The organism is Nocardiopsis sp. TRM 82005 (assembly GCF_056312425.1).
On record NZ_JBWDTQ010000020.1, the window covers coordinates 115,344 to 173,014 of the forward strand.

The 57,671-nt window shown below is 71.7% G+C and carries 39 protein-coding genes and 1 riboswitch (2 of these 40 cut by a window edge); of the genes, 8 read left to right on the forward strand and 31 right to left on the reverse strand.

The genetic code is table 11. The features are described from left to right. The 5 genes in view from AC0T5L_RS16930 to AC0T5L_RS16950 are tightly spaced (each overlapping or abutting the next) and all read right to left on the reverse strand, a layout consistent with a single transcriptional unit that may run on beyond the window. A protein-coding gene (locus AC0T5L_RS16930) for a VWA domain-containing protein (protein WP_476166453.1) crosses the window boundary here: on the reverse strand, positions 1-708 show its 5' portion. It extends 447 nt beyond the left edge of the window; the window shows 708 of its 1,155 coding nt (coding positions 1-708); it begins with the start codon at positions 706-708; the stop codon falls past the left edge of the window. Then, complete coding sequence (locus AC0T5L_RS16935) at positions 705-3,119, reverse strand: DUF5682 family protein (protein WP_476166454.1); 2,415 nt, start codon at positions 3,117-3,119, stop codon at positions 705-707. The genes AC0T5L_RS16930 and AC0T5L_RS16935 overlap by 4 nt, the downstream gene beginning before the upstream one ends. Continuing rightward, positions 3,119-4,234, reverse strand: coding sequence for an ATP-binding protein (locus AC0T5L_RS16940; protein ID WP_476166455.1), 1,116 nt, complete (start codon positions 4,232-4,234; stop codon positions 3,119-3,121). Before AC0T5L_RS16940 ends, AC0T5L_RS16935 begins: the two co-directional genes overlap by 1 nt. Then, the gene (locus AC0T5L_RS16945; protein WP_476166456.1) at positions 4,235-5,776 is read right to left on the reverse strand and encodes a DUF5691 domain-containing protein; all 1,542 of its coding nucleotides are present in this window, start codon (positions 5,774-5,776) and stop codon (positions 4,235-4,237) included. After that, positions 5,773-7,026, reverse strand: coding sequence for an SWIM zinc finger family protein (locus tag AC0T5L_RS16950; protein ID WP_476166496.1), 1,254 nt, complete (start codon positions 7,024-7,026; stop codon positions 5,773-5,775). The genes AC0T5L_RS16945 and AC0T5L_RS16950 overlap by 4 nt, the downstream gene beginning before the upstream one ends. A 521-nt stretch (positions 7,027-7,547) precedes the next feature. Here AC0T5L_RS16950 and AC0T5L_RS16955 point away from each other — a divergent pair. Next, complete coding sequence (locus tag AC0T5L_RS16955) at positions 7,548-8,927, forward strand: cytochrome P450 family protein (protein WP_476166457.1); 1,380 nt, start codon at positions 7,548-7,550, stop codon at positions 8,925-8,927. A gap of 176 nt (positions 8,928-9,103) precedes the next feature. Here the strand turns inward: AC0T5L_RS16955 and AC0T5L_RS16960 are convergent, their stop codons facing one another. Together AC0T5L_RS16960 and AC0T5L_RS16965 are read right to left on the reverse strand one after the other, a co-directional pair. Continuing rightward, a complete protein-coding gene (locus tag AC0T5L_RS16960) occupies positions 9,104-10,069 on the reverse strand; it encodes a TIGR03557 family F420-dependent LLM class oxidoreductase (protein ID WP_476166458.1) in 966 nt (321 codons plus the stop codon). A 21-nt stretch (positions 10,070-10,090) separates the two neighbouring features. Continuing rightward, complete coding sequence (locus AC0T5L_RS16965) at positions 10,091-12,187, reverse strand: catalase (RefSeq protein ID WP_476166459.1); 2,097 nt, start codon at positions 12,185-12,187, stop codon at positions 10,091-10,093. 230 nt (positions 12,188-12,417) lie between these two features. Between AC0T5L_RS16965 and AC0T5L_RS16970 the strand changes: the two genes are divergently transcribed. Next, the gene (locus AC0T5L_RS16970) at positions 12,418-13,272 is read left to right on the forward strand and encodes an SDR family oxidoreductase (RefSeq protein WP_476166460.1); all 855 of its coding nucleotides are present in this window, start codon (positions 12,418-12,420) and stop codon (positions 13,270-13,272) included. 84 nt (positions 13,273-13,356) lie between these two features. Here the strand turns inward: AC0T5L_RS16970 and AC0T5L_RS16975 are convergent, their stop codons facing one another. Then, positions 13,357-13,773, reverse strand: coding sequence for a ChaB family protein (locus AC0T5L_RS16975; protein WP_476166461.1), 417 nt, complete (start codon positions 13,771-13,773; stop codon positions 13,357-13,359). A 365-nt stretch (positions 13,774-14,138) separates the two neighbouring features. On the opposite strand from AC0T5L_RS16975, the gene AC0T5L_RS16980 reads away from it, so the two are divergent. Next, positions 14,139-15,071 carry an alpha/beta hydrolase family protein gene (locus AC0T5L_RS16980; protein ID WP_476166462.1) on the forward strand — a complete coding sequence of 311 codons (933 nt, stop codon included), beginning with the start codon at positions 14,139-14,141 and terminating at the stop codon, positions 15,069-15,071. A gap of 448 nt (positions 15,072-15,519) precedes the next feature. Here the strand turns inward: AC0T5L_RS16980 and AC0T5L_RS16985 are convergent, their stop codons facing one another. From AC0T5L_RS16985 to AC0T5L_RS17010, 6 genes are all read right to left on the reverse strand, one after another. After that, a complete protein-coding gene (locus AC0T5L_RS16985; RefSeq protein WP_476166463.1) occupies positions 15,520-16,845 on the reverse strand; it encodes an ABC transporter substrate-binding protein in 1,326 nt (441 codons plus the stop codon). Positions 16,846-17,070: 225 nt separating this feature from the next. Further along, positions 17,071-18,153: a branched-chain amino acid ABC transporter permease gene (locus AC0T5L_RS16990; RefSeq protein ID WP_476166464.1), complete on the reverse strand. Its 1,083-nt coding sequence runs from the start codon at positions 18,151-18,153 to the stop codon at positions 17,071-17,073. A 3-nt stretch (positions 18,154-18,156) separates the two neighbouring features. Beyond that, positions 18,157-19,008, reverse strand: coding sequence for a branched-chain amino acid ABC transporter permease (locus tag AC0T5L_RS16995; RefSeq protein WP_476166465.1), 852 nt, complete (start codon positions 19,006-19,008; stop codon positions 18,157-18,159). Positions 19,009-19,020: 12 nt separating this feature from the next. Then, a complete protein-coding gene (locus AC0T5L_RS17000; RefSeq protein ID WP_476166466.1) occupies positions 19,021-19,740 on the reverse strand; it encodes an ABC transporter ATP-binding protein in 720 nt (239 codons plus the stop codon). Continuing rightward, the gene (locus AC0T5L_RS17005; protein ID WP_476166467.1) at positions 19,737-20,543 is read right to left on the reverse strand and encodes an ABC transporter ATP-binding protein; all 807 of its coding nucleotides are present in this window, start codon (positions 20,541-20,543) and stop codon (positions 19,737-19,739) included. Before AC0T5L_RS17005 ends, AC0T5L_RS17000 begins: the two co-directional genes overlap by 4 nt. Before the next feature lie 82 nt (positions 20,544-20,625). Beyond that, positions 20,626-23,493, reverse strand: coding sequence for a helix-turn-helix transcriptional regulator (locus AC0T5L_RS17010; RefSeq protein ID WP_476166468.1), 2,868 nt, complete (start codon positions 23,491-23,493; stop codon positions 20,626-20,628). Positions 23,494-23,876: 383 nt separating this feature from the next. On the opposite strand from AC0T5L_RS17010, the gene AC0T5L_RS17015 reads away from it, so the two are divergent. Continuing rightward, positions 23,877-25,070 (forward strand): carboxylate-amine ligase, encoded by a 1,194-nt coding sequence (locus tag AC0T5L_RS17015; protein WP_476166469.1) that lies wholly within the window; start codon positions 23,877-23,879, stop codon positions 25,068-25,070. 46 nt (positions 25,071-25,116) lie between these two features. Here the strand turns inward: AC0T5L_RS17015 and AC0T5L_RS17020 are convergent, their stop codons facing one another. Together AC0T5L_RS17020 and AC0T5L_RS17025 are read right to left on the reverse strand one after the other, a co-directional pair. Continuing rightward, the gene (locus AC0T5L_RS17020) at positions 25,117-26,157 is read right to left on the reverse strand and encodes a carbohydrate kinase family protein (protein ID WP_476166470.1); all 1,041 of its coding nucleotides are present in this window, start codon (positions 26,155-26,157) and stop codon (positions 25,117-25,119) included. Then, entirely contained in the window at positions 26,154-27,434 is a 1,281-nt protein-coding gene (locus AC0T5L_RS17025) for an AGE family epimerase/isomerase (RefSeq protein WP_476166471.1), read from the reverse strand. The genes AC0T5L_RS17020 and AC0T5L_RS17025 overlap by 4 nt, the downstream gene beginning before the upstream one ends. A gap of 342 nt (positions 27,435-27,776) precedes the next feature. On the opposite strand from AC0T5L_RS17025, the gene AC0T5L_RS17030 reads away from it, so the two are divergent. Further along, on the forward strand, positions 27,777-28,613 hold the full coding sequence (locus AC0T5L_RS17030) for an SDR family oxidoreductase (protein WP_476166472.1): 837 nt from the start codon (positions 27,777-27,779) through the stop codon (positions 28,611-28,613). Between the two features lie 40 nt (positions 28,614-28,653). Here AC0T5L_RS17030 and AC0T5L_RS17035 read toward each other — a convergent pair whose 3' ends face one another. The 15 genes from AC0T5L_RS17035 to AC0T5L_RS17105 form a co-directional block, all read right to left on the reverse strand. Next, a complete protein-coding gene (locus AC0T5L_RS17035; protein WP_476166473.1) occupies positions 28,654-29,514 on the reverse strand; it encodes an alpha/beta fold hydrolase in 861 nt (286 codons plus the stop codon). 1,261 nt (positions 29,515-30,775) lie between these two features. Continuing rightward, positions 30,776-32,131, reverse strand: coding sequence for an acyltransferase family protein (locus AC0T5L_RS17040; RefSeq protein ID WP_476166474.1), 1,356 nt, complete (start codon positions 32,129-32,131; stop codon positions 30,776-30,778). Positions 32,132-32,577: 446 nt separating this feature from the next. Beyond that, positions 32,578-33,408: an ammonia-dependent NAD(+) synthetase gene (gene nadE / locus AC0T5L_RS17045; RefSeq protein ID WP_476166475.1), complete on the reverse strand. Its 831-nt coding sequence runs from the start codon at positions 33,406-33,408 to the stop codon at positions 32,578-32,580. Positions 33,409-33,534: 126 nt separating this feature from the next. After that, a complete protein-coding gene (locus AC0T5L_RS17050) occupies positions 33,535-34,119 on the reverse strand; it encodes a putative glycolipid-binding domain-containing protein (protein ID WP_476166476.1) in 585 nt (194 codons plus the stop codon). Between the two features lie 139 nt (positions 34,120-34,258). After that, on the reverse strand, positions 34,259-35,839 hold the full coding sequence (gene putP / locus AC0T5L_RS17055; protein ID WP_476166477.1) for a sodium/proline symporter PutP: 1,581 nt from the start codon (positions 35,837-35,839) through the stop codon (positions 34,259-34,261). Between the two features lie 721 nt (positions 35,840-36,560). Then, entirely contained in the window at positions 36,561-37,643 is a 1,083-nt protein-coding gene (locus AC0T5L_RS17060) for a ribonucleotide-diphosphate reductase subunit beta (protein WP_476166478.1), read from the reverse strand. Between the two features lie 148 nt (positions 37,644-37,791). Then, on the reverse strand, positions 37,792-41,487 hold the full coding sequence (locus AC0T5L_RS17065) for a ribonucleoside-diphosphate reductase subunit alpha (RefSeq protein ID WP_476166479.1): 3,696 nt from the start codon (positions 41,485-41,487) through the stop codon (positions 37,792-37,794). Positions 41,488-41,643: 156 nt separating this feature from the next. Continuing rightward, positions 41,644-41,823, reverse strand: a riboswitch (cobalamin riboswitch). Between the two features lie 725 nt (positions 41,824-42,548). Next, a complete protein-coding gene (locus tag AC0T5L_RS17070) occupies positions 42,549-43,121 on the reverse strand; it encodes a hypothetical protein (RefSeq protein WP_476166480.1) in 573 nt (190 codons plus the stop codon). Positions 43,122-43,147: 26 nt separating this feature from the next. Further along, a complete protein-coding gene (locus tag AC0T5L_RS17075) occupies positions 43,148-44,842 on the reverse strand; it encodes an NYN domain-containing protein (RefSeq protein WP_476166481.1) in 1,695 nt (564 codons plus the stop codon). A gap of 573 nt (positions 44,843-45,415) precedes the next feature. Beyond that, complete coding sequence (locus AC0T5L_RS17080) at positions 45,416-46,315, reverse strand: hypothetical protein (protein WP_476166482.1); 900 nt, start codon at positions 46,313-46,315, stop codon at positions 45,416-45,418. 828 nt (positions 46,316-47,143) lie between these two features. Continuing rightward, positions 47,144-48,076 carry an ATPase gene (locus AC0T5L_RS17085; protein WP_476166483.1) on the reverse strand — a complete coding sequence of 311 codons (933 nt, stop codon included), beginning with the start codon at positions 48,074-48,076 and terminating at the stop codon, positions 47,144-47,146. A gap of 10 nt (positions 48,077-48,086) precedes the next feature. After that, on the reverse strand, positions 48,087-49,412 hold the full coding sequence (gene eccD / locus AC0T5L_RS17090; RefSeq protein ID WP_476166484.1) for a type VII secretion integral membrane protein EccD: 1,326 nt from the start codon (positions 49,410-49,412) through the stop codon (positions 48,087-48,089). A gap of 221 nt (positions 49,413-49,633) precedes the next feature. Continuing rightward, entirely contained in the window at positions 49,634-50,611 is a 978-nt protein-coding gene (locus AC0T5L_RS17095; RefSeq protein ID WP_476166485.1) for a TNT domain-containing protein, read from the reverse strand. 50 nt (positions 50,612-50,661) lie between these two features. Beyond that, on the reverse strand, positions 50,662-50,958 hold the full coding sequence (locus AC0T5L_RS17100) for a pore-forming ESAT-6 family protein (RefSeq protein ID WP_476166486.1): 297 nt from the start codon (positions 50,956-50,958) through the stop codon (positions 50,662-50,664). 18 nt (positions 50,959-50,976) lie between these two features. Beyond that, a complete protein-coding gene (locus tag AC0T5L_RS17105) occupies positions 50,977-51,306 on the reverse strand; it encodes a hypothetical protein (protein WP_476166487.1) in 330 nt (109 codons plus the stop codon). 359 nt (positions 51,307-51,665) lie between these two features. Here AC0T5L_RS17105 and AC0T5L_RS17110 point away from each other — a divergent pair, with 359 nt between their 5' ends. The 3 genes from AC0T5L_RS17110 to AC0T5L_RS17120 form a co-directional block, all read left to right on the forward strand. Beyond that, positions 51,666-53,096: a DUF6177 family protein gene (locus tag AC0T5L_RS17110; RefSeq protein ID WP_476166488.1), complete on the forward strand. Its 1,431-nt coding sequence runs from the start codon at positions 51,666-51,668 to the stop codon at positions 53,094-53,096. Positions 53,097-53,339: 243 nt separating this feature from the next. Then, complete coding sequence (gene eccCa / locus AC0T5L_RS17115) at positions 53,340-57,338, forward strand: type VII secretion protein EccCa (protein ID WP_476166489.1); 3,999 nt, start codon at positions 53,340-53,342, stop codon at positions 57,336-57,338. Positions 57,339-57,461: 123 nt separating this feature from the next. Beyond that, positions 57,462-57,671 carry the start of a DUF6507 family protein gene (locus tag AC0T5L_RS17120; RefSeq protein WP_476166490.1) on the forward strand. The gene runs 756 nt beyond the window's last position, so the window shows 210 of its 966 coding nt (coding positions 1-210); its start codon is at positions 57,462-57,464; its stop codon lies beyond the right edge, outside the window.

A 57,671-nucleotide genomic window follows, 5' to 3' on the forward strand; every position in this document is an offset into this window, starting at 1 on the left:
GGAGGCCAGGACCGCGCCGAACACGCTCGCGTAGACCACGGAGGAGGCCATCGATCCGCTCTGGTCGATCGCCAGCACCACGTCCTTCTGCACGCCGCGGCTGCGGCGCCCGTAGCCCACCAGGGTCTGCGGCACGATCGTGTCGTGCTCGGGCAGGTAGTGGGCCAGGTTGCGGCGGATGGTCGCGTTCCAGTCGATGTCGGCCGCCCGGCGCGGCCGGTGCGTGCGCGCCGACCGGTCGATCGCGCCCTGCACCAGGGACCGCGTCTTCTGCGCCACCCGCCGCTCCAGGTCGTCGACCACCCGGCGCACCACCGCGCGGGCGGACTCGCGGGCCTGGTCGGGCATCACCCGGTTGAGTGAGAGCAGTGTCCCCACCAGGTGCACGTCCGGCTCGACCGCCTCCATCATCTCCGGCTCCAGGAGGAGCTGGTGCAGGCCCAGTCGGTCCATGGCGTCCCTCTGCATCACCTGCACCACGGAGGACGGGAAGTACTCGCGGATGTCGCCCAGCCAGCGCGCCACCCGGGGCGCCGAACCGCCGAGGCCGGCGGAGCGCTCAGCGCTGGTCCCGGACCCGTCCCGGTCGTACAGCGCCTCCAGGGACGCGTCCATCCCCTGGTCGGCCGTACCGAGCCCTGAGGGGCACTGCGCCTCCCGGCCGAGTACCAGTCGCCAGCGGCGTTCCCGCTCGTCCACGGCGTTCATGCGCCGCTCCTTCCTTCGGTGAGGATGGCCAGCGCGGTGGCCAGGGCCGGGGCCGCGCGTTCGGTGTCCACGTCCGCACGGGCCCGGACGCCGCCGTCGGTGGCGCGCGCCGACCCGAGCCTCAGGGCGGACGCGCCGATCTCCCGGCGCTCAGAGCCGTCGAAGGACCCGAAGGTGCGCCGCAGCAGCGGCAGCACGGCGGTGAACCGCTCCTCGGGCAGCGCGAGCAGCCAGGTGTCGATCAGCCCGAGCAGGTGCTCGTCGTGCACCAGGATCAGCCCGCTGCCCTGGAGGAACCCCTCCAGCCAGGCGGCGGCCGAGGAGGGCTCGGTGCCCGGGGACATCGCCAGGCCGAGGCGTCGGCGCAGCTCGTCGCCGTCCAGCAGCCCGGCGTCCGACAGCATCCGGTTGACCCGTCCGGCGATCCGGCCTGGCAGGGTGTCCCGCCCCACCAGGGCGACCAGGGCCGCGGTCCAGGCCCGCTCCCCCTCCCCGCCGAGGAGGGTGGCGGCTGTGTGCGTGGCGTCGATGCGCCTGACGAACTCCACCGCCGCGTCGTCGTCCAGACCGTGCACGGCGGGGGCGAGTCCGACGCACACGCGCCGCAGGATCTGCTCGGCGACCGTGCGCAGGTGCGCGCCGTCGGTACCGCGCACGTCCCCGTACCTGGCCGAGCGGGCCAGCGGGGGCAGTGCCGCCATCAGGTGGGTGACGTCGCTGTCGGTGGCCGCGCGGTCGGTGAGCAGGGACAGCACCCTGGGCAGGGCCTCACCCAGGTCGGCGAGCAGGCACCGCTCGGTGAGGGAGGTCAGCGCGGGCAGGTCCGCGTCCTCGGCGGTGCCGACCGCCCTGGCCGCGGCGGCCGACGCCACGGTGGTACCCCACCGGCTGGCCTCGATCAGTGCCACGTCCATGTCGGGGTCCCAGCGCAGCCGCCACGACTCACGGAAGGTGCCCTTCTGTCCGCCGTCGGGGGTGCGCGGAACACCCCAGTCGACACCGAGCAGCCGCAGCCGGTGCAGCAGTACCCCGCGTTCGCGCTGGTTGTCCTTGCGCAGGTCCAGGTCGATGTCGCGGTCGAAGGGCTCCGGCTTGAGCCGCAGACGCTTCTGGGCCGTGATGAGGTCGCGCTGGAGGGGGACCATGGGCGTGGACGGGGGCACCGATCCCATCCGCTCGCCGATCGCCATCCGGCGGTGGACGAGGGCCGCCCGGGTGGGTTCGCCCTCGCAGAGAACGGAGGTGAGCGCCTCGGACACCTCGTCGAGTCCGGCGAGTGGCCGTCCGCGCAGCACGGCGAGGCTCTCGGCCAGCCGCACGCCCTCGATGACGTGGGAGGAGGAGACCGTCTGCCTCTCCTCCCGCAGGATACGGGCGGCGTCGGTCAGCCACCGGTGCACCGGCAGGTCGGGCGCGGTGAACAGGTGGTGGTACCAGCCGGGCGCGGCCACACCGGCGCCGTAGCCGCTGGCGGTGGCCAGGCGCCCGTGGGTCCACGGCACCCAGGTGGCGTTGACCTTCACCTTGGGCATGCCCTTGAGCAGGGCGGTGTCGTCCTTGACGGGGTAGTCGGCCAGGTCGCGCAGGGCGGGGGCGTGCCAGGCGCCGCAGACCACGACGACCCGTTCGTGCCCCTCCCTGAGGGTGGCGCGCAGGGTCTGGCGCATGTACGCCTCCCGGCGTGCCTCCCGCCCCCGCTCGGGGCCGGACTCGGCGCGGACGGCGGCCATGGCGTCGGCGATCGCGGGGAAGGGGGAGGGCTCCCCGTCGCCGCGCTGTTCGATGACGTCGTCCCACCAGCGTTCGGCGTCGTCGTAGCCAGCGGCCTCGGCGAGTACCCCGAGCGGGTCCAGACGAACCCGTTCCGGCTCGCCGGCGCCGCTGCTCTCGGTCCCCTCCTCGTCCGGCCCGCCCGCGGCACCGGCCGCGTCGGGCCCGTCGGCCCCGGCTCGCCGCTCCTCGGACTCGGCGATCCGCTCGGCGAGGGTGTGCGCGGCGGGAAGGTCGCAAAAGCGCACCGGCACGTCGCCCGCCACCGCGTAGCGCAGCGCCTCCCACTCCGGGGAGAAGCTGGCGAACGGCCAGAACGCCCACCCGTCGCCCTCCGCCACCCTCAACCGTCGGCCTTCGGCCGCGGTACCCTTCTTCCCGGCCGCGTCCTCCTTCTTCGCGGCCCCGTCCCCCGCCGCGTTCCCCTTGGGGGTGTCGGCGAGGTAGGCCAGCAGCGCCACCGGCGGCTCCAGCCCGCCCACCAGGGAGGTGAGCGCGTCCGCCTCCGGCGGACCCTCGATCAGCACGGCGTCGGGCTTGATCTCCTCCAGGGCCGCCCGGACGGCCCGGGCCGAACCCGGGCCGTGGTGCCGCACGCCCAGGACGTGCAGCCCGCTCGTGTCCAGTCGGGAACGACCCATCAGGCGCCCACCTCACGGCAGGCGCGGTAGAACTCGCCCCAGCCCTCGCGCCCCTGCGCGACGGTCTCCAGGTACTCGCGCCACACCACGCCGTCGGAGACCCGGTCCTGGACGACGGCGCCCTGGATGCCGGCGGCGACGTCGGCCGGACGCAGCCGCCCGTCACCGAAGTGCGTGGCCAGCGCGATGCCGCTGGTGATCACCGAGATCGCCTCGGCGGTGCTCAGCGTTCCGCTGGGGGACTTGACCCTGGTGCCGTTGTCCTCGGTCACCCCCGAGCGCAGCTCGCGGAAGACGGTGACCACCCGCTGGATCTCGGTGAGGCTGGTGGGCACCTCGGGCAGGTCCAGGGCCCGGCCGAGCTGCTCCACCCGCTGGGTGACGATGCGGACCTCGTCCTCGGCGCTGTCGGGCACGGGCAGCACCACGGTGTTGAACCGGCGGCGCAGCGCGCTGGACAGGTCGTTGACACCGCGGTCACGGTCATTGGCGGTGGCGATGATGTTGAACCCGCGCTGGGCCTGCACCTCGACGCCCAGCTCGGCCACGGGCAGGGCCTTCTCCGACAGCACGGTGATGAGTCCGTCCTGCACGTCGGAGGGCATGCGGGTGAGCTCCTCGATGCGGCCGATGGAGCCGCGCGCCATGGCGGTCATGACCGGGCTCGGCACCATGGCCGCCTCGGAGGGGCCCTCGGCGAGCAGCCGCGCGTAGTTCCAGCCGTAGCGGACGGCCTCCTCGGAGGTCCCGGCGGTGCCCTGGACGAGCAGGGTGGAGTCACCGGAGATCGCGGCGGCCAGGTGCTCGGAGAGCCAGGTCTTGGCGGTGCCGGGGACGCCGATGAGCAGCAGCGCCCGGTCGGTGGCCAGGGTGGCCACGGCGACCTCGACGATGCGTCGGGCGCCGATGTACTTGGGGGTGATCTCGGTGCCGTCGTCCAGGGTGGCGCCCAGCAGGTACTGGGTTACCGCCCACGGGGAGAGCTTCCAGCCCGGGGGGCGCTGGCGACCGTCGACCTTGGTCAGCGCCTCGATCTCGGCGGCGTAGGTCTGCTCCGCGTGCGGGCGCAGGGCCTGGGCGGCTTCGGTCTGGGAGGAGGGGGCGGAGGTGGTCAACTAGAACTCCTTGTGCATGTCGAGTCGGAACTGGAGGGTGTCCCGGAGCTGGAGGTAGGCGTCGGCGGAGGCACCGTCGAACGGGGGTTGCGTTCGCAGGTCGGCGAGTCGTTCGGGGGGCATGTGCGCGGCGGCGGCCTCGCAGACCTCCCGGTATCCGTGGTGGTCGTGCTTGCGGCCCCTGGTGTGCAGGCGCCCGACCACCCGTGCGTTCAGTTCCGGTGTCCAAGGGCCTCGTGTGGCGTGCAGCAGCTCGCTCCAGCGGATGAGGGCGGCCTTGTCGGAGAGGACTCCGAGCACGTGCGCGCAGCGCTCCCCGACCGGCAGCAGGTCCAGCAGTTTCCTCAGCTGGGAGGACTGCCGCCCGTGGACACCCAGGTGCTGGGTGATCCGGGAGCCGAGCGTCCCGAGGAGGGCCCTGGCCCACTCCGCGTCCCGGCGGACCACGATGGCGTTGACGAAGGCGTCGAGCAGCCGGTCGTGCTCCCGGGGCTTCTTCTCGGCCGCCGCGAGGACACCGGAGGGGTCGGTGCCGAGCAGGCCGGGCCACACGTCCAGTGGCGTGTGGGTGACCAGCGCCCACACCCGCTCGTACCCCTCGTGCCTGGTCTCGGTGTGCCCGGAGGGCTCCGCCAGGGCGAGGTCGCGGTGAATCGCGGCGCCGCGCGTGTGGACGGGATCCACCCGCAGGGAGCCGTCCGCGCACAGTGCGGCGTGTGCGCGGGCGTGGCCGCGCAACCGTACGGCGTGGGCGCTGTCCGGCAAGCGGGTGAGCAGGGAGAGCGCGTAACCGCGCACGTTGGCGCTCCGGTCGTCCAACGCCCCTTCGAGGAACTCCTCGTCCGCGGGACCGAGCCCGGTGGCGAGCGCCTCCAACAGGCGTCGGCGCAGCTCCGCCCTGGCCAGACCCGTCCAGACGCCGGTGAGGAGCTCGCGGGCCCGGTCCGGGTCGGTGGCGCGCAGGGTCGCGAGCGAACGGCGCCGCTCGCCGGGGGTACCGCGTTCCCAGTCCCGCTCGCTGAAGCGGCCGTCGGGGGTGGACTCGGCCAGCACGTAGGACCAGGCGGTGTTGAACCGGGCCGTCCAGAGGCCGCGTGCGCCGACGGCGGCGGCGAGCTCGGGGCGCAGCCGACCGTCGCGCACGCCCTGGTCGAGGAGGGAGGGGATGCTGGAGTGCGCGGCGCGCCGTCCGCTGGCGGCCACCAGCTCCAGCCATTCCTGGAGGGACTCGTGCCGCGTCGCGAGAATGCGTTCCAACCGGGCGGTCGCGGCCGAGCCGACCTCGGGGCGCTGGTCCTCGGTGTCGGGGGTGACGGACGCGATCCCGGTGACGGGGACGTGCCCGGCGACGCGGCGGACGGTGGCCAGGGCGGCCCGGTCCAGGAGGGCCGCGGCGCCCCCGCCCTCCGGGGTGGCGGGCAGGTCGGGGGTGTCGGGAACGGAGCGCTTGGAGGTGCCGACCAGGGCGGTGGAGACCAGGCGTCCCCAGGAGTCGGTGGTGGTCAGGGGGTCGGGGGCTTCGGAGGCACGGGTGCCGGTCACAGGGAGACCGCCTTTCCGTTCCGGTCCCACACGGCGATGGGGGTGAGTCCTTCCCCCGGCGACCACTCGGCGGCGATGGTGGAGGGGTGGCCGCCGGTGACCGCGAGGAGCCGCCAGGGTTCGGTGGTGGTCAGGGGCAGTGCGGCGCCCTCGGGGTCGGTGAGGTACCACCGGCTGTCATAGGCGGGCACGGCGCGGTCGAGCACGACCGGCCAGGTGTCGCACCAGGGGTCCTCGGCGACGGCGGCGGCGAAGGCGTCGAGCGCCTCGGCGACCGTGCCTCCCTCGGGCGGTGGCGCGGAACCGGTGTCGCCCTCGCGGACGGGAGCGACGCGGTGGCCGTCGGGGTAGAAGGCGAACTCGGTGGTCACGTCGGTGCCGACCCGGAACGGGGTGACGGGGGCCTGCCCGGATCGGGCGAAGGACAGCGAAAGGGCGGTGCGCGCGGTACCGGTACCGCGCAGCCACAGGCGGCGGGTGCGCATGTCGGCGTCGGGGGTGCTGGTGTCGCGCCAGCCCAGGACCCGCCACGTGTCGTGGACGCGCTCGCCGTTCGCCAGGACGTCCTCCGTCCTGGTGGTGATGCCGACACGTGCGCGGACGGCGCCGCGGGTCCGCTCGTCGAGGGCGTCCCCGGCGCTGTAGGCGCTGGCCAGTAGGTGGAGGAGGCTGAGCCTCTCCAGCAGACGCTCGGGCCAGGCGTCCCCGCGGGCCGCGCCGGGCAGCTGGGAGACGCGGGCGGAGGCGCCGCCCGCCTTGGCGTCGACCAGGCGCTTGGCCATGCGGTCCCAGTGGCCGTAGCCGTACTTGGGGACCTCGGCCAGCCCGGCGTCGACCTGGTCGCGCAGCCAGAGCCGGAGCTCGTCCATCCCGGCCCCGACCGACTCCTCCCTCTCCCTGAGGGTGGCGGCCGCTCTCTCCGGGTCCGCGGGTACGGCGGAGGAGCTGCTCTCCGCGCGTGTCCGGCGGGCGGCCCGGCCGGAGAGCCAGTTGGTCACCCACTCGGGCCTCTCCTCGCGAAGCGCCACCTGGTCCTGGGCCCACAGGGCGAGCAGGGCCAGGGTGTGCTTACACGGGATCTTGCGGCTGGGGCAGCTGCACTTGTAGGCGGTGCCTCCGGCACCGTCCAGGTGAACGGCGGCCAGATAGGGCTTGGACCCGCTGCCCTTGCACTCACCCCACACGGCGGAGGTGCCACCCGAGGGGGCGGCGACCACTCCGCGCTCGGGCCAGGACCCCTCCTTGGCCACCTTGAGGGCGGCCTTGCGGGAGGCGGGGTCCGGAGCCAGAGCCCATACGTCGTCAGTACTCCATCGATCGCTCACACGGAGAACACTACGGAGCGGGTGCGACAGAACGAGGGGTTCGGACAGCCTTTCGGAAACCCTTTCCCAAACGTGCCCACGGGCCCTTCACGAGCCCGGCGGAACTGTCGTACCCCTGTGCCAGGCTCGGGCCGCGGAGCGGCCATGGCGGAGCGCGGATACCCTGCACATAGGGCATTTCAGCGCTCCTTGAAATCGTTTCGTGTTTTCTGGACGCTTTATCCCAATACCGAAAGCCCGAGGTCCGAATTTCCTCAGGCTTGTTGAAAAAGCCCCCCCGCACTTCTAGAATGCCACGACCAGGGTGCCGTTCACCCACCGGTCCGCCAGCAAACAGTCCCTCCCCGTCCGGAGGACGGTCCCGCTTCCCCCGCCTCTCGCCGCGCCAGCACGACGTCTCCCGAAGGGAGGGAAGCGGTTCCCGTTTCCCGGGTACCGCGCACCCGATGACGACAGCCCGACCCGGCGACCCGGACGCCACCGCGTCCCGTGGGCAGCCCGACGAGGTCACCCGGCTCTACGGCTCCGCCCCCGGCACCGTCCGTGACGGGCTCTGGGACGAGCTGCGCGAACGCCACGGCCCCGTCGCGCCGGTGGAGCTGGAGAACGGCGTACGGGCCTGGCTGCTGCTGGGCTACCACGAGAACCTCGCCGTCCTACAGAACCAGCACATGTTCTCCCGCGACACCCGCCGCTGGCGCGAGGTCGGCGCGGGCCGCGTCGACCTCGCCGACGCCCGCCCCACCCTCTCGTGGCGCCCCAACGCCCTGTACGCCGACGGGGCCGAGCACACCCGGCTGCGCTCACCCATCGTGGACGGCCTTGCCAGGGTGGACATGAGCGCCACAGCGCGCACGGTCCGCCGGATCGCCGACGAGCTGGTCGACTCCTTCATCGCCAGCGGCAGCGCAGACCTCATCTCCGAGTACGCCAGTCCGCTGCCCGTGCTGGTGGTCAACAGCCTGTACGGGCTCCCCGACGAGTACGGATACATGCTCGGGGACCTCACGGGCATCGTCCTGGGGGATGACGCCGGACGCGGCGAGGACGCCGTCGCCAGCATCCACCAGTACTTCTCCGAACTGGTCGCCCGCAAGCGCGGGCGCCCGGGGCCGGACCTGGTGTCATGGATGCTGGAACACCCGATCGGGCTGAGCAGCGATGAGGTCGCACATCAGGCCGCGCTCATCAACAACTCCAGTCACCAGGCCACCACACACCTCATCGGCAACACGATGCGCACTCTGCTCACCGACAACAAGGTCCGCGCGGCGCACGCCGACGCCCTCTTGTCGGTCCAAGAGCTGCTCGACCACGTGATGTGGACCGATCCGCCCTGCCAGATCCTGCCCGCCAGGATCGCCCTCCAGGACACACGCATCGGAGACGCCAGGATCCGGGCGGGAGACGCCCTGCTCATCGGCTTCGCCGCCGCCCACCGCGACCCGTCCCTGCGGTGCGGCCGTGACGACGGCACCGGGGTGTCCAGCGGGAGCCGGGCCCACCTGATGTTCGGTGCCGGACCGCACGCCTGCCCGGCCCGCGAGCTGGCCATGATGACCTCCGCGATCGCCGTCACCACGCTCCAGGAACGGCTGGCCAGGGTCAGGCTGGCCGTGGAGCCCGAGGAACTGCGCCGGGTGCCGTCTCCGTTCGTACGCGGGCTCCGCGAACTGCCGGTCACCTTCACCCCGGACCGACCCGTCACCCCGCCGCGCCGGGGGCCCGCCGAATCCGGCCGCGCCCCGGAGGCCGAGGATGCCGACGCCCCCGAGGACGACCTGCTGGGACGCGTCCTCAGCTGGTGGCGCGGACTGCGGTCCTAGCACGTGTCCGGCGGACGCGGCCCGGTCGCGCCGTGACCGGGCAAGGCGCGCCCCCGGCCTCCGCGCGGTGGGTCCCGTACTCGTAGCGAGGTGCGGCGCTCGAAACCCGCTACGAGTACGGGACCGACGGGGACCGGGTCCTGCCCGTCACGCCGGCGACGTTCGCGGCCAACGCCCTAGGAGGGCCCCATAGCCCGGATCGGTCCGGACAGCTCCCTCTCGAAGAAGTCGAAGAACCCCTTCGGGTCGGGGCCGGCGTTGATCAGGCACAGGCGGTCGAATCCGGCGGAGGCGAACTCGCGAACCACCTCCAAGTGCCTTTCCGGATCCGGCCCGCACCCGAACACGTCGCGCATCGCGTCCCTGCTGATCAGGGTGGTGGCCGCCTCGAAGTTGACCGGGTTGGGCAGCTCCGACTGCACCTTCCACCCGGTCAGGGCGAAGCGGAACATGTCGCGCGCCGAGTCCAGGGCGTCGCCTTCGTTGGTGGCCCACGCCAGGGGCACCTCGGCGTAGCGGGGACCGGTGCCGCCGGTGTCCCGGTAGACGCGGGTGAGCGCCTTGCTGGGCTCGGTGCAGAACATGCCGTCACCCAGCTCGGCGGCGAGCAGGGCGGCCTCCTCGCCGCCCGCCGCCACGATGATCGGCGGCGGCTCGCCCGGCAGGTCGAACACCTGGGCGTCCTCCAGGGTCAGATACTTGCCGTCGTAGGAGTGGTAGCCGCCGGTCCACAGCAGGCGGATGATCTGGATCGCCTCACGCAGCATCTCGTGGCGCCTGCTCGCGTTGGGCCAGCCCTTGCCGACCACGTGCTCGTTGAGGCGCTCACCGGAACCCAGCCCCAGGGTGAACCGCCCCTCGGACAGGAGGGCGGTGGTGGCCGCGGCCTGCGCGACGATCGCCGGGTGCACGCGCAGGATCGGGCAGGTGACACCGGTGGCGAGCTCGATCCGGTCGGTGCGCTCGGCGATGGCGGCGAGCATCGACCACGCGAAACCGGAGTGGCCGTGGCTGAACAGCCACGGGTGGAAATGGTCGCTGACCTCCACGAAGTCGAACCCCGCCTGTTCGGCGCGGACGGCCTGCTCCACGATCTCCCGGGGACCGAAGGCCTCAGCGAACAGTTTGAAACCGACCTTCATGGCCTCTCGTCTCCCTCTCGGTCAGGCGGGCACCGACGCGGTGGGCCGGTCCCAGTAGCGGTGTGCTCCGATCAACCGGGTGAGCTCGGCGACGCTCTCCGCTCCGGCCTCAGGCGAGACGACCACGCCCAGCTCCGTCCGGGGGGCATCGGCCGCTGCCGCCGTGGTGACCTCGTCCGGCAGCGGGGGCGCGAGCAGCTCCCTTCCGGCGCCGACCGCCGCCACCGGCTTGTGGTGCTTGTACGCCTCCAGGACGAAGTGCCGCGCGAGCCCGTCCCCGACCAGCGCCCGAGCCGAGTCCGGCCCTCCGGGAACCAGGATCGCGTCGTAGAGCACCGAGGAGACGGTGGTGTAGGCCCGGTCCACGGTGACCACTCCCCCGTTGGAGGTGCGGACCGCGCCGTCGGTGGCCGCGAGGAGCTCCACCACGGCCCCGGCCCCGACCAGGGGTTCCCGGAACGCGTCGACGGCGGCTTCGTCCACCCCGTCGGCGACCAGCACGGCCACCTGGCGGCCGACCACGGAACCGAACGTGGTGCTGAGCTGGCTGACGGCGGGCGAGGAGCGCCCGTGGTTGGGTACGGCCTCCTCCTCCGGGGGCTCGACACCGATCCCCTCAGCCACCCGCACGGACAGCCCGTGGTCCACCTGGTTGAGGTTGGCGACCACCCGCTGGCGCACCTCCAGCTCCTCGCACTTGCCCAGTTCGAAGCGGAACGCATCCACCAGGTGGTCGCGCTCCCAGTCCGCGAGGCTGTTGTAGAAGAGCGTGGCCTGCGAGTAGTGGTCGGCGAAGCTCTCACTGCGCACCCGGATCTTGTCGCCCTCCACCTTCTCGGCGTAGTGGTGGTAGACGCCCTCCCCGTGGCCCAGGAACGGGCAGCCGCCGCCCAGGCTGTTGCGGAAGTACGAGGTCCTCCCCCGGTGCACGCGGTGCTGGGCGAAGCCGTCCCTCTGGTTGTTGCTCACCGGCGCGACCGGGCGGTTGACCGGGATCTGCTGGAAGTTGGAACCGCCGAGGCGCAACAGCTGGGTGTCCAGGTAGGAGAAGTTGCGGGCCTGGAGCAGCGGGTCGTTGGTGAAGTCGATGCCCGGCACCACGTTGGCGGTGTGGAAGGCGATCTGCTCGGTTTCGGCAAAGAAGTTGTCCGGGTTCCGGTTCAGGGTCAACTTGCCGATCGGACGGACCGGAACCTCTTCCTCAGGGATGATCTTGGTGGCGTCCAGCAGGTCGAAGTCGAACTTGTGCTCGTCCTCCTCCGGCACGAGCTGCACGCCCAGCTCCCACTCCGGGAACTGGCCGCGCTCGATGGAGTCCCACAGGTCGCGCCGGTTGAAGTCGGGGTCCTTGCCCTGGATGCGCTGTGCCTCGTCCCAGACCAGGGAGTGCGTGCCCAGCAGCGGCTTCCAGTGGAACTTGACGAAGGTGCCGCGTCCCTCGGCGTTGACGAAACGGAAGGTGTGGACGCCGAAGCCCTGCATCGTCCGGTAGCTGCGCGGGATCGCCCGGTCCGACATCAGCCACATCATCATGTGCGTGGTCTCGGGCTGTAGGCCCACGAAGTCCCACAGGGTGTCGTGCGCGGACTGGGCCTGGGGGATCTCGTTGTGGGGTTCGGGCTTCACCGAGTGCACGAAGTCGGGGAACTTGATCCCGTCCTGGATGAAGAAGACGGGCATGTTGTTGCCGACCAGGTCGTAGTTGCCCTCCTCGGTGTAGAACTTCGTCGCGAACCCGCGGACGTCGCGCACCGTGTCGGCCGAGCCCCGGGATCCGGCGACCGTGGAGAAGCGGACGAAGACCGGCGTGGTGACGTCGGGACTGCTCAGGAAGTGCGCCGCCGTCACGTCGGAGAGCCCCTCGTAGGGACGGAAGTGTCCGTAGGCGCCCGCGCCGCGCGCGTGCACCACCCGCTCGGGGATGCGCTCATGGTCGAAGTGTGTGATCTTCTCGCGGGCGTGGAAGTCCTCCAGCAGTGTGGGCCCCCGCGCACCCGCGCGCAGCGAGTTGTCGGTGTCTCCCACCTGGACGCCGGTATCGGTGGTCAGAGGCTGGTCGGCGTCGACCCGGTCCCCGTCAAGCTGACGGTCCTTACCGTCACGCCCGTCCGCGTTCATGAAAACCTCCGTCGGTCGGCGGGTTCTGTGTGCCGAGGGCTCCTACCTCCCGTCCCTCTGACCAACGCGGTTCGCGGACAAACGTGGTTGACCCCGTTTTGGAGCGTCCTTCACCGCCTCCCGGCCGGGGCAAAGGAAGGTTCCGTGATCGGGCCCGGCCCGAGTCGAAGAAGGCCAGACGGGTAGGGGCGGGCACGCCAGAAGACCGAGGAGACAGAGGGGAGACGACCATGTCCGAGACTTCGCCCCCGGCGCAGAGCCAGCCGTATCCGGGCCGGACCGAGCCGATGGATCCGCGTCCCAGGGACGAGATGCGCGACTACGAGGGCCGCGGCCTGCTCAGGGGGAAGCGGGCCCTGATCACGGGGGGCGACTCCGGGATCGGCCGCGCCGTCGCCGTGGCCTTCGCCAAGGAGGGGGCCGACGTGGTCTTCGGCTACCTCAGCGAGGACGCCGACGCCCAGCACACGGTGGAACTGGTCCAGGAACAGGGGCGCAAGGCCGTGAGCGTGCGCGGGGACATCGCCGACGAGTCGGTCTGCGCCCATCTGGTCCACCGCGCGGTCGAGGAGCTGGGCGGGATCGACGTCCTGGTCGAGCACGCCGGCACCCAGAAGCCGGTGGACGATTTCGCCGACCTGAGCACCGAGCAGCTGCGTCGCACGTTCGACGTCAACGTGATGGGGGTCTTCTGGACCGTCCGCGAGGCCCTGGAGCACATCCCCGAGGGCGGTTCGATCATCATCACCGGCTCGGTCAACGGCCTGCGCGGCAACAAGTCGCTGATCGACTACGCGGCGAGCAAGGCCGCGGTGATGAACCTGTCGTCCTCTCTGGCGCAGACACTCATGGGCCGTGGCATCCGGGTGAACTGTGTGGCGCCCGGGCCGGTGTGGACCCCGCTCATCCCCGCCACGCTCGGGGAGAGGGGATCCGAGGGGTTCGGCCAGCAGGCACCGATGGGCCGGGCGGCCGATCCGGACGAGATCGCCCCCTCGTACGTGTTCTTCGCCAGCGGCCGGATGTCGTCGTACTACAGCGGCGAGACACTGTCGCCGATCGGCGGGGAGATCCAGTCGAGCTAGCCGGCCACCGCGCGAACGATCCTGCTCCCAGTGCCACTGTCAGTGGCACTGGGAGCAGGATCATCGGAAGAGGAGAGGGGCCCGTCAGGACGACGAGCGGACTCTGGCGGTGCGCCGGTCGTTCTCCTTGCGCAGCGCGTCCACGAGCTGACCCTTGCTCATGGACGAGCGCCCCTCGACGCCGAGTTCCCTCGCCTGCTCGTAGAGGTGTTCCTTGGTGGCGTTGGCGTCCACTCCCCCGGCGGTCTTCTTGTCCTTGCCCCGTCCGGGGCCCGCCTCGGGGTTGGATGCCTGCTCGTCCGAGGGGCCCGAGCGCTGCTTGGGCACCCAGCGGTCGCCCTGCTTCTCGAACTCGTGCTTGACGGCCGCGAAGGCGACACGGTGCGCACGCTCGCCCTCGCCGTACTCCTCCACGGCCGAGTCGTGCGCCTTGATCCATGTGCGCTGAGCCTTCTTCGGGGACCTCTGGAGGGTCGACGGAAGTTCACTGGCACCAGGCATGGTTCTCACTCCCTCGTCGTACGCCTACACGATCCGCCTGCCCAGGAACATGTCACCAAAACACCGTGGCATCCCGAATCGGGTCGTTTCAGCCCCGTGAACTGCTCTCCGTCACTACTGGTGATTCCACGGATGCACGTTCACCAAAGCGAAACCATAGTGAACCCACGAGCGAAGGGAGGTTAATTTTTTGGTACCCGGTCTCCTTTTTTCTCTCCGTTAGGGAGAGGCCGGGAACCTGATACCGACCGACGCACCGAGATCCCTGTGGTGCGAGCAGGTCGGATTCCCCCAACGGGAAAACCCCTGGTCCGCGCTTACCGAAAGGTGCGCGGATTCCCGCTGCACGAGAGAAGGAAAAAGGCGTGCAAACATACCCCCTTTCCCCCGAAACCAACGGCGCCCGCCGCGGTCCCCTGTCCCGGGTGCCCCGATTCGCCGCCCGTGCGGCGCTGACCCTGACGCTCGTGGCGGGCGTCACCGGCGGTTTCGTCGCCCCGGCGCAGGCAGCGAGCCAGTACGAGCGCGGCCCCGCGCCGAGCGAGTCGAGCGTCACCGCCACCCGTGGCCACTTCGACACCGACACCGACAGCGTGTCGTCGCTGGTGAGCGGCTTCGGCGGCGGCACGATCTACTACCCCACCGACACCAGTGAGGGCACGTTCGGCGGCGTGGTGGTCGCCCCGGGCTACACCGCGAGTTCGTCCACGATGTCGTGGATGGGGCACCGGATCGCCTCACAGGGCTTCGTGGTGTTCACCATCGACACCAACACCCGCTACGACCAGCCCAACAGCCGTGGCCGCCAGATCGAGTCCGCCCTGGACTACCTGGCGGACGACAGCGACGTGGCCGACCGGGTGGACGGCGACCGCATGGCCGTGATGGGCCACTCGATGGGTGGCGGGGGCACGCTCGCCGCCGCCGAGGACCGGCCGGAGCTGCGCGCCGCGATCCCGCTGACCCCCTGGCACACCCAGAAGCGCTGGTCGAGCGTCCAGGTCCCCACGATGATCATCGGTGCCGAGAACGACAGCATCGCCTCGGTGCGCTCGCACTCCATCCCGTTCTACGAGAGTCTGAGCAGCAACCTGGAGAGCGCCTACCTGGAGCTGGACGGCGCGAGCCACTTCGCGCCCAACACGTCCAACACGGCTATCGCCAAGTACAGCATCTCCTGGCTGAAGCGCTTCGTTGACGAGGACGAGCGCTACGAGCAGTTCCTGTGCCCGCCACCCGACACCGGTTGGTTCTCGGACTTCTCCGACTACCGGGACACCTGCCCGCACCTCACCTGATCCGGTCCCCGGTGTCCGCGAGGACAGCGCGGGCCGGGGCTCGAAGCACCGCGGCGGCCCGGAGGGACCTCCCTCCGGGCCGCCGCCCTCGTGTGCCCGGGTGCTCGGGTGGACCGGACCGCCATGAGGGCAGGCCGCGGGAGAGGCAGCGGGGACCGGTCGCGGAAGAGAGGCCATATGCCAGGCCCCAGATAAGCCGCGGGAGAGGTCTCACGGGGCAGGTCCCGAGACGTGCCACGGGACAGGCCCCGATGCAGCAGGCCGCGGAAGGAGCCAGGGAGCAGGCCGCAGGACCCGCCTCCCGGTTCCGGGAACCCACGGCCCCCGAACGCCGAACGGCCCCGGGGCGCGAGCCCGCGGGGCCGAAGGCCACGGCTTCCGGGCGGGGCCCGTGGAGACCGGGCGACCGTCCGGTGGCGGCGCCCCGGAGAGGGGCGCCGACCGGTGATCAGTCGTGGAAGGGCAGCTCGTCGGGACCGAGGGCCTCGAAGTCGACCTCCTCGTTGGGACCGCCCTCGCGGTCGGTCACACGCGTGTCCTGGATGGTCTCGATGTCGCCGCCCTCCTCGTACTGGAGGACGTACACACCCTGGTGGCCGCCGTGGTCACCGTCGCTGGAGGAGAAGGGGACGGGGCTGGGCCCCTGCCACTCCTGGGTCTCCAGGGCGTCGATCAGCGCCTGGCGGGTGAGGTCCTCGCCCGCCGACTTGAGCACCTGGGCGAACATGACGGCCTGGGTCATGCCGAAGATGTGCGTGTTGGTGACCGTGCCGCCCTCACCGTGCTCCTCGTACACGTCGATGAAGAACTGGGCCCACTCGTCACTCTCGTCCTCCACGCGCGGCATGTAGCTCGTGATGATCATGCCGTCGAGGAAGGCGTCGGCGGGGACGTCGTCGATGCCGGCGTCACCCGCGAACTTCGCCAGCAGTCCCTGGAGGGTCGCGGTGTCACCGCCGATGCTGGAGACCACCCACTGCGGCTCGTAGCCGATACTGGACGCCTCCAGCATGGCGAGCGCCACGAACGACGGGATGCAGGAGCACACGACCACGTCGGCGTCCGAGCGTTCGAGCTCGGCGATCTGGGAACCGATGTCGGTGACCTCGGACTCGTAGTGCTCGCGGGCCACGACCTCCTCGTCGAGGTACTGGTCGAGCCCCGCCTGGGAGTCCTCGCCGACGTCGTCGTTCTGGTACAGGTAACCGACGTTCTCACCGGCGAGGTTCTCGGCGATGTACTCGCCCTGGACCTTCGCCTCCTTGGTGTAGTCGGTCTGCCAGCCGTAGGTCAGCGGGTACTCCTCGGGGTTGTTCCACGCCAGCGCGCCCGAGGCCGGGAAGACGTCGGGCACGCCCTCCTCGTTGAGGTAGTCGAGGACACCGCTGTGGGTGGGTGTGCCCAGACCGCCCACCATCGCGAAGATCTCGTCCTCGATGACGAGCTCCCGGGTGACGTCGATGGTGCTCGACGGGTCGTACGCGTCGTCCTCCACCCGGTAGTCGATCTCGCGTCCGTTCACGCCGCCCTGGGCGTTGACGTACTCGAACACGGCCCTGGCGCCCTGGGAGATCGCGAGGTACCCCGGGGCGGCCGGGCCCGTCAGGGGCTGGTGGCTACCGATGATGACGGAGTCGTCGGTGACGCCGGTGGAGACGTCCAGATCGACCTCCTCGTTCTCGGCGACCTCGCCCGCACCGCCACACGCGGTTGCGAGCATCGTCAGAGCCAGGGCCGCAGCCAGTGCGGTCCGGGTTCCGCTGCGGTTTCGCATGGTGTTCTCCTTCGTTGGGGGGGGTCGGGAAGTGTCGTTCGGGCGCGGCGGGGTTCTGGAGGTGCCGGAGGTGGGACGACGGGTGCTGCGGCCGAAGGCCGTCCGTTGAGGATGGTGGAGGGCGACGGCGTGGGCACGAGCCGTCACACCGCAGGCGCCGAAGGTTCCCGTCTTCGGGGTGCCCGAACACGGGGCGAAGCGAAGCGGAGCCCCGAAAAGGCACTGCTAGCGGGGCTTGGTGGGTCTGAGCCGGGCGGTCAGGCGCTGTAGCGCTCCGTGGACGCCCAGGGGCCAAAAGCGCAGGACGAGGATGAGGACCACGCCGAAGAACACGACCGGGAGGTTGTTCTCCGCGTCGCGGCTAAGACCCAGGGACCGGGCCAGGTCCGATGCCCAGATCTCCAGGTAGACGATGGCGATCGAGGCCCACAGCGCTCCCCACAGGCTGCCGATGCCGCCCAGTACGAGGGCCGCGAGCAGAGTCAGGGACAGCGCGAGGGTGAAGGTGCTGGGGGTGACGGTGCCGAGCACGTACGCCTGGAGGCCCCCGGCCAGGCCGCCCGCGGCCGAGGCGATAACGAACGCGACCACCTTGGTCCTGCCCACGGGGGTCCCCGTCATGGAGGCGGCGGTCTCGTCGTCGCGGATGGCGCGCATGCGGCGGCCCAGTCGCCCGGTGGAGACGGTGGCCAGCACCGCGAGGCCGATGACCACCGCGGTCCACACGACCAGGGCCTTCCACTCGCTGTCGGTGACCAGGTCCTGGAGGAGGGGCGGAGCGCCCGCGGTGCGGATGGTGAGGCCGTTGCTGCCGCCGAGGAGGTCGTGGTAGCGGTGGGTCAGCCCGGGCAGACCGACGGCGAGGATGAGGGTGGCACCCGCGAGGTAGGGGCCGTGCAGGCGGGCGGTGGCGGCACCGACCGCGATCCCGGCCACCGCGGACACCGCGACGATGATCAGCAGGTTCACTGCCAGGGGGAACATGGGCTGGTACAGCACGAGCAGCGCCATCGCGTAGGCGCCGATCATCATGAACGCGCCGTGGCCGAGGGAGACCTGGCCACTGCCGCCGACGAGCAGTTGCAGCCCGGCCACGGCCAGCATGGTGTAACCGACGGCGGCCAGGCGCAGCGCGGTGAGGTCACCGGTGACGAAGAGCAGCACGGTGACGGCGGCCAGGCCGAGCGCGGCCAGCAGCAGGTGGCGCAGCGGCGAGGGCAGGGAGCGCCAGCGGTCTCCGAGGGAGGCCGCGGGCGGATTCTGGGAGGCGGGGGCGCGCTCCGCGCGCTGCCGGGTGGGCGAGGACATCAGCTACACCTTTCGCGCGGTCGGACGGGACAGGATGCCGTCGGGGCGCACGCTCAGCACCACTACGACGATGACGAGGGCGGCGAGGGTGGCCAGTTCGGGCCCGGCGTAGCCGGACACGTAGGACATGCTGAGTCCGATGAACAGCCCGCCGAGGACGGCGCCGAACGGGTTGTCCAGACCTCCGATGACGGCTGCGGTGATGCCGTAGACGAACACCACGTCGAAGACGTTCGGAGAGATGAACGGAGGGCCGGAGAGCATGCCGGCGAGGGCGCCGATGAAGGAGGCGATCGCCCATCCGGTGGTGAGCATCAGGCCGACCCGCACGCCGCTGAGCCGGGCGGACTCGGGATGGAAGGCGGCGGCGCGCATACGCAGGCCCAGCGGGGTGAACCGGTACAGGGCGAACAGCAGCAGGGCGACGGCGCCGACGGAGACCAGGGCGAACATGTCGGCGGGCGAGAAGCGTCCCACGTAGCTGAACGCGTACCCGAGACCATGCTGTTCGTTGCCCCAGACGACGCCGACCAGGCCCTGGATGACCAGCAGGAGGCCGAGGGTGACGATGATGGCGTTGAGCTGGGAGACACGGGCGATGGGCCGGACGATGAACCGCTCCACGAGGGCTCCGGCGACCAGGCCCGCGGTGAGCGCGGCGGCGAAGCCGATCCAGTAGGAACCGGTGAGCTGGGTGACGGTGTAGGCGGTGTAGACCGCGACCAGGGCGAGCGCGGGCTGGGCGAAGTTCACCAGTCGGGTGGCCTGGTAGATGATGACCAGGGACAGCGCCAGCGCGGCGTAGGCCGCCCCGGACGCCAACCCGTTGAGGGTCAGGTTGATGAAGTGGGACATGGGGGGATCTCCTCAGAAGCCCAGGTATGCGTGGCGCGTGCGGTCGTCGGAGAGCAGGTCGGAGGAGGCGCCCTCTGCGGCGACGCGCCCCTGGTTGAGGACGAACCCGGTCTCGGTGACCGACAGGGCCCCGGCGGCGTTCTGCTCGACGAGGACGACGGTGAGCCCGGTCCGGTCGCGCAGGTCGCGCAGGAGTGTGAAGATCTGCTTGGTGATCAGCGGTGCCAGCCCGAGCGAGGGCTCGTCCAGCAGCAGCACCTTGGGCCGGGCCATGAGGGCGCGGCCGATGGCGAGCATCTGGCGTTCACCGCCGGAGAGGGTGCTGGCGGGTCTGCGCCGCCGCTCGACCAGGGGCGGGAAGAGGTCCATGACCTCGTCCATGGCGGAGTTGGTGCGGCGGTCGGAGCGCCACAGCCCGCCCAGGCGCAGGTTCTCCTCGACGGTGAGCTCGACGATGACGCCGCCGCCCTCGGGGACGTGGGCGAGGCCGCGGGTGATGACCTTCTCGGCGGGTAGGCGGGTGATGTCCTCGCCGTCGAGCAGGACGCGTCCGGAGGCGGCCGGGTGGAGGCCGGTGAGGGTGCGCAGCAGGGTGGTCTTGCCCGCGCCGTTGGCGCCGAGGACGGCGCACACACCCTTGGCCGGGACGGTCAGGGAGACGCTGTCCAGGGCGCGGACGGCGCCGTAGGAGACGCTGAGTTGCTCTACGGACAGGATGGGCTGGGCGGTCATCGGGCGGCTCCGTTCGCGTCGCCTGTGTCGGCGGGTGTGCCGAGGTAGGCCTGGGTGACGACGGGGTCGGCTTGGACCTCCGCGGGGGTCCCCGTGGAGATGACACTGCCGAAGTTGAGCACGACGATGTGGTCGCAGACCCGCATCACCAGGTCCATGTGGTGCTCGACCAGGACGACGGCCATGTCCTGGCTGAAATCGCGGATCTGGTCGGCCAGGGCGTCGATCTGCTCGCCGGACAGGCCGCTGGCGGGTTCGTCGAGCAGGAGGAGCTCGGGCTCGCTGACGCAGGCGCGGGCGAGCGCCACCTGCTTCTGGAGGCCGTAAGGCAGGGTGCCGGGCAGCCGGTGGGCGTGCTCGGCCACACCGAAGCGCTCCAGGGCGGCCAGGGCACGGGCGCGGAGCTCGCGTTCGTCCCGGTGGTGCCGCCCCAGACCGGTGATCAGGGAGAGCGCGCCCCCGCTGGCGAGGCGGTCGGCCCCGGCGACGACGTTGTCCAGAACCGTCATCATCGGGAAGAGGTTGAGGCCCTGGAAGGTCCGGGCGATCCCGGCGCGGGCGAGGTGGTGGGTGCGGTGTCCGGGGGGCGGAGCGCCCTTCCAGGTGATGGTGCCCGCCGTGGGGCGCAGGATCCCGGACAGAACGTTGAACAGGGTGGTCTTGCCCGCACCGTTGGGACCGATGAGCCCGACGACGGATCCGGGCGCGACCTGGAGCCCGACGTCGTCGAGCGCGGTGAGGCCCCCGAAGCGCACGGTCACCCCGTCCGCTCTCAGCAGGTGCTCCGTTGCGGTCGTTGTCATCACTGCCTTTCTCGCGGAATCCGTACCGACCAGTTGGTATGAAAGAGGTGGCCGGCGGCACCAGTGCCGCCGTCCTTCCGGGTCAGTTGAACATGCGGGCCAGGTCCACGCGGGACCTGATGTTGAGCTTGCGAAAGATGCCGCGCAGGTGGTGCTCGACCGTGCGCGGGCTGATGAACATGTGCGCGGCCACCTCCCGGTTGGTCGCCCCTTCGGCGACCAGCCGGGCGATCTGCTGCTGTTGCGCGGTCAGCTCACCCGTGGAGGAGGGGTCGGGTCCGCGTTCGGCGGTCCCGATCGCGCGCAGCTCGGCGCGGGTCTGTCGCACCCACAGCCGTGCTCCGAAGCGCTCGAAGGTCTCCAGCGCGTTGTAGAGGTGTTCCCGGGCTCGCCCGGGCAGACGTATCCGGCGCAGGTGGGCGCCGAACAACAACTGGGTGCGCGCGTGCTCGACTTCGTCGTCACCGCAGGTCCGGTGCAGGGCCAGGGCGTTTTCGAAGTGGTCGGCGGCTTCCTCGCCCGTGGCCAGCAGGCCGGAGCCGCGGGCGGCCAGGGCCAGCGCGCCGGGGCTGCCCACCGACTCGGCCCAGCGCCGGTATCCGGCCTGGGACGTGCGCGCCCACTCGGTCTCACCCATGCGGGTCGCCGCCTCCACGAAGTGCGGGGCGGTGAGCAGCCGCATGGTGGGGTGGCCGTGCCCGGGGGCGGCGTGCACCAGGGCGCGCAGCCGGAAGAACGCCTCGGCGGCGTTGCCCCGGGACAGCTCCAGGACGGCCAGCGCCCACGACGCCAGGGCGGCGGCCAGGCCGATGCTGTTCTCCCCCGCCTGGGTGGCGACCGCACGGGCCCGGATACGGCAGGTTTCCACATCGCCCTGGATGGCGGCGATCATCGCCAGCGACGCCAGGTGCTGGGTGGCCCAGACGGACTGGCCGCTCTCACGGGAGACCCGCAGGCCGGTGAGCGCGGTCCCGGCGGCCGAGGGGAAGCGCCCGCTCCAGAACTCGGAGAAGACCAGGAAGCCCAGCGCGGCGGGCATGGTGGCCCGCTCTCCCCGAAGGCGGCCGACATCGACCGCGCGGGAGGTCACTGACCGCACGAACGGAGCGTCGCCCAGCCGCAGGCCGCTGATGCCAGCCCAGATGAGCTCGGAGGGCTTGGCGATCTCGGCCAACCCGGTGGCTTCGCGCAGCAGCGGCGTGGAGCCGGTGTAGTCGCCCCGGAAGGAGACGGCGCAGCCCTCCAGGAAGGCGGCGACCATGCGCATGGGCTTCGGGTCGTCCGGGCGGACCAGAGGAAGCGCGAGCTCCGCGGCACGGCCGTGGAGGACGGCGTCCCCGGCCAGGGAGGCGGAGTCGGCCGAGCGCACCAGGGCGCGCAGGGCCAGGAAGCGGTCGTGCGGGACGAGCTCCCGGCCGACGGTGAGCAGGCGCTCGGCGACGTCCAGGGCGTTCCCGCCGCGCATGGCGAGCTGGGCGTCGATGAAGTCGACGGTCACGCGGCGCCGGTCGGACACGGCGAGGGGCCGTGCCCTGGCCACCAGGTTGGCGGCGCGGTCGGAACTCCCGGCCATGTAGGCCTCATAGGAGGCGGTGGACAGGCGGCACGCGCGTTCGTCGGGATCGGGTGAGAGGTCGGCGGCGCGCTCGAAGGTGTGGGAGGCCGTGAGGCGGCCCGCGAGCCGCTTTCCGCGGTGGGCGGCGGCCGTCACCGTGTCGGCGAGCGCGGCGTCGGGGGCGCTGGTGCCCGCCGCGGTGTGGCGGGCGAACTCCACGGGTGAGAGCTCGGGGTCGCACACCCCGGCCAGTGCGCGGTGAGCCGCGCGCAGCCGCCCGGCGGGGGCGTCCTGCGCGACGGCCTCGCGCACCAGGGGGTCCGTGAAGACGACGGTGTCGCCCTCCACGCGCACCAGACCGCGCGCCTCGGCGGGTTCGAGGGCGGTGACGTCCGGGGCGGACTCCTCGAACGCCTCCAGCAGCCCGTGGAGCCGGGAGGTTTCGCTGAGCGCGGCGAGCAGGAGGATGTGGCGGGTCTGCTCGGGCAGCTCGTGGTAGGGGACCAGGAGGTCGGCGCGCAGACGGCCGGGCAGGCGCGGCGGGTCGGGGAGGGGTTCCTCTCCGAGGAGCTGGGCGCGGGACAGCCCCCGCAGGAAGCCGAGGACGGCGGCGGGGTTGCCGTGGGAGGCGCGGGCCAGGGCCGAGCGCACGGCGGCGGGAAGGGTTACCGGAGCCCTGTCGGTGAGGATGTCGTACACCGCCCGCTCCTCCAGGGGCGCGAGGAGGTGCTCGGCGATGCCGGGGATGAGCGCGTCGGGCGTGGGTTCGGCGACGGTTTCGGGCAGGCGGGGACCGGTGGGCTTGCCGCGGCCCCCGCGCGCGGTGAACACGGCGGCGACGGGGATCCCGCTGAGACGGCGTGCGGTGAAGGCGAGCGCGTCCAGGGACGCGGGGTCGAGCCGGTCGACGTCGTCCACGCACAGCAGCAGCGGCCGGTCACGGCCGGCGGCGGTGCGGGAGAGCAGTTCGAGCAGCCCGGTGTAGAGCGCGAGACGGTCGGCGTCGGCGACCGCGCCCCCGGTGAGGGCGTCGTTCAACAGGCCGCGCCAGGGATCGGGAAGCCGGTCGACCTCGCCCGCGAGGGGACGCAGCAGGCACTGGAGACCAGCGAAGGGCAGGTCCGCCTCGTCGGCGATCCCACTCACGTGGAGCACGGTAAAATCACCTGCGGACACACGCACGTCATTCAGTAGTGCGGTCTTGCCCCGCCCGGGGCCGCCGGAGACGACGAGGGCCGCGCCCCGGCGGGACCTCGCCTCGTCCAGGGCATCGGTGATGGTCCACTGCTCCGTGTCACGACCTCGGAGGCGGACGCTGAGGGGTTCCGTGTTCCTGCCAGCCACGTGTTCACATTCGCACAGCGACCCCCCGTAGCGGCAGGTGCGAGCGGGCACACTGGTCGTTTCACGGATGCCCGCACGGAGTCGCACGGACCCGTTCGGACGCGTCCCACAGGGGGTACCCCACAAGTACGCGGGGCAGGTGCATGGACGCGGGATCCCGGCGTCCACCTGCGTTTCCGTCACCCATAAGAGTGATGGGGGTCACTCCGAAGAGGGGCCGCGAACCCGCCGCCGGCCCCCCTCAGGCCCAGCCGCCGGTTATCAAGACGTAACGTGCGCGCCACGGCACTCCCGCGACACCGACAAACAGGACAAAAGGTTACATATGTAGATTTTTGTCTTCTTCAGGGCATTGTCGCAGCCGCCCCTTCGGGATATATCCAGTCGGTGACACCCCGAAGGGTGCCCCCGACCGCAGGAGGGACCGAACTCCCATGGAGGACCGCTCCACGACAGCAGGGAACCACTCCACGACGGCACAGGAGATGCGGCGGCCGGTGCCCGCCACCCGCGCCGAGGACCGGACGGTGTCACCCACCTTCGGTGTCGAGGAGGAGTTCTTCGTCGTCGATCCCGGTACCCGCCTCATCCGGTCCCGGGCGCCTGAGGTACTCGCCAACACCCGTCTGGCGGACGGCCACGTGTCCGGTGAGTTCAGCCGCACGCAGGTGGAGGCCAACACCCCCGTGTGCGACGGGGCGGGCGACGCTCTGCGCTTCCTGCACGCGGCCCGCGAGGAGCTCGACCGCGCCGCCGGTGCGGCCGGGCTCACCGTCGTCGCCTCGGGGACCCCGGTCCTGGGTGACCCCGCCACGGCGCTGGTGAGCGGAGACCGCCGCTACACCGGTATCGCCGCGCACATGGCCGCCTTGCGGGAGGCGTTCGTCGTGTGCGGCTGCCACGTGCACGTGGGGATCCCCGACCGGGAGGCCGCCGTGGCGGTGAGCGACCACCTGCGCCGGTGGCTGCCGTTCCTGGTGGCGGTGTCAGCGAACTCTCCGTTCCACGCCGGGCGCGACACCGGCTACTCCAGTTGGCGGACGCTCGCCTGGAACCGCCTGCCCTCCGCCGGGCCGCCCCCTCTGCTGCGCTCCGCGGCCGGACACGAGCGGGCGGTGCGGGCGCTCTCCGACGCCGGGGCGCTCCTGGACCGGCGCATGGTCTATTGGGACGTCCGCCCCTCCGACCACCTGCCCACGCTGGAGATCCGGGCGGGCGACGTGACCGCCACCGCGGAGGAGGCGCTGATGCTCGCCTGCCTCACCCGCGGGCTGACCGCCCGCGCGCTCACCGACGTTCGCCACGGGATCCTCGCACCGGACATCTCCGACCACGCGCTGCGCGCCGCCGTGTGGCGGGCCGCCCGGGACGGGTTGGAGGATGTGGTCCCCGACCCGCTGACCGGTGAGGCACTGCCCGGGGCGCCGGCCGCCGACCGGCTGCTGCGCGCCGCACTCCCCGGACTGCTCTCCAACGGCGACGCCGACCTGGTGGCCTCGCTGCTGGACCGCGTACGCAAGGCCGGGACGGGGGCGGTGCGACAACGCGCCGCCTACGCCCGGCGGGGCAGCCTGGCCGACGTGGTGGACCACCTCGTCACCGAGACCCAGGAGGGCCTCGGCTCCTGAGGGGTTCCGCACGCCGCCGCCCCCACAGGCGTCCGCCACACGGGCCCTACCGTTCCACGAGCTCCTCCGGATCTCCGCCGCGGCCCGCCAACTCGTCCATGGTGGGCGGGTTCGCGCCCTCCCGGGTCACCGTGACCGCGGCGACGGAGACCGCGAACCCCAGCAGGCTCTCCAGGTCCGCCTTGTCCAGTCCGGCCAGGCGCGCCCGGGGGTCCTCCCCCAACAGACCGTGCCGGTCCAGCCAGTTCAGCAGCGCACCCATGAAGGAGTCGCCCGCACCCACGGTGTCCGTCACCTCGGCCCTCGGCGCGGCGACCGAGACCTCCGTGCCGTGGGAGACCGCGAGCGCGCCGTCGCCGCCCCTGGTCACCACCACCAGCACCGGGCCCAGCGCGGCGATGGCGTGGGCAGCCCGCGCCGGGGACAGGTCCGGGTAGAGGAACGCCAGGTCCTCGTCACTCGCCTTCACCAGGTGCGCCTGTGCGACGTGCCGCAGGGCCAGTGCGCGGGCGGCCCCGGGGTCGCCGATGACGCCCTCGCGGATGTTGGGGTCCAGGGTGAGCGTCACCCGCCCGCGCCCGTGCTCGCGGCGCAGCACCTCCTCGATCAGGGTGGCGCCGGGTTCCCTGAACAGCGCGATCGAGGCGGCGTGCACCGCACGCACCCCCGGCTCCAGCTCCTCGGGCAGCTCCCCTGGGCGCCAGCGCCAGTCGGCGGCGTCGTCCATGCGGAAGTCGTAGCGGGCCGACCCGTCCGGGCCGAGCGTGGCCAGGGCCAGCGCCGTCGGCTCCTCCGCGGCGAGCAGCCCCGCCGGATCCAGGCCCTCGCCGAGCAGGCGCTCGCGGATCAGCTCGCCGAAGCCGTCCGCCCCGATCCGCGCGAGCAGGCGGGTGGGAGTGCCCAGCCGGGCCGCCGCGACCGCGGTGTTGGCCGGGCCGCCGCCGGGCGCCGCCCTCAGCACGTCGGCGCCGTGCGCGGTCGGCAGCAGGTCCATGACGTTCTCGCCGATCACGAGGAGCCGTGGATCCCCTCCCCCGGCCCCTTCCCACGCGGGAGCCTGGGGGTCCTGTGTGTTCTCGGTGGTCACGCGTCCCCTCCGGAGGTGTGTTCTGACTCGGGCAGGAGCGCGGCCGCGATGGAGGTCGACAGCCCGGTCTGGGGCAGGAGTGTCGCCTGGTAGGCGTGGTACACGTCCGGTTTGCCCGACCACACGCCCCCGGCGGGCTGGTTACCGGGGCCCAGCTCGTGGTGCCAGCTGCCGCGTTCACGGTCCACGTGGTGTTGGTCGGCGTAGGCCCACCAGCGGTCGTACAGGTCGGTGTAGAAGGGCTCACCCGTGTGCCCGCCCAGTGCCCAGGCGGCCATGGTGGCCTCGGCCACCACCCAGTGCATGCGCTCGCGCACGACCGGACGGTCCTCCCAGTCGAGGGTGTAGACGAACCCGTCGGCGCCGTCGACGGCCCAGCCGCGTTGGACGGCGTTGGCGAACAGCGACTCGGCGTCAGTGCGCAGCCAGGCGGGGACGGACTCCCCGGCCCGGCTGAGGGCGATCTCCAGGTGGACCAGCAGCCGCGCCCATTCGAGCAGGTGGCCGGTGGTACTGCCGAAGGGCCGGAAGGGGTGGTCGGGCTGGCCCCGGTTGTACTCCGGGACCGGCTTCCAGTCGGGGGTGAAGTGCTCTGGCAGGCGCCAGTCGTGCTCGGCCGCCACACCGTGGACCAGCCGTTCGGCGATCGAGAGCGCACGGCGGGTCCACAGGGTGTCGCCGGTTGCGTCGGCGGCGGCGAGGAACGCCTCCACCGAGTGCATGTTGCTGTTGGCGCCCCGGTACTCCTCGGTGGCGGACCACCCACTGTCCCAGCTCTCCCGGACGGCGCCCGCGGACTCCTCCCAGAAACGGGTGTCCATGACGCGCAGCGCCTCGTCGAGCAGTCCACGTGCCCCGGGCCGCCCGGCGAGGGCGGCCGTGGAGGCGGCCAGGACCACGAACGCGTGTTCGTAGGCGGACTTGCGCGGAAGCTCATGGGAGCGCTCCCGAAACGCGTCCGAGTCAGCGGTTCCGGGCACCTGGTCGAACCATCCGCCCGCTTCGGCGTCGCGCAGGGGCCCGTCCGCCAGGGCCGCGACACCGTGGTCGGCCAGCCGTCCGGCGTCAGGGTCGCCGCGCAGGTGCGCGAGGGAGAACACGTGCGTCATCCGCGCGGTGATCCAGGCGGCGACGGGCCGGTCCTCCACCCGTCCGTCCGCGTCGAGCCACCCGAAGCCGCCGGAGACCGCGGACCCGACGGCGAAACCGTACAGACGCCGCTCCTCCTCGTGCAGACGCTCTGGGCTCCCCCGGTCCGGATGTGTCGATGCTGTCAATCCACTGCCTCCTCAGGGCGTCGGTTCGCAGGTCCACGCTATCCCGCGTTCCCGACACGGCGGTAAGCCGGGGACCCCGGTCAACAGGACGCACCGCCACCACCGGAACGGAGCGTTCCGGCCGCGGGCGGGCCGGGTCCCGTGCACCGCCCGCGCGAAGGGACCCGAAAACCGGATGCGCCGGGAATCCTCCTCATGCCAGAGTCACCTCACCGCCGCGCGGGGCGAGACCACGCGCCGCGGTCGGCCGTCCGTCCGCCGCCGGATCCGGTCAGGCGGTTCCTCCGGGCGGACGGAGGCCCTCCGACCGGGTCCGGCCACGTCAAAGACAGGAGATCCAACGTGACCCACCCCCACTCCGAGGCACGCCCGGACCAGGACGGCCTGTCCCGCGACCCGCTCCCCCTACGCGGACGGACCGCCCTGGTGACCGGTGCCAGCAGGCGTGACGGCATCGGCTACGCCGTCGCCCGGCGCCTCGCCGCCTACGGCGCCTCCGTGATGCTGCACCACTACCAGCCGCACGACGCCGAACTGCCCTGGGGCGGCGACGACCTCGGCTCGGTGCTCGACGGCGTGCGCGCGGTACTCGGCGACCCCGGCGCCCGCGTGGCCGAGGTCAGCGCGGACATGGCCGACCCCGACGCGCCCCGACGGGTGGTGGAGGCCGCCGTCACCGAGTTCGGCCGCCTCGACGTCCTCGTGGCCAACCACGCGCGCAACGGCGGCGACGCCACTCTGGCCGAGGTGACCCCGGAGATGCTCGACGGGCACTGGGCGGTCGACGCACGCGCGCCCGTCCTGCTGGCCCAGGCCTTCGCCGCCCGGCACGACGGGCGCCCCGGCGGCCGGGTGCTGTTCATGACCTCCGGGCAGATCCACGGCGCGTTGCCGGGCGAGGTGGCGTACGCGTCGGCCAAGGCGGCCCTGGCCCAGATCACCCCGACCATCGCCGCCGAACTGGGTCCGCGCGGCGTCACCGTGAACGCCGTCGACCCCGGTCCGGTACAGACCGGCTACATCGACGACGAGCTCATGGGCCGTATCCTGCCCCGCTTCCCGGCCGGGCGGGTGGGCGTTCCGAGCGACCCGGCCAAGCTGCTGGCGTGGCTGACCACCGACGAGGCCGAATGGGTCACCGGCCAGGTGATCAGCGCCGACGGCGGTTTCAGCTGTTAGCGGGGTCCCGGGGCGTGTTGCCCCGGGCGGCGGACACACCCTAGGAGCTCCGCTCCGGGTCCCGGACCCTCCCCGCCGCGTTCCGCGCGGCGACCCTGGTACTGCCCAGATCAGCGGAGCGGCAGGTCCACCGGATGTGCTCGGCGGCCGTGACCGGGTCGTCGGCCATGGGGATGTGCCCGCTACCGATCAGCGAGACCATGCGCGCGTTGGGCACCCGGCGGTGGGCGTGCGCGGCGCTGGACGGCAGCAGCGTCCGGTCCCGGTCGCCCCAGGCGATGGTGACCGGGCACGCGATCGGCCGTGCGACGAAGTCGTACTCGGTGATGCGCGGCACCAGCCGGATGTAGGGCGATCCCTCCTGTAGGCCCCGGACGCTGAAGCGGGTGGCCTTGGCCGCGGGCGAGGTGGGGTCGCCGCGCAGCGCGACCCGCGCGGCGGCCCTGGCCGGGGCGGTGTCGGCGAGGCGCTCCTTGACCGGCATCGGGATACGGGTCGCGAGCCGGGAGAGCGCGCCGACCGCACGCATCCCGAACCGGGCCAGCTCGTCGGAGAACCCGGCCGGGGAGAACACCGTCACCGAGGCGGCCAGGCCCCGCACGCCCAGTTCCAGGGCGATCGATCCACCGAGCGAGTTGCCCGCCAGGTGCGGCCGGTCCAGTCCGTGCAGCTCACAGAACGCCTGGACGTCCTCGGTCATGGTGAGGACGTCGTAGGGCTCGTCGAGGGCGGGCGCCGGACTGGCGCCGAACCCGGGCAGGTCCACGCAGATGACGCGGTAGTCCACCGCGAGCCGGGCCGTCACGGAGCTCCAGCTCTGGCGCCGGTCCCCGAGGCCGTGGAGGAGTACCAGGGGAGGGCCGCTCCCCCGCTCTTCGAAGGCGATACGTGTCGGGTCCATGTTGCCTGGTCTACCCCATGCGGCGCGCACCACCACCCCCACGGGACACGGCGGTGGACGGAGCGCGTGAGGGCGGGCACGCCGGCCGTCAACCGCTGTGGGGGTGTGAGCTGTTGGTGTGGCAGGTGCCCCAAGCGCACACGAGTACACAGGAGCGGCTGCGTGCTCGGGCGCTGGCGTGCGGTCTGTGCCGCTGTCCCCGGATAGCCCGCCGGGGCACCGGAGGAACCGGGGCGGGGAAGTTCGCTGATTCCTGGGACAGGCGCCCCCGGACCTGGCTGCTGTTCGTGTCGAACACGGCAACGAGACGATCCGCATCACCCCGCAAGGGGCGGGTGTCGATCAAACTCCCCGCCCCGCTCGCGGAGCTGGCCAACGCCCCACACGGTAGGTACGTGCTCTCGTCCCGGGTGGACTTCGCCCACCGGGGCGGCGAGTGGGCCGACCGGGTGGAGGCTGATCGTGCGGTGGCCTACCGCCTCCACCTGGATACCGGCCGGGGCCGGTGGTATGTGACCGCGCCTGGACCCGCGCCCCTGTTCCCGTCATCTCCATGGAAGCGGCCCCGGCCCGGGGGGTGGTCGGTGTGGACACCAACGCCGACCACCTGGCCGCCTGGCGGCTGGACACCCGCGGCAACCCGGTCGGTGACCCCCGCCGGTTCGCCTTCGACCTCTCCGGGGCCGCCTCCCACCGGGACGCGCAGGTACGCCACGCCCCGACCCGGCTGCTGCACTGGGCTCAGGCCTGTGGCGTCAAGGCCATCGCCGTGGAGGACCTGGACTTCGCGGCGGACAAGAGTCGGGAGAAACACGGCCGCAGGAAACGCTTCCGGCAGCTCGTCTCCGGCATGCCGATCGGCAGGCTCAAGGCTCGTCTGGTGTCGATGGCCGCCGAGCAGGGCCTGGCCGTCGTGGCCGTGGATGCGGCCTACACATCCAGGTGGGGTGCCCGGCACTGGCAGAAACCCCTCACCAGCGACAAACACAAGATGACTCGCCATGACGCGGCCTCGGTCGCGATCGGCAGGCGCGCCCTCGAGCACCCGGTCCGGCGCCGGACGGCACCGTCCCCGCACCACCGGAGCGATGGTGTGGGGCCTCGGACCGTCCAGGCCGAGCCGGGTGTCCGAGGGCGTGAGGGAACCCGCCCACGCGTCACGGAGCGCGCACACGATGCACGTGCCCGGACGGGCACAGCGAACGCGGGGGAACAGCGCGTCCGACACCCTTCGGGACGCGCGCGGTTCCGGGACGTGGCATCAGATGCCGCCCCCGGACACTGTCGAGGAACGGTCCCGGGTCAACGTCACGCCCGCCAGTACCGCGAGCAGGCCGAGCAGCGGGGCCAGGCCCGGTCCCAGACCGGACACCGTCAGCGTCAGCAGCCCGCCGCCGACCAGTGCCGCCGCGGCCAGGGCCCGGGCCATGCCGGGGGAGCCGCTCAGTGCCTTCGGCGGGTTCTCGAAACGCACCGCCCAGTGCGCCAGCGGTACGACCAGCGGCAATAGCACCACCAGGCCCAGCACGCCCCACAGCAGCCACAGGCCCGTCATCGGCTCCGGTGTGTTGATCCCCAGGCCGAACACCAACACGCCCGCCATCACGCTGATCGGCAGCATGTGCCACAGGTAGACCGTCATCAGCTGCGGGCAGACCCGGTCCAGCAGCCTCGCCGGTCCCGGACGCTCCGACCACGCGCTGATCCGCTCGCGCAGCAGCACCGCGGCACCGACCTGTAGTACGCCGACGGCCGCGAGCACCAGGGTCGGCGGGGCGACGTTCGAGGTCTCCGAGGCGAAGACACCCGTCATGTTCAGCGAGTACGGACCGGCCAGCACCAGGGCGAGCGCGGTGATCCCACCGCCCGCCACCATCGCCGCGGCGTAGCGTCGGCGGATCGTCCCCGTCGTGTAGCAGAACCCCAACTGGTGCACGCTCAGCCACACGAACGCCACGTTCAGGTAGCCGACCCACTCCGTGCCCGTCCCGAAACGGGTCAGGTCCACGGCCGCCGCGGCGGCCAGGAGCGCGACCGGCGCCCACCAGCCGAACCGCTCCTGGGCACGGACCAGTACCGGGGTCGTCACGACCACCAGCACGTACACGGCCAGGAACCACAGCACCATACCCGCGGCCCCCGCGCCCACGAGCACCGGCTGGACCGGGGCTCCGGCCAGGACCAGCAGATGGCAGGCGACGATCCACACGGACGCCAGCGGCACCACCGGCCAGGCGAGCCTGCGCAGCCGCCGGGCGAACCAGGTGGAGACGGGCACGCCCCGGGCGGAGGCCGAGAGCCAGCTGATGAGGTTCGCCGCGCCGCCGACGAAGAAGATCAGCGGCATGACCTGGACGACCCACGTCAGGAGGAAACCGCCCTCGATGGCCAGGACGCTTCCCGTGTTCAGGTCGCCCTGGCTCTGGACCAGGACCGGCAACCACCAGTGCTGCATGACCACCAGGGCCATGACGAACAGCCGTATGACGTCGAGAAACCTGTCCCTGCCCACCCCGGTCCGCGGCCTCTGCCCGGCCCTGGGAGACGCTGTCGCGGCGGTGTCGGAGGGGTACGCCGACGACGCGCCCCCGCGTTCCTTCTCGACGGTCACGGTCATCGGTCGCTCCTTGGTCTTCCCGTGCACGGGCGTCCCTGGGCACGGATGGGCGCAGGGGCCTGTTCCAACGGGTTCAGGGGGTGGCGACGCGCTCTCGAACGCGCCCGGTGGCGTGGCCGCGCCAGATCAACGGCTGATGACGCGTTGCAATGACCCTAGGGCTGCTCAGGGGGTGGCCGCCATGGATCTGTCTCCACACTTCGGCCGATGGTTCGCCCGCCCGGAAAAGGTGGTGCCCGCACCACCGTGCACCGGGGCGCGGCGGCGTAGGGCCCATGCCCGACGGCTCCGGCCGGGAGGAGGGAACGACCGCACCGGTCGACGCTCCGGAGTCCCGTGGAGGTTGCGGATACGGTACCGCGAACGCAAGCGTACCCGGGACGCGTTCGCACGGTGACGCGTCGGCGGAGGAGATCTGGCCGGTCAGGTCCGGACCGAACCGGTCCTCAGGGAGCGGTGGGCAGCGCGCGCTTGTGGGCGGTGGCGCGGTACCGGCCGACCAGGGTGGTCTCCACGTGCTCGGGCACGGGCAGGCCCTCCAGGAAGTCGTCGATCTGCTCGTAGGTCAGACCGAGCGCCTCCTCGTCCGGCTTCTGCGGGGTGAGCGTCTCCAGGTCGGCGGTGGGCACCTTGTTCACCAGGTCGCCGGGACCGCCGAGCTCGGCGGCGACCGCGCGCACACGACGCTTGGTCAGGCCGGTCAACGGCACGAGGTCCGCGCCGCCGTCGCCGTACTTGGTGAAGAACCCGGTGACCGCCTCGGCCGCGTGGTCGGTGCCGACCACAAGGCCGCGCAGGCCTCCCGAGACCGCGTACTGGGCGATCATCCGCTGCCTGGCCTTGACGTTGCCGAGAACGAAGTCCTCGGAGGAGTCGCTGGCGTAGGTCATCCCCGCGGCTGTGAGGGAGGCGGCCATCGCGTCGGTGGCGGGCCTGACGTCCACCGTGAGGCAGCGCTCCGGCGCCGTGAACGCCACGGAGCGAGCAGCGTCCTCCTCGTCCTTCTGCTCGCCGTAGGGCAGGCGCATGGCGACGTACTCGCACTCGTGGCCGTTCTCCTTGGCGCGGTCCACGGCCAGACGGCACAGGCGGCCCGCGGTGAGCGAGTCCACGCCGCCGCTGATGCCCAGGACCAGAGCCTTGGAACCGGTGGTCATCAGTCGCTCGGCGAGGAAGGCCACGCGCTGTTCGGCTTCGACGCGGGCGTCGAAGTGCTCGGGCACTGCGAGGTCGCGGATGATGTCGCGACGGGCCTGGCTCAGCTCGGTGTCGGTCACTGCGGTCCCCCGTGGGTGTGGTGCTCGTGCCCGCTGATTATCGCCTCTCCGGCGGCGCGGGACGAGTCGGGGGGTGGGGCGGGCGGTGCGGTACCCGCCGTGTGTGGAATGAAGGACGGCAACGGTTCAGGTGTCCGTGCGCAGACGGCGGGCGAAGCGCTCATAGTCGACGACCACGCCGTCGCCGTCCACTGACAGCTGGTACTCGCCGTGCAGGGGGTCGCGGTAGGTGTAGCGCTCCAGGCCGTCCTCGGCCGGGTGGCGGGTGTAGCGCTGCCTGACCCGGCGCACCCGCAGGGAGGGGATGTCGATCCAGGCCACCACGATGTCACGGTACTCGCCCGGACGCAGGCCGAGGCGGCGGATCGGGAGGGTGTTGGTGAGAGGGGTGGCGGCGACGTCCGCGTCCAGGCAGCCCACCAGTTCGGGGAGGGGGAGCCCGTGGGCGTCCGTCCAGTGGCCGCTCCGTGCGTTGAGGGCGACCGCCTCCAGTCCTTGGTCGGACAGGACTTCGGCACGCACCCCGCGGGTCGTCCATGCCAGGTCGGTGCGGACGGTGAACCGGGTGAGGAACCGCTGCTCGCCGACGACGACGGTCTCCCCAGCCTCCAACCGGTAGCCGTCGGGTTCGGAGATGAGCGTGCCGAGGCCGAGTCCCTCGGGGACGTCGGTCCGTGTCCACGCGACTGGGTGTGCTGTCAGTGACGACATGTCACCGTTCTACCGTTCCGGGGACGGGTGCGCCAGAGCGGCCCCGGGCACGTACCGCACCGGCGGTGCGGTACGTGCCCGGGGGGAAGCTTCCCCGGGGAGGGAGGCCCTCCCCGGCGCTGTCGGTCCGACGACGCGGTCAGAGCTTCGCGGCCTCGCCCTCGGCGGGGCCGGACCTGGCCCCGCGGACCTCGGCGTCGACGCGGTCGAAGTCGCTCTCCATCTGCGCGCTGACCCTGGCCAGGCCGTTGAAGACGAAGACGGCGACGACGCTCAGGATGACAGCCGGAACCATGGCGTACAGACCGATGCCGAGGAACCGCTCGTCGACGATGTCCCACAGGATCGCGGTGGCGCCACCCGTGATCATGCCCGCGAGCGCACCGGACCAGGTCATGCGCTTCCAGAACATCGCAAGCACCAGCACCGGTCCGAAGCCCGCGCCGAACCCGGCCCAGGCGTAGCCGACCAGGTCCATCACCGACTGGTTGCCCCACAGGGCGATGGCGGCGGCGGCCAGGGCGACGGCCACCACGGTGACGCGGCTGGTCCACAGCAGCGTCCTCGGGTTGGCGTCGCGGTCCACGAAGGCCTTGTAACCGTCCTCGGTGAGCGCGGACGCGGCGACCAGCAGCTGGGAGTCGGCGGTGCTCATGACGGCCGCGAGGATGGCGGCGAGCAGCAGGCCGGCGACCAGCGGGTGGGTCAGGGCCTCGATCAGACGCGGGAAGACCTGTTCTGGGTCGCTGAGCGGGGTGTCGAAGTAGGCGATGCCGATGAAGCCGACCACCACGGCCAGGATCATGGCGGTGACCGCCCAGGCGACGCTGATGATCCCGGCCTTGGGGATGTCCCGGGCCGAGCGGATGCCCATGTAGCGGGAGAGGATGTGCGGCTGGCCGAAGTAGCCGAGGCCCCAGGCCAGCCCGGAGACGATGACGACCCAGCCGAGGGTCTCGGTCCCCACCCACTGGCCGAGGTCGGTGTCGAGCGAGGTGCCGCCGACGGCCGACAGCAGGCCGGTGCTCTTCTCGGAGATCCCCTCGGACAGGCCGCTGAGACCGCCGAGCACGGTGACCGCCATGACCGGGACGATCAGCAGGGCGATCCACATCATGGCGGCCTGTAGGACGTCGGTGAACGATACGGCGAGGAAGCCGCCGAGCACGGTGTAGAGCACGACGATGCCCACGCCGATGGCGATGGCGGGTGCCGGGTTCAAGCCGAGGACCTGGTCGAACAGGGCGGCCATGGCCACCAGGCCGGAGGCCACGTAGAAGAAGTAGAAAACGAGGATCAGCAGCGCCGAGACCCCGCGCAGCAGCCGGGTCGGGTCGTTGAAGCGGTTCTCCAGGAAGGAGGAGAGGGTCAACGAGTCGGAGTCACCGCCGGAGCGGGCGTCGGTGACGCGCTCGGTGTACACGCGCAGCCGGGGCGCGAGAAGGATCCAGCTCCCGGCGAAACCGCAGGCCAGCCCCACGGCGATCCAGGCCTCACCCAGACCGGAGACGTAGATGGCGCCGGGCAGGCCGAGCAGCAGCCACCCGCTGAAGTCGCTGGCGTTGGCGCTCAGGCCCGCCACCCAGCTGTTGAGCTGCCGTCCCCCGAGCACGAAGTCCGACTGCGAGACAGTGCGCTTGTAGGCCCAGAGGCCGATGGCCACCATGATGGCGAGGTATACGCCGAAGGTCGCGATGGACCAGACTACGGAGTCACCCAAGACCGTCCCCTCCTCTCCCTTGCGCGCGGCTGAGTCCCTTACGCGCTGGTTATGAACATTGTGGGGAATCATTGCCCCTTGTTCGACAAGTCACAATGGTCGTGCGTGGAACAACACCGCTTTGATACCTCACCGAGTTATTGACCAGGCAAGATTGTCCGCCAGGCCATGCCCTGGCTCCGGTGTTTGTCGGATCGAACATACGCGGGAACCGCTGATCGGACCTTGGGACGTCCCTGTACCGCGGGACCCCGTGCCGCCGGAAACCCCGTGGAACGGGTACGAGGAGCCGTCCGGCATCGGTTCCGTCCTCCCCGTCGAGGAGGTGTCCGGTACCCGTGCGCTGGAGGACGAACGGGAACCCGTCACCCCGCGGCGGCTGGTCGACGGGTCTCTGTGCGACAAGGGGGCCTACGAGAGCCTGCCGCAGAGCAGCGGGGGACGTGTCTGGTCGCCTCAGGGGTCAAGGGTTGGATTTCCGGAGGACTCGGTGACGGCCTTCCCGTCACGCCGCCGTCACCCGATGAGAGCGCGGCGCTCCTGCGCGAGGTGCGTCCGGTGAGGATGGTCTGGAACGGGGACAGGGGCTGGGAAAGGCCGACGGCCCGGGCCGCTCACCGCGGCCCGGGCCGTCCGTGACGGAGGGGCTCCTCCCCTTCGGAGCGCCTCCGGCAGGAAGGGTCCCCCCGCTCCGCCGACGCGGGGGGACCCTGGCCGGTCATCAGTCCCAGTCCAGGCCGCCGCCGGTCTGGTACTCGATCACGCGGGTCTCGAAGAAGTTCTTCTCCTTCTGTAGGTCCATCATCTCGCTCATCCACGGGAACGGGTTCTCCGTCTCGCCGAAGATGGGCCTCAGGCCGATCTGCTCGGCGCGGCGGTCGGTGATGAAGTGCATGTACTTCTCACACAGCTCCGAGTTGAGGCCGAGGACGCCGCGCGGCATGGTCTCGCGGCCGTAGGCCACCTCCAGCTCGCAGGCCTCGATGAGCATCTGTCGGACCTCGGCCTGGAACTCCTCACCCCACAGGTGCGGGTTCTCGATCTTGATCTGGTTGATCACGTCGATGCCGAAGTTCAGGTGGATCGACTCGTCGCGCAGGATGTACTGATACTGCTCCGCGATACCGACCATCTTGTTGCGGCGGCCCAGCGAGAGGATCTGCGCGAAGCCGGTGTAGAACCACATGCCCTCGAAGATCACGTAGAAGGCCACCAGGTCGCGGAGGAACGCCTGGTCCGCCTCCGGAGTGCCCGTACGGAACTCCGGGTCCTCCAGGTTCTGGGTGTACTTGAGTGCCCAGGCGTCCTTGGCCGTGATCGAGGGGACCTCCCGGTACATGTTGAACAGCTCGCCCTCGTCCAGGCCGAGGCTCTCGCAGATGTACTGGAAGGTGTGGGTGTGCACCGCCTCCTCGAAGGCCTGGCGCAGCAGGTACTGGCGGCATTCGGGGTTGGTGAGCTGCCGGTACACGGCCAGCACGATGTTGTTGGCCACCAGGGACTCGGCGGTGGCGAAGAAGCCGAGGTTGCGCTTGAGCATCAGGCGCTCATCGTCGGACAGCCCGTCCCGGGACTTCCACAGCGCGATGTCGGCCTGCATGGCGACCTCGGTGGGCATCCAGTGGTTGTTGCAGCCCGCGAGGTACTTGTCCCACGCCCACGTGTACTTGAGCGGGAGCAGCTGGTTGACGTCGGCGCGGGCGTTGATCATCGTCTTGTCGTCGACGTTGACGCGCTCGGCGTCGCGCTCGATCGCGCCGAGGCCGCTGCTGGAACTCGCGCTGTTCTCGGAAACTGCGGTCATGCTGGGGCTTTTCCGTTCTCCGGCCGTGCCGGGCACATCGTTTCTGGGGCAGGGCCGCGAAGCTTCCTCCGCGGCCCGAAGACCGTCCACCGGGGCCGCCGGTGGCCGCCCGCCCGCAGAGGGGCGCCCGGCCACCGGGACGGTGGTGCTACTGGCAGGCCTCGCACTCGGGATCGTCGATCGCGCAGGCCTCGCCGTCGACGATCTCGAACTCGTCCTCCGAGGCATCCGCGCCGCCGGTGTCGGGCGCCGGACTCGGGCTCGGCGCCGGGGACGGCGCGGGGCTCGGCGCGGGCGAGGCCGCGGGGCTGGCCGTCGGGGTGGCGGCGACCGCGTTGAGGCGGCCGTCAGTGCCCTTGAGCGTGCTCTTCTCCACGTGCGTGGCGCTCTGCGAACGCAGGTAGTAGGTGGTCTTGAGACCGGAGCGCCACGCACGGCGGTACAGGGCGTCGAGCTTCCTGCCGCTGGGCGCCGCCATGTACAGGTTCAGCGACTGGGCCTGGTCGATCCACTTCTGGCGGCGCGAACCGGCGTCCACCAGCCACTCCGGGTCGAGCTCGAAGGCGGTGGCGTACAGGGCCTTGAGGTCGTCCGGAACGCGGTCGATGGCGCCGAGGCTGCCGTCGTACATCTTCAGCGCGGAGACCATGGCGTCATCCCACAGCCCACGCGCCTTGAGGTCGCGCACCAGGTAGGGGTTGACCACGGTGAAGTCGCCGGACATGTTCGACTTGACGTACAGGTTGCGGTAGACCGGCTCGATCGACTGGCTCACCCCGGTGATGTTGGCGATGGTCGCGGTCGGAGCGATCGCCATCACGTTGGAGTTGCGCATGCCGGTGGCCTTGACGCGCTCGCGCAGCGAGTCCCAGTCCAGGGTCTCGCCCCGGTCCATGTCCAGCACGCCGCCGCGCGCGTCGGCCAGCAGCCGCAGCGAGTCGATCGGCAGCACGCCCTGGCTCCACAGCGAACCCTCGAAGCTCTCGTAGGAGCCGCGCTCGTCGGCCAGCTCGGAGGAGGCCTCGATGGCGTAGTAGCTGACGAGCTCCATGCTCTCGTCGGCGAACGTCACCGCGCTCTCGGACGCGAACGGCGTGCGCAGCTTGAACAGGGCGTCCTGGAAGCCCATCAGGCCCAGGCCCACGGGGCGGTGGCGCATGTTCGCGCGGCGCGCCTCGGGGATCGTGTAGAAGTTCACGTCGATGACGTTGTCGAGCATGCGCACGGCGGTGCGGACGGTGCGGCGCAGGCGCTCGGCGTCCAGGCCCTCCGGGCCCACGTGCTGGGCCAGGTTGACCGAGCCCAGGTTGCAGACCGCGACCTCGTCGGCGCTGGTGTTCAGCGTGATCTCGGTGCACAGGTTGGAGGAGTGCACCACACCCATGTGCTGCTGCGGCGAGCGCAGGTTGGCCGGGTCCTTGAAGGTGATCCACGGGTGCCCGGTCTCGAACAGCATGGTGAGCATGCGCCGCCACAGGTCGACGGCCGGAACCTGCTTGGAGACCTTGATCCGCCCGGCCTCGGCCTCGGCCTCGTAGTGCGCGTAGGCCTCGGCGAACTCGGCGCCGTACTTGTCGTGCAGGTCGGGGACCTCGTCCGGCGAGAACAGGGTCCAGGTGCCGCCCTGCTCCACACGCTGCATGAACAGGTCCGGAACCCAGTTCGCGGTGTTCATGTCGTGGGTGCGGCGGCGCTCGTCGCCGGTGTTCTTGCGGAGGTCGAGGAACTCCTCGATGTCGATGTGCCAGGTCTCCAGGTAGGCGCAGACCGCGCCCTTGCGCTTGCCGCCGTTGTGCACCAGACCGGCGGCGGTCATGTAGGTCTCGTCGGTCTCCACCTTGAGGTCGAACACGGTGGGGACGACCTCGGCTCGGGCGACGTCCCGGACACGGGTGAAGACCATGCCCTTGTGGTCGATCCAGTTCCTCTTGACCAGCGGACGGCAGCCGACGAGCTCCGCGATGCCCTCCACCGCGGGAACCCGGATGTCGAAGGCCTTCACCGTGCCGGAGAAGGAGATCTCGCTGCCGTCCGAGCGGCGCCCGGTGTGCGCCTGCTCCCTCTCGCGGTACTGTCCGGCGGCGGGAACGCCCAGCCGCAACAGCTGGTAGCGGACGCCCATGGCCAACGGGCGCGACGTGCTCGTGAAGTAGATCTCCACACCGCGGGACACACCGCCGTCGGTCTCCAGGAGCCCTTGGAGCATCGCCCGGGTCTGGGCGTGCGGCAGGTGGCTGAACCTGCGGGAGATGCGCTTCGCGTGCTCGCCGTCGTAGATGTCCTCCGCCGTGAGCGGAAGGGTCGGCTCACCGGCACCGGTGATGCGGCCGGTGGTCTCGTCCCGGGTCACGCCGCGTCCGGAGGCCCAGTGGATCTGGAGGTAGGTTTCACCCCGGCCGGACTCCCAGTAGTGGATGCCGCGTGCATCCAGGTAGCGGCGCACGAAGTCCAGGTGGGTGTCGAGCTCAGGATTGCCCGAGACTCCCCACTGCGTCCCGTCCTTGGACAAGTGGCCGTCGCCCAGGAGGATGCCGTAGAGGCGGGCGTCCTCCTCGGTGAATCCCTCGACCGGAACGATCTCCTTGGGCACGACCTGGGCGACGTAGTCCCCATGAGACAGCTGTTCGGCCTCCACCCACTCGGCCCGGACCTTGTCGTTCTCGAGCCACTTCAGCGTGCGGCTGTTCGACTGCCCCAGCGGCACACCTTGGATGGCGTAGAAGGGGTGGCCAGAGGTGACCTTCAGGCTCTCAAGGGAGTGCTTGATGTTCACCTCCACCATGGGATCGACCTGGTCGTACATCATGACGTCGGTGACCTCGCGGTAGTTACCGCTGTGCCCGAGGACCAGGTCCCCGACACCGATCTCGGAGATGGGCTTGCAGCCGTCAGCCGTGTAGACCGGGGTGTCGGGAGCGAAACACTGGTTGACCGCGACGGCGGTGTCGTTGGCGATCTTCAGGAACGGGACGACGCCCTGGCTCTTGCCGTTGGTGCCGCGGATGTGCGAGCCCAGGCCGCGCACCGGGGTCCAGTCGTTGCCGAGGCCGCCGGAGTACTTGGACAGCATCGCGTTGTTGCTGATGCCGTGGAAGATGGCGTGCAGGTCGTCGCCGGTGGTGGTGAGGAAGCAGGAGGACAGCTGCGCCCGCACGGTGCCCGAGTTGAACAGGGTGGGCGTGGAGGCCATGAAGTCGAACGAGGACAGCAGCTCGTAGAACTCGATGGCGCGGGCCTCGCGGTCGTCCTCGTCGAGGGCCAGACCCATGGCCACGCGCATGAAGAACGCCTGCGGCAGCTCGTAGCGGACCTCGTCGCTGTGCAGGAAGTAGCGGTCGTAGAGGGTCTGGATGCCCAGGAAGGTGAACTGCTCGTCGCGCTCGGGGTGCAGAGCGGCGCCCAGGCGGTCCAGGTCGTACCCGGCCAGCGCGGGGTCGAGCTGGCCGAGGTCGATGCCACGGCTGACGTAGGCGGCGAGGTAGGAGGCGTAGCGCTCACCCATCTCGGACTGGCTGGCGGTGTCGGGGGCGCCGCTGATGAAGGTGAGGGCCTCACGGCGCAGCGTGTCCAGCAGCAGACGGGCGGCCACGTACGAGTAGTCGGGGTCCACCTCCACGAAGCTGCGGGCAGCCATGACCAGGGCCAGCTCCACCTCGGAGTCGGGGATTCCGGGGTAGAAGCCGCGACGGGCCTCGGTGAGGACCTTTTCCGCCGAAACACCGGTAAGCCGCGCGCAGGCCTCGGTTACGACGTGCTCGATCCGGTCGGCGGCGGCAGGGGGGCTGCCGTCGTTGGTCTGCTCGGACCGAACGGACGCGGGCACGGCTTCGACGTCAAGGGTCATACAGCGGCTCCAACCTCAATAGAAGAGTCCCGGCGGGGAGGGGACCGAGAAGCAAGGTGCACGGCTCCCACCGGTGGACCGGCGCACTGGGTGCGGACGGTCGTCAACCGGTGGATCGCGGCGGCTCACCCTCGAAGGCCCCGTCGTCGGCACACGCTCACGTGCGCACCAGTGGCAGGTCCTCGGGCTCGTGGAGGTCACCGCTCCGGGATGTCCTCGGGGGTTCCCGGCGCCTGTGGCGTCCTCGTCTCCACTCACCGCTGCGGGGCAGCCCCGGATTCGCACCGGGTTCCCTCTTGCCTCACCCAGGGGTGAACCACCAGCGGGAGAGATACTACATCTAGGGGATGTCAGCTTGGAACACCGCAAGATGATGGCGTGTCACTGATTTCTCAGGTTCTTCGACGGCTGCCGAACACGCGCTCCGGGCGTGGTATGAGGGGGAGGCGCGCACCTGCTCACCGAAGGCGTGACACCTGGTCGGAGCCAGCTCCGGGGGCGACTCGACACAGCCTAGAACGTCACCGGGACCGCCCGTACCCGGAGCGCTTCCGACGTGCCCTCCGCACGGCCCGGAACACCTGCGCACGGCGGTCCGGGGCGACCGCGGAACCTGGCGTACCCGGTCCGCCGGCCGCCGCCTCGGGCCCGCACGGGCGGTTCGCGGGGATGGTCGGCCCGGGCGTGTCACATGTCCCCGGCGGACGTCGGAAAGCTCACTCGTCAGATTCCGCCCCGGCCCGGAGGGCTCCGGCGAAGGACCGTCCCAGAGGGGTCCTCAGGTCCCGGGACCGGGTTCGCCGATCCGCTGCCGGCTCTCGTCGAAGTGACGGGCCATCAGTTCCCAGTACACCAGCAGCAGCGCCGTCGACACCGCCGTGGCCGCTCCGGCGGGCACCGCCTTGCGGCGGCGCGCGGCGATGGCCGCGACGGCTCCGGAGACCGCTCAGCGGGCCCGTCCGCTCCGCGGATCCCCCTCCGGTGGGCCCCGCCCGGCCAGGCCACCGGGAAGCGCACGCAACCACGTGTCACGTGCGTCACCGTCTTCTCACGGTGGGAGATCACTCCCCGTCGAGCAGCCGGTCAAGGACGTCCTCGCCCAGCCCCAGATCGACGCGGATGCGGAAACGGATCCGCAGCAGCTCCATCAGCAGGTCGTGGACGTAGGGGGAGGAGGCCAGGTCGAGGAAGCGGTCCGCGCCGGCCGTCGCCCACCGCTCGGCGCCCTCCAGGTCGTCGTGGGCGTACAGCGCCTCGGCGACGTGGATGTAGGTCTGTAGGCCCGGGAGCTCCTCCGCGTCCAGGCGCTTGAGGTGGGCGTAGGCCTGTTCCGCCTCGTTCAGCTGCATCAGGGCCCCGGCGCTGAGGGCGCGCGCGTCGATCACCGTGGGCCCGCCGTCGTCGATCGCCCGCTGGTAGGCCGCGCAGGCGCGCTCGAACTCCTGGGCGATCTCCCACTGCTCTCCCGCGCGCACGAACAGCTCCGCGCGGGAGATCTCACTTCCGGCATCGACCCGGTTGGCCAGGTCCAGGAGTTGGGCTGCAACCGGCCCATGCTCACCGGACCGGACGGCGTGGAACTCCAAACTGTCGAGTTCTGCCGTCGTCACGTGGGTCAACCGCATCGCCCCCATCCCCTACTCGCACTCCCAAGCTCAGGTCAGGGTCTGGCGCGCTCCAGTGCCTGCCAGAACCCCTGGCGCAGTCCGTCCCGGACCTCGTCACGCAACAGGTGGTCGACCGGCAGCGAGGAGCCCTGAAGCAGACGCGCCTCCAGGTCGGAGGGCATCCGGGGCCTGCGGGCGAGGACGGCCTCGACCCACAGGGCGGGCGCCTCGCGAGCGATCGACTCCGCGAAGTCGTTCCCTTCTTTGTGCGCAACATGCACCGCTTCGTCAACGGTATGCGCGGAGGAGCGCATCTGCTGGGGATATCCAGGAGTGGGACGCAGTTCCTGGTAGTCGCCGGCGCCGAACCGGCCGGCGTTCTCGGGACCAGTAGGCGGCGGCCCCTCGTAGGAGGGAGCCGCCCCACCGCGGTGGGCGGTGTCAGTTTCCGTACTGGTCCCATAGGTAGGGTTTGTTTCGGACGTACCTCCGAAGCCGGAGTTGTCTCCCGCGCCGAACCTTGGGTCCTGTGGTGGGCCGCTTCTCTGTGGTGGTGTGTGCCCCGGCTGCCCGTGTTGCGCGTCCGGGGCGAACGAGTACTGGGCCCCGGTCTCGTGCGCGAAGGACTGCTGCGGCCCGGTTCCGCCGTTGAAGGACTGCTGAGGCCCCGTTCCGCTCGCGAAGGACTGCTGCGGCCCGGTCATGGCCTGTCCCTGCCCGTGTGCCGGTCTTGAGGGCAGTCCGTAACCCGCCTGGTCGGCACCGCGCATCGACTGGTGGCCCCCGGTGGGGGGATAGCCTCCCTGGCCGTTCTGTGCCGGGTGCCCCCCGGTCATCGGGGCGCCGGGATAGGCACCGTTGCCGCCCATGTTCGGCGGGGCCTGCCCCCCGGAGGGGAACCCGTTCGCGTCGATGGCGCCGTGCTGCTGACCTTCCGCACCGGGCCCGACCAGGTGGTCGCCGCCGCGCTGCTGGGCGAGGCTCCGGCGCATGGCGCGCAGCTGGTCCATGGCATTGCCCTGAGGAGCGGGCTGCCCTCCGGTCCCGGCGAACATCGCCTCCAGACCCGCGGCCGAGGATGCCGCCGGTTCGGCCCGGTTCCCTCCGGGCTCGGCCGCGACAGGCTGCCTCGGTGTCTCGGGCGCGGAACGGGCGCGGCCGTTGGCGAACGGTGTGGTGGTCTTGGCCGCCGTCTCCTGGGCGGAGCCGCCGCTGGAGAGCAGGTTGACGTGCGGGCGCAGGTGTCCCGCGCCGATCTCGATGAGGTCGTCGCACTCCCGGCGCAGGGCGCGGGAGATGGTCCAGTTCCCCTCGACGGAGATGTGCACGACGGTGACGCGCACACCCATGTCCTGTACGTCCGCGACGACGGAGGCCATGTCCTCGTCACCGCTGACCAGGACGGCGTCGCACAGGACGCCGGTGCGGGCCAGCGTGGTGAGGTCCCGTTGGACGTAGCTCTCCACGCCCTCGCGACGGCCCGGCCTTATACGCGCGGCACGGAACTTGATGCCGGGGATATCGGCGATGCCGTCCTGTTCCTGGGTCCGCCGGTCGTCGGCGACGGCTTCGTACCAGTAGCAGCGCAGGAGCGGCAGACCGGTGCGGTCCCGCGCAACCTCGTTGAGGAACTGGACGAGACCGGTGTAATCCCAGGAGACGGAGTCCCGGTTGCGGGTTCCGTGTACGGCCATCGCGCCGTCCGCGAGAAGGTATCCCGCGTCAACGAACAACGCGCAGCGATCCACTCACACCGCCTCCCTTCCCTGTTGTCTCTGGGGTCATGTCCATGACCGGGGCACAGCCTAGCCAAGTCTGTATGGTTTTGCGTGCCCCTTGTTGATACAGAGAGTTACGGTCCTACTACCCAAAGATGGCTCGTCAGGGTGTTCTCGGATTCCCGGCTCTCAGGGCGATCCCGAAAAAAGCCGGGCGGGATCTGGACCCCGGGTGCGCACGGGAAACGTCAGGGCCACGGCTCCCACCACGACGACGTCCTACTTCGCGAGGATTCGGTTATCCGTTTCCCGCCCAAGTACTGAGTCGAATCGAACTACGCCGGTACCGAGCGTGACGGGCCCCTGTGCACCGCGGACCGAATCGGTGAACGCGTTGTCCGACTTCCGCCGTTCGCTGGTCGGTGTCCAGCGGGATCACCGTTCAGGAGCGGCCTCTCCGGAGCCGGGACCGGACCCGGAATCCGTGGGCACATCGTTGTCCGACGCACCCTCGGCCTCCCCTCGGCCCCTTCTCCCTCAGCGGTCACACCGCCTTCCAGAGGCATCTCCGGCCCCGGAGCCGACCGTTCGCCCGGCTGGGGCTCAACCGAGGTTGAGGCGTCCTCCCGTCACGGCGAAGACGGCACGCCGCCAGGGAGAGGCCGGGATCCGCTTCACGGCGGCGATCCGCTGTTCGTATCCGCCCGGGACGGGGGCGTGCCCGCCGTCCACGGCACCTGTCCAGGACTCGGCCCCCGAGGGCTCCGGTTGGGCAGAAGCGGCCGGGGCGCCGGGCAGGTCTTCGGGGAGCGTGCCCTGGGGCCGCTCCGGGTACTCTGCCTCCGGGTGGGGCGCGTCCGGGACGTCCAGGAGCCCAGACACCGGGCCGCCCTCGGACACAGGCCGCGCGTCGCCCCGCCCGGTGGGGTCCTCCCCTGTCCCGGGGTGTTCCTGAGCGGAGAAGGGGGCGGCCTCGGCGCGTGCTTCCCCGCTCGGCGCGGAAGCGGCCAGATCGGCCCCCGCGGACGGTGCGGCCTCTCCGGTTCGGGCGTCCGCGTCAGGCCGCGTGGGAGCCGGGGCGCCGGGCGCGCCCTGCTCCCCGGAGCCCGCGCCCTCCGTCTCGGGGGCGAGTAGAGAGGCTCCCCGGTACAGCGGGGAATCTCCTTCCTCAGGATCCTCCTGCTTCTCCTCTCCTTCCTCTCGCCCCTTTCGGGCGCGCCGGTCGGCGCCGAGGACCAGGAAGACGTCCGTCTCCTCCGCGTCGGGGTCGTGCGCGTCCTCCCCGCTCCCCGGGCCGTCGGACGGCGATCCGGCGGGGCGTGGTGGACCGGTCTCCCTGGGAGCCCGGCTCTGGCCGGAGGCTCCCCCGGGACGCGCCGTGTCGGAGGGCGGTGCCGCCCCGAACCACGCGCGGGCGGGCGGGGTCTCCTCCCGGCGTTCCGGCGGTGGTGAAGGCTCCTGGCCGCGCGGCGGCTCCTGGCTCGGAGGCTCCGGCCTCCGCACGGGCGGTGCCGCGGGAGAAGCCGGTGGAGCGGCCGCCGAGCCCCGGTGCGCAGGCACACCGGAGGCCGGGCCCTGCCGTGGCCGCTGCGGCTGGTACTGCGGCGGCCCCGGCGGAGGTCCGTACTGCTGGGGATACTGAGGGGGTTGGAGAGACGTCGGAGGCTGCTGGGGAGGTGCCGGGGGCTGCTCCGGCGCGGGAGACGGCTGGGGAGCCGGGGCGGGCATGGGTGTCCCGGCCAGGAAGGCCTCGGCCACCGAATCCTGGGCGAAGGCACGTGGCGGCGGTGCCGTGCCCCCGGGCGCCGTCGGAGGCCGTTGCGGCCCCGAGTGCTCCGGCCGCGCCGCCTGGTTCGGGCCGGTGGGCTCGCGCGGCCCGGGCGGCTCGACGGCGTAGGGGGGACGGGGGAACGGACCCTGCCGCGGTGGTCGCTCCTGTCCCGGCACACCTCCGGGCGGGGTGCCCCGGCCGTGCCCCGGCCCCTCGGGAGACCACGGACCGGGTTGGGACGGACCGGGTTGGGAGGGCTGTGGGCCGCTGGGACCCGCGTACCCCCGTGCACCGGGCCGTGGCGGTGCGCCCGCCGGGTACGGCCCCCGGGAGAGGGGCTGCTGGCCACCGGAGGGCGCGACCCGCCCATGACCGGGCTGCCCCGGACCGCCCCGCTGGGGGCCGCCCTGTCCCGGGCCGCTCCGCGCGGGCCCCTCTGGCTCGGGTGTGCCCTGGACAGGCCTCCCCGGCCGGCCACCGGGAGGGGCTGCCCGGTCCGGCCGCCCCGTGTCCCGAGGGGGTTCCCGTTCCGGGTCGGGTCGCTGGTGCTGGTCCATGGCCTACTCCCCTCCTTCCGTACGTGCTCGCCCGGGTACGGTGCCGTCGACCGCCCGGTCCAGTGCCTCGGCGGCCACCAGCTGGACGGTCCGGTGGGTGGCCTCGCCGATCAGCCGCGGACGCACCGCCGCCCCCTGGGCCAGGTGCCGGTCATACGGCAGGACGACCACGCCCGCGCCGCTCTCGGCGATGACGCGGGCCGTACGTGCCACGTCGAACCCCGGGTCCTCACGCCGCCGCTCCTCGGAGAGGACCACCACGGTCCGCTCCGTCTCCTCCTGCCGGCCCTCCCGGACCAGCTCGTCCAGTTCCCGACCGACCCTCAGCGCGGCCTCCCTGGTCGCGCGGACCACACGTACCCGGGCGTGCGCCCCCTCCTCGACGGTCCCCACGAAGGCACCACCCGACTCCCCCGCCACCAGGGTCACCCCGAAGAACCGGGAGATCGGCAGCAGCCCGGACATGTAGGAGCCCGCGCCGTCCGGTGCGGCCCGCACCGTCCACAGGCGCGCGTTGACTTCGCCGAGGCTGCCGCACGCCGCGTCGAAGGCGCTGGCGTCCACCCCGTCGAGGTCTCCGGACCCGTCGGCGCCGAGCCGCTCGGCCAACGACGGTTCCCGGCCGGTGGCGTCCACGGCCAGCACACGGTCGTGGCGAAAGTGGGCCAGGGACCGGGCGACCAGGGCGGTCACCACCGCCGCGTCGGCGCCCGACCCCAGGTCGTCCACGACGATGCGGCGGCCGGTCGAGGTGGGACGCTGCAACCGCGTACCCAGTGCGATGGCGTCGGCCACCTCGTCCACCGGCCGGAACGGCCGCAGGACCGCGCGCCCGAACCGGCGTACCCAACGGTCACCGGATACCGGCCGGCCCTCAGCCGGGCTTGTGGACGTCGGCGCGGCCGCGGGTGCGGCCCCGGTCTGGGAAGTGTTCATCGTCCCCCGCTCAGAAGGTCGTGAGGAGCCGCTGGAAGGTACCGAACGCGCCGATCGCCAGGGGCACCAGCACGACGACGGCGATCGCCTCGAACCTGCTGGTGACACCTCGCAACCGTGCCCGCACGTGCTCGGGCTGCTCGATGGACAGCACCACGGCGGGGATGGCCGCGGCCGCGGCCGCGGTCCCCAGCGCCGGCCACACGCCCCACGTCACGGACTCCGCCCAGGAGGACAGGAAGGCCACCAGCACCACCAGGCTCGCGGCGATGAGCACCGACTTCTGCGCGATCAGCGGGAACAGCCGGGCCCGGCTGGCCACCACGAGCGCCAGCACCACCGACAGCCCCGCCGTCCACCAGTCGAAGTGGGTGGCCAGGCCGATCCCCGCCGTGGCCACGGCGACCGCCACCGCCACCGTGGCGATCACCAGGCTCCGGTGGGCACCCGCCACCGAGGTGAGTACGTCCCCCCGGGCCACCGACTCCCCGGAACTGCGCTGGTCGTCCAGGACCGCGAGCCCGGAGAACATCAGCGCCAGCCGCAACAGCAGGCTCAGCAGGATCACACAGGCCACCGCCATGACGGCGGCGACCTGGTAGGCGGGCAGTCCCAGCGCCGCGCCCGCCGACCACACGGCGGCCAGGGCGAGTCCGGCGCCCCCGCCGGTCAGCCCGCCCCGCCCCAGGCCCGAGGTGAGGCCGAGCAGCAGGACCAGGCCCGCGACCAGGGCCGCACCGCCGCCCCAGCGGGTCCACTCGGGCCAGCCGAAGTGGTCGCAGGCCAGCCACAGCGCCAACCCGCCGACCGCGGTACCGCTGACGGCCAGTGCCGTGCCCAGAGGCTCCCGCCAGGCCGGCCCGATCACCGCGCCCGTGGCCACCAGTACGGCGGCGACGGCGGCCAGACCGACGAGGCCGCCTGCCCCGGAGAAGTGCCCCTGCACGATCCAGCCAGCGCCCAGGGCGAGGGAGACCAGCGCCACCGTCGCGGTCCACCGGGCCGCGGTCGGGGACCAGCGCCCCTGGTGGTCGTCCAGGGCCATGGAAACCGCTTCGGGGACCTCGTGCACCACCGGGGCGGGCACCGGCTCCTCAGCCCGGATCAGCCGCAGCACGGCACCGTCGGCCACCTGCCGGTCAGCGAGTGTGGTGTCGCCGTCCAGGACGGTCCCGGATGCGGTCACCAGGTGCCGCAGCTTGGCCGGGTTCTCCACCTGGTCGCCGAGGAGGTCGAGCACCTCCGGCATGAGCGCGCCCACGGGTTCGCTCGCGGGCAGGACCGCGTCTACCCTGCGCTCCTCTCCGACGAGCGTCACCCGGCTCCAAGCGGTCATTGCCTTCCAATCCTCGCTGCTGCGTCTGCCGGTGGCGGACGGCCACCGTTGTCGGGTCCGGTCCCGGGGCCCCTGGACCGCTCCTCTCCGCGCCGACGGCGTCCGGTCCGTCCATCGCGCCGTGCGCCGTGCCTTCCGGGTGTTCCGGATCCTCCGGGAGGGGTTCCGGTCGGCGGCGGGCACCCGCCACCGACGCACGCGGGAGCGTCCACGGACACTCCCTAGTCGGGCACGTCGCTCACGGCGACGCGCTCCAGATAGCCGTGGCCGATCAGCCAGCGGACAGTCGGGGTCGGGGGGACCTCGCTGAATCCGGCCGTGTCGAGGGTGAAGCGGACGCCGCCGCCTGGATGGTCCTCGTGTGCGGGGGCCCTGGTGGCGCTCACCTGGAAGGGGTGGATGACCCGGTAGCGGTGATAGAGGTCCTCGTCACCGGAGCCGGTGCGGGCGTAGTCGGGCAGGCCGCGCTCCCCGAAGGGGGTGCCGTCGGGGAACAGGTAACGGCCGCTCTCCTGGCCGAAGGTGTCCACGACGTCGCCGACCTCCAGGCTGTGCAGGTAGGAGCCTCCGCTGCGCTCCTCCAGGTTCTCGCGCACCTCGGTGCCCAGCTCGGCCGCGGCCTCGGCGGTCTCGCCCTCCTCGGCCTGGGTGAGGACGGTCGGCTCGGACTCGGTGGTGGCGAGCTCCTGGAAGAGCCAGCGGGCCGCCTCGTCCTCGGTGGTGAACTCCAGGCCGGGACGTCCCTGGTCGAAGTCGATGACGGCCGCGGACAGGTAGCCGTCGGCGTCCTGGGTGAGCACGTAGTAGCTGTCGACGGTCTCGGGACCGGGGCGGGACTCCCCGGGCAGCACGTACAGGCTCTCGGGGACCCCGGCCGCGTCCAGCTTCTCGCCCAGGTCGTCGAGCGTGACCTGGGAGCCGATCCAGTCACCGGGGATGGGCGGGACGGCGTTGCTCGCCGGACCGGACGACGCCTGCTCCTGCTCGACCTGCTGGCTGCTGAGCTGGTGGCTGACGAAGGACCACCCGACGGTGCCGCCGCAGATGACCGCGGCGAGGCAGGCGCTGATCGCCACCTTGCCGAAGTTCTCGTCCAGGCGGCGCCTGGTGCGCTGGCCACCGAAGAGCACCGCCTCGCGCAGGCGCTGTCGGCGCACGGCGACGGACTCCAGCAGCTGACTGTCGTAGTCGCGTGCCAACCGTGCTCCTCACTGCCTCTCGTGGTCTCGCCCGCCCCACCGGGGAGCGGTCAGATGTTCTGGACCGCCGTGCTGGCGCGGCTCAGGGCCTCCTGCGCGGTGGTGTCGTTGGTCTCCAGGGTCTCGCGCACGAGCCGGATGATCTCACGGACCTCGTTGCCGGCGTTGTGCCACTTGAGCTCCTTGGCGCTGTACTCCTCGGAGACGCCGGTGGCCTCGAATTCGGCCATGGCCTGGTTGACGTCCGTGTCGTGCTCACCGATCAGCGTCTCGAGGCGGTTCATGATCGTGTTGATGTTGCCCTGGGCCTCCTGGGAGGCGCCGACGTCGTAGGCGTTGTTGCTCACGGGTGCTCCTCTCGGGGGTCAGCGAAACTTCGCGGCGTCGAAGTTGGCCGCGCCCATGCTCTGGTTGGCGTCGTCGGCCATGGTCTCGGCACCGGTGTTGAAGGCGCTGTTCATGCCCACCTGGCCTTCCTCGATGGAGCCGAGGCCCGCGCGCAGGTCCGCGGTGATGCCGTCGGCCCGCGCCTTGAAGGAGTCGAAGGCGGACTTGCCCGCACCGTCGAACTTGCCGGCCAGGGGCTCCGCGGCCTGTACGAGCTGCTGGATCAGACTGGTCAGCTCGTCACCGACGTTTCCGGTGTTCTTGGACAGGGTGGTCAGGGTGCTGCTTCCGATGTCCCAACGTGACAACTGTTCACCTGCTTTCCGGGGGTCCTCGCGAGGTTGTCGCCTCCCGCGGGGGAGGATGCACGCGGAACGCCCGTGGTTCGGAGGGGGTCCCGCAACCAGACAACGGACTCGATCCCGCCAATAGGGAGGATCTGCATCATACAAGTGGCCTCCGACGGAGAAACAGACACGTTCCGTGCCTGTGGACGACGTGTGCGTGAGTCCTTCGGAGGCGTCCCGGACCTGACCAAGGTCCCGTGACCGCATCCGGCCACGGTGACGGGTGCGGCCCTCCCCGGTTCCCCGGGACGAGCGCGCCGGGTCCCCGGTCCCCGGTTCGGTAGGGTTCTCCCACCGGTGACACCCGTGAAGGAGTTCCCGTGAGCCACGACGCGGTCGCCCTGCTGGCCGAGCCTCCCACCCGGCGAAGCCTCGTCGACGCGCTGGCCGAGGCCGGCCCGGACCTGCGCGTGCGCTCGGTCTCCGAGGGCGCGGTGATCGAACTGCGCGACGGCTCCGGCAGGCTCGTGGCCGCCATGCAGGCCGCCCAGAGGCTGGCGCTGTCCGCCGAGGCCGACCGGCTGCTCACCGGCGGCGTCAGCGACGACCTGCCCGCCCAGCCCTACTGGGTGGAGGCGCGCGGCGCCGAGCTCTCCGACACCGACACCGCGGCGCTGGTCCACAGCTTCGCGCGGCACCTGGCCGACAGGCACGGCGGCGTCGTGTGGACCCCCGAGTCCCGCCTGGACGGGGACGACGGGAACCTCGCCGGCGCGACGGACCACCCCGCGGTCACCGCCCTGGCTGAGAGGGCCTTCGTGGTCGTCCAGGACCGTCCGCTGGTCCCCCTGAGCGGCTGGCTCGTCGACGCCACGGCCACGCACGGCCGCGACGGCCGCCACCTGCAACTGGTCACCCCCTCCACCAGCCGCATCACCCACGCGCTGCGCTCCCTGCTCGCCAAACCCACCGCCCGTTGGGTCGTACGCGACGGCGACGGCGGCTACTACGACGGTTTCTCCGGTGTGCCCCTGACCTGGGACCCGGAGGCCGCGTTCACCGTGGACCGGAGCGCCTCCCCCGAGGAGGGCCCCCACCCCGACTTCCGCTGGTCCGAGGCCGACGGCGAACCCGGCACCCAGCTGCTGGTGGACCTGCAAGTCGTCCACCCCGCCAGCCGGGGCCTGCTCCTGGGTGGCGCGGCCGGACTCCTGGCCGAGCACCTGACCGGTTCCGCCCCCGCCCTGTGGGGCACCAGCGAACCCCTCGCCCACGCCTGGGACCGGGGCGCGGTGACCAGCCTGTGCCGCCGCCGCGCACCCGGGGCCACCTGGCTCACCCTCACCGGACATCCGGAGGGCGTGCGCGAGCGGGGCGTGCGCCCCTTCGCCGGGACGCAGCGGGTGAGCACGGTCCCCGACGGCGTCCGGGAGAGCGTCACCTTCGCGGTGGGCCACCCGCCCGGCGAGGAGCCGGACCTGTCCGGGCTGACCGCCCTGGTCAGGGCGCTCACCGCGAACGAGGCCCTGCGCAGTATGACCGTGCAGCGCCTCCTCGGGCGCCCCGACCTGACCTACGCCCCGAGGTGGTCCGGCCTGCCCTCCCCCGTGGGTCTGGCCGTGGGGGTGGAGGGTGTCTCCTCGATGGGCACGGACCGCGCCCTGTCCGCCCCCGTCCGGGGGGTTCCGATCGGTCCGCCGCTGACCCCCGCCGTCTGGTACCGGGTCGGTGACGGTACCGAATCCGACGGCTGGGACCGCTTCCGCGGCCTGATGTCCTACCTGCGCCCCGGGGACGCGCCCTCGGGCTGACCCCCGCCGGGACTCCCCGCCGCCGTCCGCGGCCACGGGGACCGCCTCCCCCCAGGACTGGGCGTCGACGCGTCGCGAGAACCGGCACGCTCCGCTGGCCTCGCACTTGGCGGCGCCCCTGTGCCGCGTGTGCCGTCCGCGCTGAAAAGCCCCTTCGTCACCGACTTCGATAGGGTTTTCCCGCACCCCAGCGCCGCCCCCGAGTCCCTCGTCTTCCCGCCCCCTGCGCCGAGAGGAAAGCCGATGAGTCTTCGCGTCGTGCACCGGCCGACACGAACCGTGCATCCCGCTCCGGCCCAGGAACCGCACGAGGTGGAGGCCCCGCCGACCCTCCCCGACGGCAAGACACAGGGCAATCCCCTGATGACCATCCTGCCCATGGTCGGCATGATGGCGTCGATGACCATCATGATGGTCATGCGCAACCCGGCGTTCATAGCGTTGGGCGGCGTCGTGCTGGTCGTGGCCCTCCTCGCCGCCCTGGCCATGCTCTTCTCCCGGCGCGGCCAGGTCGGCCGACAGCGCCGCAACCAGCGCGACCTGTACTTGCAGTACCTGGAGGAGCTGCGCGAGGAGCTCACCGGCTGGGAGCAGCGCACCCGCGCCCACGCCCGCCTGCTCGACCCGCCCCCCGAGGCCCTGTACGACATCGTCCGCGACCCCACCCGTCTGTGGGAACGCCGCCGCAGGAACCGCGACTTCCTGCGTGTGCGCGTGGGCACCGGCCTGACCGAGGGCCGTCCCCTCCGGCTCGCCGAGCAGGGCACCGCGCTGACCCCCACCGACCCGTTCATGCTCTCCGAGGCGCAGGCCGCCATCCGCCGGTTCGCGTCGGTCCCCGAGATGCCGCTCACCCTGCCCCTGGACATGGCCGGGAACGTCAGCGTCATCGGCGAGCGCGAGGACGTGATGCGCCTGGTGCGCGCCCTGGCCGCCCAGTTCGGTGCCTTCCACGCGCCCGAGGACGCCGGGCTCGCGGTGTCCTACCCCGCCGAGAACGCCGACGACTGGTCGTGGCTGCCCTGGTTTCCCCAGGTCCTGGACCCGCAGCGGCGCGAGGGCGGCGCCGCCGTCCGCCTGATCGCCCCCGACCCCGCCAAACTGGGCGGGCTGCTCTCCGACGAGCTGCGCTCACGCACCGACTTCGCGTCCGAGGTCCGCCGGGGCATGGGCAAGCGCGAGGCCTACCGGATGCTGCGGCGTCTACTGGTCGTCCACGACACCCACGGCGGTGTGGCCGCCGAGCTCGTGCGCCCCGACGACGCCGTGGACCCCGTCGACCTGGGCGTCACCGTGCTGCACCTGGTGTCCCGGCAGATCGACGAACCCGGCGATGTGAACGTGCGTGTCACGGTCACCGGCGACCAGGTCCGTGTCGAGGAGCTGCGCGGCGCCGACCCGGTGGTGACCACCGGCACCGTGGACGACGTCTCCGCCGCCACCCTCACCGGCCTGGCCCGGATGCTGGCCCCGCTGCGCCTGTCCCCGGAGTCGGTCGAGGAGACCGCGCAGGAGGGCGGCAGCGTCGACTTCCCCGCCATGATGAGTGTCCAGGACCCCGGTGCGATGGACGTACAGCGGATGTGGGCGCCGCGCAGCGAACGGGCGTTCCTACGGGTACCCATCGGCGCGGACGACATGGGCCAGCCCGTGATCCTGGACCTCAAGGAGTCCGCGCAGCTGGGCATGGGACCCCACGGCCTGTGCGTGGGCGCCACCGGCTCCGGCAAGAGCGAGATGCTGCGCACCCTCGTACTGGCGCTGGCCGCCTCCCACCCTCCCGAGCGGGTGAGCATGGTCCTGGTCGACTACAAGGGCGGTGCCACGTTCGCCCCGTTCGAGGACATGCCGCACGTGGCCGGGGTGATCACCAACCTGGAGGACGACGCCGCGCTGATCGAGCGCGTGCACGCGAGCCTGTCCGGCGAGGTGCAGCGCCGCCAGCAGGTCCTGCGCGACGCCGGGAACGTGGCCAACATCGGCGACTACACCTACAAGCGCGAGCACGACCCGAGCCTGCCGCCGCTGCCGCACCTGCTGGTGATCATCGACGAGTTCGGCGAACTGCTGACCGCCCGCCCCGACTTCATCGAGCTGTTCCTGTCCATCGGCCGGATCGGCCGCAGCATCGGCGTGCACCTGCTGCTGTCCAGTCAGCGCATCGAGGGCGGCAAACTACGCGGCCTGGACACCTACCTGTCCTACCGGCTGGGCCTGCGCACCTTCTCCGAGGAGGAGAGCCGCACGGTCCTCAACACCCCGGACGCCTTCCACCTGCCGTCCCTGCCCGGGTTCGGCTACCTGAAAGTGGACACCAGCGTCTACCAGCGCTTCAAGGCGGGGTACGTGTCCGGCCCCTACCGCGGACCGGTGGCCGAGGAGGAGCCCGCCGAGGGCACTCCCCCGGTGCGGCTGTACACCGCCTACAACAGCGGCCCGGAGCAGACGGCGGCCGCGGCGGCCGAGCCCTCCGGCGATGACGTGCCCATGCCGTCCCGCACGATGGGACCGACCCTGCTGGACGTGATGGTGGGCCAGTTCGGCCGCCATGGGAAGAAGACACGCGAGATCTGGCTGCCGCCGCTGCCGTCCGAGACCACCCTGGACCAGGTGGCGGGTGAGCCTGAGGAGAGCGGTCTCGGACTGCGGCTGCCCGGCGCTCACGAGCCGATGCGGATCCCGCTGGGCCTGCTGGACGACGCCGCCAAGCAGTGGCAGGGCGTGTGGAAGCTCGACCTGACCGCGTCCGGCGGGCACGCGGCGGTCATCGGCGGACCGCAGAGCGGCAAGACGACCCTGCTGCGCACGCTGGTGCTGTCGCTGGCGCTCACGCACACCCCGGAGCAGGCGGCCGTGTACTGCCTGGACCTGATGGGCGGCGGCCTACAGTCGCTGTCCGTGCTGCCGCACGTGGGCGGGGTGGCGGTGCGCACCGACTCCGAACGGGTGCGCCGCACCGTGGAGGAGCTCCGGGGCATGCTCGAGCACCGGCAGGAGGTGTTCCGCGAGCGCGGGATCGACTCGGTCACCCAGTTGCGCAGGATGCACGCCCGCGGCGAGGTCCCCGAGTTGGCCAGCGCCGACGTGGTGTTCTGCGTGGACGGCTTCGGCGCGCTGCGCAAGGACTTCGAGGACGTCGACCCGATGGTCACCGAACTGCTACAGCGCGGCGGCGGTTTCGGCATCCACGTGGTGGCGGGGATGCTGCGCTGGAACGACGTGCGCATCGCCGCCCAGTCCAACTTCGGCCAGAAGGTGGAACTCCACCTGAACGACTCGTCGGACTCCACGATCGCCCGCAAGCTGGCGGAGACGATCAGCGCGGAGGCCCCCGGCCGGGTCCTCACCGACACCAAGCTGTTCGGCCAGGTGGCGCTGCCCCGGATCGACGGAGTGGCTGACAGCGACAATCTGGGCGAGGTCGTGGAGAAGGCCGTGCGGTCCGTGGACCGGGCCTGGAGGGGCAAGCGTGCCCCGAAGGTGCGGATCCTGCCGCACCGGTTGTCCGCCCGGACCCTGCCCACGGCGGAGTCGGAGCCGGGGGCCGTGCCGATCGGCGTGGACGAGCGCGCCCTGGAGCCGGTGCTGCTCGACCTGTTCGAGCGCGACCACAACCTGCTGGTCATGGGCGACGGGGAGTGCGGCAAGACCAACCTGCTGCGGCTGGTCGCCGAGGGGCTGGTGGAGCGGTACTCCTCGGACGAGGTCGTGTTCGCGGTGATGGATCCGCGCCGGACCCTGCGCAACGTCGTGCCCGAGGAGTACATGGGCGGGTACGCGAGCAACCCGCGCGTGTGCGCGGGGCTGGCGGGCGGCGTGGCCAAGGAGGTGGAGGAGCGCCTGCCCGAGGACGGGGACGTCGACTCCATGGAGCCGGGGTCGTTCAAGGGCCCGCGCATCGTGGTGCTCGCCGACGACTACGACGTGCTCACCACGGCGGGACAGAAGCCGCTGGCGCCCTTCGTGCCCTTCGTGCCCAACGGCCGCGACATCGGTCTGCACTTCGTGGTGGCGCGCCGGGTGGCCGGTGCGGGGCGCGGCATGTACGACCCGCTGGTGCAGGCCATGCGCGAGATCGGCACGAGCGCCCTGGTGATGTCCGGCGACCGCAGTGAGGGACAGATCCTGCCCCGGACGTACGCGGCCAACCAGCCCGCCGGGCGCGGCAAGTGGGTGACCCGCGGCGGCTCCGCGAGGTTGGTCCAGACCGCGCTGCGCGAGCCCTCCGCCGGACAGGGCTGACACGGCAGTACCCGGAAAGCACACAGGGCGGGCGAACCAACACGGTCTCCGTGTCGTCCACAAGGAGTGACAGGGCGGACACGAGCAGGCGGACGCCCGCGGACGAGGAACGGAGAACCACGCATGTCCGGGTGGAACGTCCAGCCCAGCGAGGCCGGCGCGGTTCTGACGACCGTGAACGACCACCTCGGAGACGAGGAGGGCACCCACGGGCTCAGCGGACACGTCACGAAACTCGGTGACGCGATCATCGGCGCCGAGGAGAGCGCGAGCAGCGAGCCGATCACCATGGCACTGGCCGGCTTCGTGGAGCACTACTCCCCCACCTGCGGC

Bases quoted from the DNA above. Each gene is read 5' to 3' on its own strand.
- AC0T5L_RS16935 (WP_476166454.1), bottom strand. From the start codon at position 3,119: ATGGGTCGTTCCCGACTGGACACGAGCGGGCTGCACGTCCTGGGCGTG.
- AC0T5L_RS16955 (WP_476166457.1), top strand. From the start codon at position 7,548: ATGACGACAGCCCGACCCGGCGACCCGGACGCCACCGCGTCCCGTGGG.
- AC0T5L_RS16960 (WP_476166458.1), bottom strand. From the start codon at position 10,069: ATGAAGGTCGGTTTCAAACTGTTCGCTGAGGCCTTCGGTCCCCGGGAG.
- AC0T5L_RS16965 (WP_476166459.1), bottom strand. From the start codon at position 12,187: ATGAACGCGGACGGGCGTGACGGTAAGGACCGTCAGCTTGACGGGGAC.
- AC0T5L_RS16970 (WP_476166460.1), top strand. From the start codon at position 12,418: ATGTCCGAGACTTCGCCCCCGGCGCAGAGCCAGCCGTATCCGGGCCGG.
- AC0T5L_RS16975 (WP_476166461.1), bottom strand. From the start codon at position 13,773: ATGCCTGGTGCCAGTGAACTTCCGTCGACCCTCCAGAGGTCCCCGAAG.
- AC0T5L_RS16985 (WP_476166463.1), bottom strand. From the start codon at position 16,845: ATGCGAAACCGCAGCGGAACCCGGACCGCACTGGCTGCGGCCCTGGCT.
- AC0T5L_RS16990 (WP_476166464.1), bottom strand. From the start codon at position 18,153: ATGTCCTCGCCCACCCGGCAGCGCGCGGAGCGCGCCCCCGCCTCCCAG.
- AC0T5L_RS16995 (WP_476166465.1), bottom strand. From the start codon at position 19,008: ATGTCCCACTTCATCAACCTGACCCTCAACGGGTTGGCGTCCGGGGCG.
- AC0T5L_RS17000 (WP_476166466.1), bottom strand. From the start codon at position 19,740: ATGACCGCCCAGCCCATCCTGTCCGTAGAGCAACTCAGCGTCTCCTAC.
- AC0T5L_RS17005 (WP_476166467.1), bottom strand. From the start codon at position 20,543: ATGACAACGACCGCAACGGAGCACCTGCTGAGAGCGGACGGGGTGACC.
- AC0T5L_RS17015 (WP_476166469.1), top strand. From the start codon at position 23,877: ATGGAGGACCGCTCCACGACAGCAGGGAACCACTCCACGACGGCACAG.
- AC0T5L_RS17035 (WP_476166473.1), bottom strand. From the start codon at position 29,514: ATGGACCCGACACGTATCGCCTTCGAAGAGCGGGGGAGCGGCCCTCCC.
- AC0T5L_RS17040 (WP_476166474.1), bottom strand. From the start codon at position 32,131: ATGACCGTGACCGTCGAGAAGGAACGCGGGGGCGCGTCGTCGGCGTAC.
- AC0T5L_RS17050 (WP_476166476.1), bottom strand. From the start codon at position 34,119: ATGTCGTCACTGACAGCACACCCAGTCGCGTGGACACGGACCGACGTC.
- AC0T5L_RS17060 (WP_476166478.1), bottom strand. From the start codon at position 37,643: ATGACCGCAGTTTCCGAGAACAGCGCGAGTTCCAGCAGCGGCCTCGGC.
- AC0T5L_RS17065 (WP_476166479.1), bottom strand. From the start codon at position 41,487: ATGACCCTTGACGTCGAAGCCGTGCCCGCGTCCGTTCGGTCCGAGCAG.
- AC0T5L_RS17070 (WP_476166480.1), bottom strand. From the start codon at position 43,121: ATGGGGGCGATGCGGTTGACCCACGTGACGACGGCAGAACTCGACAGT.
- AC0T5L_RS17085 (WP_476166483.1), bottom strand. From the start codon at position 48,076: ATGAACACTTCCCAGACCGGGGCCGCACCCGCGGCCGCGCCGACGTCC.
- eccD (WP_476166484.1), bottom strand. From the start codon at position 49,412: ATGACCGCTTGGAGCCGGGTGACGCTCGTCGGAGAGGAGCGCAGGGTA.
- eccCa (WP_476166489.1), top strand. From the start codon at position 53,340: ATGAGTCTTCGCGTCGTGCACCGGCCGACACGAACCGTGCATCCCGCT.